The organism is Leclercia adecarboxylata, from assembly GCF_035787115.1.
GTDB classification, from domain to species: domain Bacteria; phylum Pseudomonadota; class Gammaproteobacteria; order Enterobacterales; family Enterobacteriaceae; genus Enterobacter; species Enterobacter adecarboxylatus_E.
This window is the reverse complement of record NZ_JALKTL010000003.1, coordinates 576,716-634,386: the sequence shown is the minus strand read 5'-3', so window position 1 is coordinate 634,386 and position 57,671 is coordinate 576,716. Positions and strand designations below refer to the sequence as shown.

Sequence of the window (57,671 nt, the reverse complement as noted above, 5' to 3'; positions counted from 1 at the left end):
CTGCAATCGGCTGTTCGAAATCAAGGAAATTCAGACTCATAGTATTCCTGTATTAGTCAAACTCCAGTTCCACCTGCTCCGAACCAATGAGGCCACGGAGATCGTTAAGTAAACGATCGCTCGGAGAGACACGCCACGATGCACCAAAGCGCAACCGTGCACGCGCATCCGCCCTCTGATAGTAGAGATGTACTGGAATGGTCCCCGAGCGGTGGGGTTCCAGAGACTGACGGAGTCGGTTTAAAAGCTGGTCATCAATTTGCCTGTCCGTCAGCGAGATAGCAAGCCCGCGAGCATATTTTTCCCGGGCTTCGTCAATGTCCATCACTTCGCGGGCGGTCATTTTAAGCCCCCCGCTGAAGTCATCAAAGCTGACCTGTCCGCTGACGATAAGTATGCGGTCTTTTTCCAGCAACTGCTGATATTTATCCAGAGCGTCAGTGAATAACATCACCTCCAGCCGCCCGGAACGGTCATCCAGCGTACAGATGCCAATACGATTGCCGCGCTTGGTGACCATAACCCTCGCAGCAATGACGAGCCCCGCAGCCGTGGTCATCTTACCACGTTCTGTCGGATGCATGTCTTTCAGCCGGTAGCCTCCGACATAGCGCTCAATTTCTTTAATATACTGATTGATCGGATGGCCGGTGAGATAAAGGCCTAAAGTTTCGCGCTCGCCATCCAGCACGGTCTGTTCGGGCCAGGGCTGACAGCTGGCATAGGATTGTTCGATCTGCTCCGGCTCTTCTGCCAGCACGCCGAACATATCCGCCTGACCAATGGCTTCGGCTTTTGAATGCTGATCGGCAGCCTTCAGGGCGTCGGCAAGCGAGTTCATCAGCGCCGCGCGATGCGGCCCGAGACGGTCAAACGCCCCGGACATAATCAGTTTTTCCAGCACCCGGCGGTTGAGCTTTTTGATATCCGTGCGCGCGCACAGGTCAAACAGCTCGCGGAAATAACCGCCCTGGTTACGGGCTTCAATGATGGCTTCAATCGGGCCTTCACCGACGCCTTTAATCGCGCCGATACCATACACGATCTCCCCGTCGTCATTGACGTGGAAATGGTACTGACCGGAGTTGATGTCCGGCGGCAGGATTTTTAGCCCCATACGCCAGCACTCATCCACCAGGCCGACCACCTTCTCGGTGTTATCCATATCGGCGGTCATTACCGCTGCCATAAACTCTGCCGGGTAATGCGCCTTGAGCCACAGCGTCTGATAGGAGACCAGCGCGTAAGCAGCTGAGTGCGATTTGTTAAATCCATATCCGGCGAATTTCTCTACCAGATCAAAGATTTTCATCGCCAGTTCGCCATCAACGCCGTTTTTCTTCGCCCCTTCTTCGAAGGTGCCGCGCTGCTTGGCCATCTCTTCCGGTTTTTTCTTGCCCATCGCACGACGCAGCATATCCGCGCCGCCAAGGGTATAGCCAGAAAGCACCTGAGCAATCTGCATGACCTGTTCCTGATACAGGATGATGCCGTAGGTGGGCTCCAGTACCGGTTTCAGGCTTTCATGCTGCCACTGCACGTCCGGATAGGAGAGCTCCTCGCGGCCATGCTTACGGTCGATAAAGTTATCTACCATTCCCGACTGCAGCGGCCCCGGGCGGAACAATGCCACCAGTGCGATCATATCTTCGAAGCAGTCGGGTTGCAGACGCTTGATCAGGTCTTTCATGCCGCGGGATTCAAGCTGGAAGACCGCCGTGGTCTCCGAACGCTGCAGCATGTCGAAGCTTTTCTTATCATCCAGCGGGATCGCGGCGATATCAATCGGCGCCAGGCCCTGTTTGGCCCGGCGCGGGTTGATCATCTTCAGCGCCCAGTCGATGATGGTGAGCGTACGTAAGCCGAGGAAGTCAAACTTCACCAGGCCCGCATATTCAACGTCGTTCTTGTCGAACTGGGTGACCGGGTGCAGACCCGATTCATCGCAGTAGAGCGGCGCAAAATCGGTAATTTTGGTTGGTGCTATGACCACCCCACCAGCGTGTTTACCGGCGTTTCGGGTGACGCCTTCCAGCTTACGCGCCATGTCGATCAGCGCTTTGACCTCTTCATCCGCCTCGTAGATTTCCGGCAACTGCGGCTCCGCTTCGAACGCCTTCGCCAGGGTCATACCCGGGTCAGGCGGTACCAGCTTGGAGATGCGGTCGACAAAGCCGTACGGATGCCCCAGCACGCGGCCCACGTCGCGGATAACCGCTTTTGCCGCCATGGTACCGAAGGTAATGATCTGGGATACCGCGTCGCGGCCATACATGTCCGCCACGTGCTCAATAACCTGGTCGCGTTTCTCCATACAGAAGTCAACGTCGAAGTCGGGCATTGAGACACGTTCCGGGTTCAGGAAGCGTTCGAAGAGCAGGTCAAATTCCAGCGGATCGAGATCGGTAATTTTCAGCGCATAGGCCACCAGCGAGCCGGCACCCGAACCACGGCCCGGGCCTACCGGCACGCCGTTATCCTTTGACCACTGGATAAACTCCATAACGATCAGGAAGTAGCCGGGGAACCCCATCTGGTTGATAACCTGGAGCTCAACGTCCAGACGCTCGTCATACTCCGGGCGCTTCTCGGCGCGAAAGGCCGGGTCCGGGAAGAGGAATTCAAGGCGCTCTTCCAGTCCCTCTTTCGATTTCATGACCAGGAAATCTTCGGTGGTCATGTCGCCGGTCGGGAACTGCGGCAGGAAGTATTCGCCCAGACGGACGGTGACGTTACAGCGTTTCGCGATCTCCACGCTGTTCTCCAGCGCTTCCGGAATATCGGAAAACAGCTCGCACATCTCCTCTTCACTGCGCATATATTGCTGCGGCGAATAGTTGCGCGGGCGTTTCGGATCGTCGAGGGTAAACCCATCGTGGATGGCGACGCGAATTTCATGGGCGTCAAAATCGTCAGCGTTGATGAAGCGCACATCATTAGAGGCTACGACCGGCAACCCGTGCTCTTCCGCAAGGGCCACCGCAGCGTGCAGATAATTTTCTTCATCAGGGCGACCGGTACGAATCAGCTCCAGATAGAAGCGATCCGGGAAGTACTCTTTATAAAAATCGACGCACTGTTCCACCAGCGCGGTGTTGCCGCGCAGCAGAGACCGGCCGATATCGCCCATCCGTCCACCGGAGATGAGCAGCAACCCTTCATTCAGCTCCGCCAGCCACTGGCGATCGATCCAGGGGCCCTGCGCGCCATAGCCGCGCTGATAGGCTCGGGAGATCAACAGCGTCAGGTTCTGATAGCCGGTGTTGTTCAGCGCCAGGACCGTGATTTGCGTCATCTCATCGGCGAGAAGCTCACTCTGAACGTGAAAGTCGGCACCAATGACCGGCTTCATCCCGGCACCATGCGCCGTTCCGTAGAACTTCACCAGACCGCACAGGTTAGTGAAGTCGGTGATCGCCAGTGCAGGCATGCCAAGCGCGGCCGCCTTTTTCACCAGCGGCCCGGTCTTCGCCAGCCCATCAATCATGGAATAGTCGCTGTGCACCCGCAGGTGTACGAAACGTGGTTCAGCCATCTTCAGATTCCGCGTTACTTATTGGCGTCTTGATTCAGGACATCAGTCCCAGTGCGCGTTTTACCGGTCCAAAACTGCGGCGATGGTGCTCAGTTGCGCCGTGTTCTGCCAGTCTTTCCAGATGGAAAGCGGTAGGATACCCCTTATGCTGGGCAAAACCATACTGGGGAAAAGAGAGATCCAGCGCGGCCATTTCGGCATCGCGCGTGACTTTAGCAATGATCGAGGCGGCGCTGATTTCTGCGACCCGGCTGTCGCCCTTTACTACCGCCAGCGACGGCATGGGCAGCGCCGGACAACGATTACCGTCGATCAGGACATATTCCGGCACCATGCTAAGGCCGGCTACGGCACGCTGCATCGCCAGCATCGTGGCATGCAGAATGTTCAGTTCGTCGATCTCATGCGGTTCCGCCCGCCCCAGACTCCAGGACAGCGCTTTCTCTTTAATTTCATCGTATAACGCCAGGCGGCGCTTTTCGGATAATTTCTTCGAGTCATTCAGACCGATAATCGGACGAGCCGGATCGAGGATCACTGCGGCAGTCACTACTGCGCCCACCAGCGGCCCACGGCCCACTTCATCCACACCCGCTACCAGATGGGTGTGAGGGTAAACAAATTCCATCATTTCGCTAACTCCAGCACCGCGTCAGCCGCCTGCTCGTCGGCATTACAGCGGATCTGCTGATGCAGCTCCCGGAATGTATCATGCATTTCGTGGCTGGTTTTGCCATTCGCCAGTAGCGGCAGCAGCGCAGCGGCTAATGCCTGCGGCTCACACTCGTCCTGCAGCAACTCTTTTACCAGCTCACGCCGGGCAAGCAGGTTCGGCAGAGAGACGTAATCCGTTTTCACCAGCCGTTTTGCCAGCCAGAAGGTAAATGGCTTCATACGATAGCCCACCACCATCGGGCATTTCGCCAGCATACACTCCAGCGCAGCGGTGCCTGACGCCAGCAACGCAGCATCGCTGGCCACCATCGCTTCGCGGCCTTTGCCATCTAACAGATGAACATGCAGGTCGGGAGCCACCTCCGCCTTAATACGCTCGAACTGCTCGCGGCGTTTGGCATTTACCAGCGGCACAACCACTTCCAGGTCAGGATAAGTCTGGCGCAGGATCTGCGCAGTTTTCAGAAAATCAGCGCTGAGCATTTCGACTTCAGCACCACGGCTCCCCGGTAACAGGGCCAGGCAGTGGGCGTCATGTGGTATGCCGAGCTGGTCACGTGCCGCATTTTTATCGGGATCCAGCGGCATGGCGTCGGCCATAGTGTGGCCGATAAAGCGGCACGGGACGTTGAATTTATCGTAAAACGCTTTTTCGAAAGGCAGGAAGGCCAGCACCAGATGGGTCGATCTGCCTATTTTGAAAACGCGTTTCTGTCGCCACGCCCAGACGGACGGACTGACATAATGGATGGTTTTGATACCCTGCTTTTTCAGATTACCTTCAAGGGTAATATTGAAGTCAGGCGCATCGATACCCACGAACACATCGGGCTGAAGCTCGGTAAAACGACGCGTCAGATCGGCGCGGATATGGAGCAACCGCCGCAGACGTCCCAGCACCTCGACGATGCCCATTACCGCCAGCTCTTCCATTTCATACCAGGCTTCACAACCTTCAGCCTGCATCAATGGACCGGCCACGCCGACAAAGCGCGCGTTGGGAACGCGCGCTTTGAGCGCTCGAATCAGACCCGCACCAAGAATATCGCCGGAGGTTTCTCCGGCGATGAGGGCGATCGTAAGCGGGCGATTATCGACCATTAACGAATCATACCGCGGGTTGAGCGTGCGAAGAACTCCACAAACGCGTTCACCTCAGGATGCTGTTTCGCCAGTTCGGCAATTTCCGGCTTAGCCTCTTCCAGCGTTTTACCGTTACGGTACAACTGCTTGTAGGCGTTGCGGATAGCCATAATTGCTTCACGGCTGAAACCACGACGCTTAAGGCCTTCGATATTGACGCCAAACGGCGTCGCATGGTTACCCTGCGCAATCACATACGGCGGGACGTCCTGCGCCACGCCGGAGCAGCCGCCAACCATCACGTGCGCACCAATGATGCAGAACTGATGGACGGCGGTCATGCCGCCAATGATTGCAAAATCATCAACTGATACGTGCCCCGCCAGCGTTGCGTTGTTGGCGAGAATACAGCGGTTACCGACAGTACAGTCATGCGCGATATGCGCGTTGACCATAAACAGGTTATCGCTACCCACCTTCGTCAATTCACCACCCTGTACTGTGCCACGATGAATGGTGACGCTTTCGCGAATGCGGTTACGATCGCCAATTTCCACACGGGTTGGTTCGCCAGCATATTTTAGATCCTGGTTAACTTCACCGATGGAGGCGAACTGATAGATCACGTTATCGCGGCCAATGGTCGTATGACCATTCACAACGACGTGAGATTTCAGTACGGTACCCTCACCAATTTCGACATGGGGTCCAACAATACAGAATGGACCAATGTGGACGTTTGCACCGATAACGGCACCCTCTTCCACAATGGCGGTTGGATGAATAAAGGCGGTTTTATCAATCACGTATCAGGCCTCCCGGCTACGCGCGCACATCATGGTAGCTTCGCAAACAACTTTGCCGTCAACCAGAGCTACGCCTTTGAAGCGAGTCAGGCCACGACGCGTTTTTTCAAAAGTCACTTCCATGATCATCTGATCACCAGGTACAACCGGGCGCTTAAAGCGCGCTTCGTCGATACCTGCGAAGTAATACAGCTCACCCGGCTCCAGTTTACCAACGCTTTTAAACGCCAGAATACCGGTCGCCTGAGCCATCGCTTCCAGGATCAATACGCCCGGGAAGATAGGCTTCCCAGGGAAGTGCCCCTGGAAGAATGGCTCGTTTACAGAAACATTTTTCACTGCGCGCAGAAAACGACCTTCTTCAAAATCCAGCACACGGTCTACCAGCAAAAACGGGTAGCGGTGCGGCAGAAGTTCTAAAATCTCTTCAATATGCAGAGTATGAGTGTCAGTAGTCAAAATACTCTTCCTGTCAAAATATCTGAATGGCAATAATAACACGGCCTGCCGGTTTATAAGAAAGCCGACAGGCCGGGAAGTGTGCGTTAAACGGGTGAACGCTTAGTCTTGTTGATCGATTTTGCGCTCAATGGCCTTGAGGCGCTTGCTCATATCATCAATATTCATCACCAGTGCAGCAGTTTTACGCCACACTTTATTAGGCTGCAACGGGATGCCTGAGGAGTAGACACCCGGTTCGGTGATAGGACGCATAACCATGCCCATACCGGTGACCGTGACCTTATCGCATATTTCCATATGCCCGTTAATTACGCTGGCACCGCCAATCATACAGTAACGGCCGATCTTCAGGCTGCCCGCCATAATAACGCCACCGGCAACCGCAGTATTGTCGCCAATCACAACGTTATGTGCAATCTGGCACTGGTTATCGATGATAACACCATTACCGATAATCGTGTCATCAAGCGCACCACGGTCAATAGTCGTGCATGCACCGATTTCGACCCGATCGCCGATGATCACCCGGCCAAGCTGCGGGATCTTAACCCAGTTACCACGATCGTTAGCATAACCGAAACCATCCGAACCAATAACGGTGCTGGACTGGATCAGGCAATTTTCGCCAATTTCGATCTCATGATATACGGAGACATTGGCCCACAGGCGAGAGCCTGCACCAATTTTTGTTTTTTTACCGACGAAGCAACCGGCACCAATGACCACGTTATCGCCCAGCACGACGTCTGATTCGATAACCGCATTTGCGCCGATTGATACGTTGTTACCCAGCCTCGCCGTCGGGTCAATCACCGCACTGGGTGCGATGTTTTGCGCCGGCTGTGGCGTGGTATCGAGAATTTGTGCCATACGGGCATACGTCAGGTAGGGGTTCTTCACTACCAGCGCAGCACCTGCGGCAAACGGCAAATCGTCCTGCGTCATGACGACAGCAGACGCCTGGCAAAGCGCCAGATGTTCACGGTACTTAGGACTTACCATGAAGGTGATATTGCCTGCTTTAGCAGATTGCATGGACGCAACAGCGGTGATGACGATATCGCCATCACCGTGTAATTCTGCATCCAACTGCTGAGCTAAATCAGCGAGTCGAATTGAAGGCATTACTTATTTAACCTGTTTCAGGACATCAGCGGTGATGTCTTTAACATCGCTGCTGTTGAATGCAACGGCGTTAGCATCAACAACCAGATCGATGCTCTGATCGGCAGCAACGGCTTTCACAGCGGACTGGATACGGGTAACCAGCTTGCCGCGTTCTTCGTTAGAACGACGCTGACGATCCTGCTCAAAAGCCTGCGCTTTCTGAGAGAAAGTCTGACGCTGAGCCATTACGTCTTTTTCCAGCTTGCTGCGGTCGCTCGCTTTCATGGTAGAACCATCGCGCTGCAGACGCTGCATTTTGGATTGCAGATCGTTTTCCATACCCTGCAGTTCGCTTGCACGGCTTTTGAACTCGCCTTCCAGCTTGGCAGAAACACCGGTTTTCTGCGCAACCTGCTGGAACAAGTTACCCATATTGACGATTGCAATTTTGTCCGCTGCCTGAGCAGAAGTTGCCATCGCTAAACCGAGACCTGCAGCTAATAACCACTTTTTCACAATTAACTCCTTACCATCCCATTGGCACCCGAAGGTACCGTTCTTTGCGTGGCAAGGCGATCCTGCGATCGCCAGTTGTCAGCGCTACACTGCCAACGCATTCCTTTGCGACGGGCAATTACCAGGTTTTACCAATGTTAAACTGGAACTGCTCCGCTTTGTCTCCTTCGTATTTCTTAAACGGCTGGGCGTAGGAGAAGACCAACGGCCCCAGCGGTGACATCCATTGTAGTGCGAGACCGGCAGACATACGAATGTTGCCTGGATCGCTGTAGTCCGGAATACCCGCGGCTCGCGTTTCAGCCGTATTCTGCCAGTTAGTATCCCATACGGTACCCGCGTCCAGGAAGAACGAGGTACGTACGGAATTGGCATACTTATCGCTGATAAACGGCGTCGGGGTAATAAACTCCAGGCTGGCGACAGCCATGGCGTTACCACCGACTGCGTCATCAGAGCTACAGACGTTTTTGTTGCCTGCACCGTCAGTGGCTGGTTTATCGCAGTTATCTTCGTCGTTGCCGCCGTAGTAGGCCGCTTTCGGACCAATGTTGTTGGACTGGAAGCCACGCACGGTGCTTGAACCGCCCGCATAGAAGTTCTCATAGAACGGCAGTTCTTTGCCACCTAAACCATCGCCATAGCCCCAACGTGTACGACCCAGAACCACCCATTTGTGATCTTCGTCGATCGGGAAGTAGGACGCGGTATCAAGCGTAACCTTGTAGAACTCGTTGTCCGAGCCCGGAATGGTCACTTTACCATTCAGGTTGACGCGTGAACCTTCGGTCGGGAAGAAACCACGGTCGAGGCGGTTGTACGTCCAGCCATAGTTAAAGGTGAAGTCATCGGCGGCAAAGCCGTTGTCATCACCGGAGGTGCTCGCCGACTGCCCGATAGAGTCCAGATAACGCCACATCGCCACCTGAGGCTGCATGTTGGACAGGTCGTTATGCACGTAACCTAAGCCCGCACGCAGGGTGTTGTATTCATTGATCGGGAAGCCGAGCGTGCCGTCTAAACCGTAACTTTTGTTGGTATAGGACGACAGGTCTGCATCATCCGCTTTAAAGTCGTTATAGAAGATACGACCGCCCAGACTCACACCATCCACGGTAAAGTAAGGGTTAGTCACGGAGAGCTCAGAATAAGTCTGGTAGTCGTTCTTGGTACCGTTGATACCTACGGAGTAGCCCGTACCTAACCAGTTATCCTGCTGTACGCCCACCTGGAAGCTGACGCCACTCTCGGTGCCGTAACCGACACCAAAGTTAAAGCTACCGGTATTACGCTCTTTAACCTTGTAAACAACGTCAACCTGATCCGGTTTACCCGGAACACGCTGGGTGTCGGTATCAACTGTTTCGAAGTAACCCAGACGGTTCAGACGCTCTTTACCCTGATCAACCAGGTCGCTGCCCAGCCACGCGCCTTCCATCTGGCGCATCTCGCGACGCAGGACGGAGTCTTTAGAGGTGTCGTTACCCTCAAAGCGGATCTTACGCACGTAGAAACGGTTACCCGCATCGACGTTGACGTGAAGCTTAACGGTTTTATCCGTATCGTTGATTTCAGGCTGGGTCTGGACGCGTGGGTAAGCATAACCATAACGGCCGAGCAGCTTTTTAATGCCGTCTTCCATTTTGGTCACTTTCGAGCCGCTATACAGTTCACCCGGCTGCAGTTTGGTCAGGCTTTCGATCTCAGCAGAGTGACCCGCCAGGTTGCCACTCACTTCAACGCCAGAAAGCTTATACTGATCGCCTTCGGTAATGTTAACCGTGATGTAGATACCTTTCTTGTCCGGCGTAAGACTAACCTGCGTCGAGTCGATGTTGAAACGGGCGTAACCACGATCCAGATAGTAGCTACGCAGGGTTTCAAGGTCGCCTGCCAGTTTTTGCTTCTGGTATTTACGGTCACCTACCACGTTCCACCACGGCACTTCGTCTCGCAGCTGGAACGTGGAGATCAGTTCATCGGTGCTGAATGCATGGTTTCCGACGATGTTGATCTGCTGAATCTTCGCGGATACACCTTCCTGGAAGACCAGTTTCAGATCGACACGGTTACGCGGCAGCGGCGTCACGACCGCTTTTACGCTCGCGCTGTATTTACCGACGCTGTAGTAGAAATCTTCCAGCCCTTTCTCGATATCAGACAGGGTGGTGCGATCCAGGGATTCGCCGACACGGACGCCAGAGGCCTCAAGGTTCTGCTTGAGCATATCGTCTTTCACCGACTTGTTGCCGGAGAAAGTGATGCTGGCAATGGTCGGACGCTCCTTCACCTGAACCAGCAGCGTATCACCATCGCGCAGAACGCGAACGTCCTCGAAGTTGCCGGTGGCAAACAGGGCGCGGATGGTATTACTAATGTCTTCATCATTAACCGTGTCGCCTGGGCGCACTGGCATACTGAGGAGGGCCGCACCAACGGCGACTCGCTGAAGGCCTTCGAAATGAATATCTCTCACTACGAACCCGTCAGCACCGTATACGGTCGCGCTGCTAAACAGCAGCGACGCTATGAGCAACTTTTTCATCGCCATCGTTATTATGCGTTCTTCCTAACACTCTCTTACAACCGAGAGAAATCATTGAAAAGTGCAAGCCCCATTAACAGCACCAGTAAAATCGAACCAATGCGATAACTAAAGTCTTGAACTCGCTCGGATACCGGCCCGCCTTTTAGCTTCTCTATCGCTAAAAACAGCAGATGGCCCCCGTCTAAAACGGGAAGTGGGAACAGGTTGATTATCCCGAGATTCACGCTAATGAGCGCAAGAAACATCAGATAGTAAATCACCCCGAACTCTGCTGACATCCCAGCCCCCTGAGCGATCGAGATCGGCCCACTGAGGTTGTTCAGTTTTACGTCACCGGTAATCAATTTTCCCAGCATCTGCACAGTCAGCTTCATCAGTTGCCATGTTTTATCCGTGGCTTCAAGGATGGCGCTGAACGGCCCATACTGGCGTATTGTCTTGTACTCATCAGGTAGCGGGATCACTTTTGGCACCACGCCTGCGAACCCTTCAGCCTTACCGCTACCCGGTTTAGTATCCGGAATCAACGTTAAGGAGAGCGGGCTCCCCTGCCTTTCTATCTCCAGCGCCAGTGGCGTACCTGGATTATCACGCACCAGAGTAACAAAGGTCATCCATTGCGTTAAAGGCTGACCATCGACTTTAACGATCCTGTCGCCCGCTTGCAAACCCGCTTTACGTGCTGCTGAATCAACCTGGACTTCAGCCAGTACCGGTTCAATCTGTGCGCTTCGTGGCCGGATGCCTAATGCCGCGACAGGATCTTCTTTGTCCGGCTCAAACGACCAGTGGCGTAAATCCAGCGTTTTGTCCTGACGCTGCGCCGAACCGAAAGGTGACACGCTGACGGTGGTTTTCTCATCGCCAATTTTGGCAACCAGTTGCAACCGAACGGCATCCCAATCAGGGGTTTCGATACCATCAATTGCTTTAAGTTCCATGCCCGGATTAATTTGCGCGCTTGCCGCAATGGAGTTGGGTGTAATTTCACCAACAACCGGACGAACACCAGGGACACCGATGATAAACACCAGCCAGTAAGCAAAGATGGCGAAGATGAAGTTTGCAACCGGACCGGCAGCAATGATAGCGGCGCGCTGACCAACTGTTTTGTTGTTGAACGCGTAGTGGCGCATTTCAGGTGCCACCGACTCTACGCGTTCATCCAGCATTTTGACATAGCCGCCTAAGGGGATAAGGGCAATAACAAATTCTGTGCCGTGGCGATCGGTACGACGCCAGAGCGCTTTACCAAAGCCAATGGAAAAACGCTCTACCCGTACGCCACAGCGCCGAGCAACCCAGAAATGGCCAAATTCATGCACCGTGATAAGCACACCCAGTGCAACAATGAACGCCGCCAGATTCCAGAGAATGCTAAGCATAAAACCTTCCGTTAAATCGTCCCAAACACCAGCAAAAACAGGCAGGCAAACACGGGAACTGCCGCCGTCAGGCTGTCTATACGATCCAGAATACCGCCGTGCCCTGGAATAAGATTGCCACTGTCTTTGATCCCTGCTTCACGCTTAAACATACTCTCGGTCAAATCACCCAGCACGGAAGCCAGCGCTGCGACGATTGAACAGACCAATAATGTTGCCGGTGCGACCTCCAGGTTGGCCAGGACGCCATAACCCCAGGAGATAATCGCTGCCGTAAACAGACCGCCGATAAACCCCTGCCAGGTTTTGCCCGGGGAGACCTTCGGAGCCAGTTTATGTTTGCCAAACAGTTTACCAAACATATAGGCGCCAGAGTCAGCCCCCCAGACGAGAATCATGACATAAAGCAGCCATAACGCGCCGCTGTAAGGGTTGTCGTCGTAGTGCCAGGTGCGAAGGGCAAGCATTCCCCAGAAGAAAGGAACGATGGTAAACAACCCAAAGCAGAGGCGCAGCGCTTTCGAGTTACGCCACAGCGAGGCAGAACCCGGATAGAAGAGCACCAGCAGCAGCGCTGCCAGCCACCATCCCAGCGAAAGCCAGAGCGACCCTGCAATGATCGGCTGATGAATATTGTGATGGTACTCTGGCAGCATGAAGAGCATTAATGCCAGCATCAGGCCGCAAAGCACCGCCAGCCATACCCGCTGGGAACGCGAAGTAAAGCCGCTAAGCTGTCCCCATTCCCACGCCGCCAGCATGCAAACAACCAGTGTGACAATAGCAAATCCCACCGGAGGCAGTAAAAACAGCGCCGCGATGACAACAGGTATCAAAACAAACGCAGAAATCAGGCGATACTTCAGCAAAAGCTACCCCCATCAGGCGTTGTCGCCACCAGGCTCGGTACCACCGAAACGACGCTCTCGATTGGCAAAGGCATGCAGCGCACCTTCAAAGTCTTGTTCATCAAAATCGGGCCAAAGAACATCTGTAAAGTAAAGTTCGGCATAGGCAATTTGCCACAGCAAAAAGTTACTGATGCGATGTTCTCCCCCTGTCCTAATTACTAAATCCACGGGTGTAAGTTCACTCATGCAGATTTGCTTGCTCAGCGCCTCTTCATCAATCTGGTCCGGCTTTAAGAGCCCTTCCTGAACCTGTTCAGCCAAATGCCGCACACCCTGGACAATATCCCAACGTCCGCCATAATTCGCCGCGATATTGAGCGTTAAGCCGGTATTTTTCCCGGTCAGCGCTTCCGCTTTACGAATGCGTTCCTGGAGACGTGGGTTAAAACGACTGGTATCACCGATAATTCGCAGGCGAACGTTGTGGCGGTGCAGGCTTTTTACTTCGCTGTCGAGCGCCCACACGAACAATTCCATCAACGCGCTAACTTCCTGCGCAGGTCGATTCCAGTTTTCACTGCTGAAAGCATAGAGCGTTAACGCGTCAATGCCGTTATTGGCGGCAAAAGAAACCGCGCGGCGCACAGATTTCGCCCCAGCTTTATGCCCAAAGGCTCGGATCTTCCCTTGTCTTTTCGCCCAGCGGCCATTGCCATCCATGATGATTGCTACATGACGACAGCCATGAGCCGGCAAGTTCTCGCTTATTGGTTGGTTCGCAGACAACATAACGCGTTTTTGGTCCCTGAAAGGATTTAACGGTACTCAGGAATACTGAAGCCTTTACGTAAAAAAGCCGTGTCATACCACGGCTTACCTGACCACATAACATCAACTACCCGCAATCAGGTGGCGCAGACTATATCACTGAAGCCCAACGCTAACAAATAGCAAGACCACCCGCGGCTGGTTTATCACCAGCTTGCGAGGTGCGTCACCGCTTTTTGCGCCGTGAGCCTGGCTTCTGCATCGACGGTCAGAACGTCATCCACACTTTGCGGTTCGCGTAAATCCATCGCCTCAAGAACGGACAGGTTCAGCACAGCGATATCCGTAAAGCGGATCCGCTTTTCGAGGAAGGCGGCGACAGCGATTTCGTTCGCCGCATTGAGTGCGGTCGTCGCCGCTTGCCCCTGCTCGAATGCCTCCATCGCCAGCTTCAGGCACGGATAGCGCTGATAATCAGGCGCGCTGAACGTCAGCGCACTCAGCTTGCAAAAATCGAGCGGCTTGACCCCTGATTGCACACGGTTTGGCCAGGCCATTGTGTGGGCGATAGGCGTACGCATATCGGGTTCACCTAACTGCGCCATTACGCTGCCATCCAGATAACGCACCATGGAGTGGATCACCGACTGCGGGTGAATCAATACTTCCATTTGTGCTGCCGAGGCGTTAAATAACCAGCGGGCTTCAATATATTCCAGACCTTTGTTCATCATGGTGGCCGAATCAACGGAGATTTTACGCCCCATCGACCAGTTCGGATGACGGCATGCCTGATCGGGTGTCATTGAGACCAGTTCAGACAGCGGCGTGTCACGGAACGGGCCACCAGACCCGGTAAGCAGGATAGAAGATACGCCATTCTGCTCGAGATCAGCGTACCCCAGGTTTTGCTGAAACGGTTGCGGTAAACTCTGAAAAATCGCGTTATGTTCGCTATCTACCGGCAAAAGGCGTGCGCCATTGCGCTTCACAGCATCCATAAACAGACGGCCACAGGTCACAAGCGACTCTTTGTTTGCCAGCAAAACGGATTTTCCGGCATCAATCGCGGCAAGCGTAGGCAGCAGTCCCGCCGCACCCACGATAGCGGCCATGACCTGGTCGACATCATCCAGCGCCGCCATTTCGCAAGCAGCCTTTGGCCCACTCAGCACTTCGGTACGGCTCCCCTTCTCCGCCAGCAACGCCTTAACCTGCCGGGCGCTCGCTTCATCATCCATTACCGCGTAGCGCGGGGTGAACTCCAGACACTGTTCCACCATACGATGAACATTTTTGCCTGCGACAAGGGCGGCCACCGCGTAGTGGTCTGGATTATGGCGAACAACATCGAGAGTGCTGCAACCAATAGAGCCGGTCGAGCCAAGGAGAGTTAATTGCTTCATGAGATGCCCGGAAAAGTGAACCAGAAAAGCAAAACGCCGCCAGCAAAGCCCATAGGCCTTCTGTACGGCGTTTTATCAGATTACGACAGAAATCAGAACTGCATCAGTTCTGCTTCTTTTTCTGCCAGCGCCGCGTCAATTTTCTTGATCGCGGCATCGGTCAGTTTCTGAACGTCGTCCTGAGAACGGCGATCGTCGTCTTCGCTGATCTCTTTCTCTTTCAGCAGCGCCTTCACTTTATCGTTCGCGTCACGGCGGACGTTACGAACAGAAACACGGCCCTGCTCGGCTTCGCCACGAACCACTTTGATCAGGTCTTTACGACGCTCTTCGGTCAGCGGTGGCAGCGGAACGCGAATATCGGTCCCTGCTGAGCTTGGGTTCAGACCCAGATCGGACGCCATGATCGCTTTCTCAACGGCCGGGCCCATCGAGCGGTCAAAGACGTTGATTTTCAGCGTACGGGTGTCTTCAACCGTCACGTTAGCCAGCTGACGCAGTGGAGTCGGCGTGCCGTAGTATTCCACCACGATGCCATCCAGCAGGCTTGGGGAAGCACGGCCTGTACGAATTTTGCTGATTTGATTTTTGAACGCTTCGACGCATTTATCCATGCGTACTTCAGCATCTTTTCTGATGTCGTTAATCACGTTACGAATCCTTGAAAACTTGTCTCAGGCAGACTATCCGCCAGCACCACCGTTAAAAGATGTGCTAAGTATAGTCCCGTTTAATTCATGACAACGCCCGGGGCGTGTCCAGGTAAGAAACCCATAGAAAGTAGAGCGGAATCTTACCTGTATTTATCGTCGACGGAAATTATTCCGTGATCAAAGTGCCTTCTTTTTCGCCCATTACAACGCGACGCAGTGCGCCAGGCTTATTCATATTAAAGACACGAATCGGCAGTTTGTGGTCACGAGCCAGCGTGAAGGCGGCAAGATCCATAACTTTCAGCTCTTTATCCAGTACTTCGCTATAGGTCAGCTGATCGTACATGGTTGCAGCAGGATCTTTTGCCGGATCGGCAGTAAACACGCCGTCCACTTTGGTGGCTTTCAGCACCACATCGGCTTCGATTTCGATACCGCGCAGGCAGGCTGCGGAATCGGTAGTAAAGAACGGGTTGCCCGTACCGGCGGAGAGGATCACCACGCGGTTATTGCGCAGCAGGCTAATCGCTTCTGCCCAGCTGTAGTTATCACATACGCCATTCAGCGGAATAGCGGACATCAGGCGCGCATTCACATAGGCACGGTGCAGGGCATCACGCATTGCCAGGCCATTCATGACCGTTGCCAGCATACCCATGTGATCGCCCACAACGCGATTCATACCGGCTTTTGCCAGACCTGCGCCACGGAAAAGGTTACCACCGCCAATGACTACGCCAACCTGGATGCCCAGTTCAACCAGTTCTTTGATCTCCTGCGCCATGCGGTCAAGAATGCTTGCGTCGATACCGAAGCCTTCCGACCCCTGCAGCGCTTCGCCACTCAGCTTAAGCAGAATGCGTTTGTAAACGGGTTTTGCATTGGTAGCCATATTTCTTTCCTGGGACTGTCAACGATTAAGATGGGGTTAATTCCGGCGACATGATATATCGCATCTCAACACAGACACTATAGGCATCTGGCTGAATTACACAGACGTACACAAAAAGAAGCCGCCCTCAGGCGGCTTCTTTTCGCTGATTAAGACTGCTTGGACATTGCAGCAACTTCTGCTGCGAAGTCAGTCTCAACTTTCTCGATGCCTTCGCCCACTTCGAAGCGGATGAAGCCAGTTACGTCAGCGTTGTGCTCTTTCAGCAGCTGCGCAACAGATTTGCTTGGATCCATAACGAATGGCTGGCCAGTCAGAGAAACTTCGCCGGTGAATTTCTTCATGCGGCCTTCAACCATTTTCTCTGCGATTTCTTTTGGCTTGCCGGACTGCATGGCGATGTCCAGCTGAACCTGGTACTCTTTTTCTACCACTTCAGCAGAGACGTCTTCTGGCTTAACGAATTCTGGCTTGCTTGCAGCAACGTGCATTGCCAGCTGTTTAACCAGCTCTTCGTCAGCGCCTTTAGCCGCAACCAGAACACCGATACGTGCACCGTGCTGGTAGCTGTTCAGTACGTCGCCTTCGAGGATAGCAACACGGCGGATGTTGATGTTCTCACCGATTTTCGCTACCAGCGCAACGCGCTCTTCTTCGAACTGTGCTTTCAGAACTTCAACGTCAGTCACTTTACCCGCTACAGCTGCGTCCAGTACTTTGTCAGCAAATGCCTGGAAACCAGCATCTTTAGCAACGAAGTCAGTCTGGCAGTTAACTTCCAGAATCACGCCGAAGTTGCCTTCGATTTTGGTTTTGATCACGCCATCAGCAGCAACGTTGCCTGCTTTTTTAGCTGCTTTGATCGCACCGGATTTACGCATGTTTTCGATAGCCAGCTCGATGTCGCCATTTGCTTCAACCAGCGCTTTCTTACACTCCATCATGCCTGCGCTAGTACGTTCACGCAGCTCTTTTACCAGGGATGCGGTAATTTCAGCCATTCTAAAATCCTCGGGAGATGTGAACTGCCCGGCCTGCGGCCAAACAGTATAAATTGAAAAAAGGGGCCGGTAATGGGCCCCTATTCATACACGGTACTAATAAGGGGTAGAACCTTATTATTCAGCTTCTACGAAGCTTTCTTCCGCCTGAGAAGCCAGATCCTGGGAACGGCCTTCACGAACGGTAGTAGCTACAGCGCTCAGGTACAGGCTAACAGCACGGATTGCATCGTCGTTACCCGGGATAACGAAGTCAACACCGTCCGGATCGGAGTTGGTATCAACGATTGCGAATACTGGGATACCCAGGTTGTTAGCTTCTTTGATTGCGATGTGCTCGTGGTCAGCATCGATTACGAACAGTGCGTCCGGCAGGCCGCCCATGTCTTTGATACCGCCCAGGCTGTTTTCCAGCTTGTCCAGCTCACGAGTGCGCATCAGCGCTTCTTTTTTGGTCAGCTTTTCGAAAGTACCGTCCTGAGACTGGGTTTCCAGATCTTTCAGGCGCTTGATGGACTGACGAACGGTTTTCCAGTTAGTCAGCATACCGCCCAGCCAGCGATGGTTCACGAAGAACTGGTCGCAGCTGTTAGCAGCTTCTTTCACAGCTTCGCTTGCAGCGCGCTTAGTACCAACGAACAGAATCTTACCTTTACGGGAAGAGATCTTGTTCAGCTCAGCCAGGGCTTCGTTGAACATTGGTACAGTTTTCTCAAGGTTGATGATGTGAACTTTGTTACGTGCGCCGAAGATGAAAGGCTTCATTTTCGGGTTCCAGTAACGGGTCTGGTGACCGAAGTGAACACCAGCCTTGAGCATGTCGCGCATGGAAACAGTTGCCATGTTTTAAAACCTCTATTTAAAAGTTGGGGTTATGCCTCCACGTATCCCATATTACCGACCCCAAAGGGCACCCCGGAATATGTGCCGATACGTGTGTGTTGTTACACAAAGTGAGATTTGTCGCTCCCGTCCATCCTGTGTATCTGAAATGGATCGGAAGTCCGGCGCGCTTTATACCACAAAACGCTACCTGAAACCAACAATTGTTGGCGGTGTGTGCGGTAAAGGAATCTCAATTTGGCAGCATGTGCGCCAGACTGATACCATTGACAACACTTAGACTAGTATTGTCGAAAAAAACGACACTGATGGACAGATTACATGGCTATCTCTATTAAGACACCTGAAGAAATTGAAAAGATGCGCGTCGCCGGTCGTCTGGCCGCAGAAGTGCTGGAAATGATCGAACCCTTCGTTAAGCCGGGCGTCAGCACCGGTGAACTGGACCGTATCTGCAACGACTATATCGTCAACGAGCAGCACGCGGTCTCCGCCTGCCTCGGCTATCACGGCTTCCCGAAATCCGTCTGTATTTCTATTAATGAAGTGGTCTGCCACGGCATTCCGGATGACGAAAAACTGCTGAAAGATGGCGACATCGTCAACATCGACGTCACTGTCATTAAAGATGAATACCACGGCGACACCTCTAAGATGTTTATCGTCGGCAAACCCACCATTCTGGGTGAACGCCTGTGTAAAGTGACCCAGGAGAGTCTCTACCTGGCACTGAAGATGGTAAAACCCGGCATTCGCCTGCGTACCCTCGGTGCGGCGATTCAGAAATTTGTTGAAGCACAGGGTTTCTCTGTGGTGCGTGAATACTGCGGTCACGGTATTGGTCGCGTTTTCCACGAAGAACCGCAGGTTCTGCACTATGATGCCGATGACGGCGGCGTGGTGCTGCAGGCGGGCATGACCTTCACCATCGAGCCGATGGTCAACTCTGGCGATTACCGCATCCGTACCATGAAAGATGGCTGGACGGTGAAAACCAAAGACCGGAGCTTGTCTGCCCAGTACGAGCATACTATTGTGGTGACAGACAACGGCTGCGAAATTCTGACGTTACGCAAGGATGACACCATCCCGGCGATACTTTCGCAAGACGCATGATAAGAAGCCGGCAAATGCCGGCTTTTTTAATGGCTATCGTTTTTTCTTATGGGTGGCGCGCAATGAGTAACCTTTTACCCGAACAGTATGCCAATACGGCACTCCCCACCCTTCCTGGTCAGCCGGATAACCCAGGCGTCTGGCCAACGGCCGAGCTGACGTGCGCGGGTATCAAAGCGCATATTGACACTTTCCAGCGCTGGCTGGGGAACGCCTTTGACAGCGGGATCTCCGCCGAAGCGCTGATTGAGGCGCGTACAGAATTCATCGATCAGCTCCTGCAGCGTTTATGGATTGATTACGGCTTTGGTCAGTTGGGCGATGTCGCGCTGGTGGCCGTCGGCGGCTATGGTCGTGGCGAGCTGCATCCGCTTTCGGATATCGACCTGCTGATTCTGAGCCGCAGAAAGCTGCCTGATGAACAGGCGCAAAAAGTGGGCGAACTGCTGACCCTGCTGTGGGACGTCAAGCTGGAGGTCGGCCACAGCGTGCGCACGCTGGAAGAGTGCCTGTTAGAGGGGTTATCCGATCTCACGGTCGCCACCAACCTGATTGAATCGCGGCTGCTGATTGGCGATGTAGCGCTGTTTCTTGAGCTGCAAAAGCATATTTTCAGCGAGGGATTCTGGCCATCGGAGAAATTCTTCGCCGCCAAAGTCGATGAACAGCAGGTGCGTCATCAGCGCTACCACGGTACCAGTTACAACCTGGAACCCGATATCAAAAGCAGCCCCGGCGGCCTGCGCGATATCCATACCCTGCAGTGGGTGGCCCGCCGCCATTTTGGCGCCACCTCGCTCGATGAGATGGTTGGCTTTGGATTTCTCACCGAAGCGGAACGTACCGAGCTGAACGAGTGTTTACATCTGCTGTGGCGTATTCGTTTTGCGCTGCACCTGGAAGTCACCCGCTACGACAACCGTCTGCTGTTCGATCGTCAGCTGAGCGTTGCCCAGCGCCTGCACTACAGCGGCGAAGGCAACGAGCCGGTTGAGCAGATGATGAAAGATTTCTTCCGCGTCACCCGCCGCGTAGGTGAACTCAACCAGATGCTATTGCAGCTGTTTGATGAGGCAATCCTCGCCCTGACTGCCGATGAGAAACCGCGTCCGATCGATGATGAATTCCAGCTGCGCGGCCCGCTGATCGACCTGCGCGACGAGACGCTGTTTATCCGTAAGCCGGAAGCGATCCTGCGGATGTTCTATACCATGGTACGTAACAGCAACATTACCGGGATCTACTCTACGACACTGCGCCATCTGCGCCATGCCCGTCGTCATCTCAAGCAGCCGCTGTGTTACATCCCGGAGGCGCGCTCGCTGTTTCTGAGTATGTTACGTCATCCGGGCGCGGTAAGCCGTGGGCTGCTGCCGATGCATCGTCACAGCGTGCTCTGGGCCTATATGCCGCAGTGGTCGCATATTGTCGGCCAGATGCAGTTTGATCTGTTTCATGCCTACACCGTCGATGAACACACCATCCGCGTAATGCTGAAACTGGAGAGCTTCGCCAGAGAGGAGGTGCGAAGCCGTCACCCGCTCTGCGTTGAACTCTGGCCGCGCCTTACCAACCCGGAGCTGATCCTGATTGCCGCACTGTTTCACGATATTGCCAAAGGGCGCGGCGGCGACCACTCGATACTGGGCGCGGAAGACGTGCTGAAGTTCGCCGAGCTTCACGGACTTAATTCGCGGGAAACCCAGCTGGTCGCCTGGCTGGTTCGTCACCATCTGCTGATGTCTGTGACCGCCCAGCGCCGCGATATTCAGGATCCCGAGGTGATCAAACAGTTTGCCGAAGAGGTGCAGACGGAAAATCGCCTGCGTTTTCTGGTCTGCCTGACGGTCGCTGACATCTGCGCCACTAACGAAACGCTGTGGAACAGCTGGAAGCAAAGCCTGCTGCGCGAACTCTATTTCGCTACCGAAAAACAGCTGCGTCGCGGGATGCAGAATACGCCGGATATGCGCGAACGCGTGCGCCATCACCAGATGCAGGCGCTGGCGCTGTTGCGGATGGAAAATATCAGCGAAGCGTCGCTGCATCTGATTTGGGCCCGCTGTCGCGCCAACTATTTTGTGCGCCACAGTCCAAACCAGCTGGCCTGGCATGCGCGCCATCTGCTAAAGCACGATCTGACGAAGCCGTTGATCCTGCTAAGCCCGCAGGCGACCCGTGGCGGAACGGAGATCTTTATCTGGAGCCCCGACCGCCCCTACCTGTTCGCGGCGGTTTGTGCGGAACTCGACAGACGTAATCTCAGCGTTCACGACGCGCAGATTTTCACCACCCGCGACGGCATGGCGATGGATACCTTTATTGTTCTGGAGCCGGACGGCAGTCCGCTGTCGGCAGACCGTCATGAACCCATTCGCTACGGTCTGGAGCAGGCGATTACCCAGCGCAGCTGGCAGCCGCCACAGCCGCGTCGGCAACCAGCAAAACTGCGCGCCTTTACCGTCGATACCGAGGTCAATTTCCTGCCCACCCATACCGACCGTAAGTCGTTCCTGGAGCTGATCGCGCTTGACCAGCCGGGGCTGCTCGCCCGGGTCGGGCAGGTTTTTGCCGATCTGGGAATTTCGCTGCATGGCGCCAGAATTACAACCATTGGCGAGCGAGTAGAAGATTTATTTATAATCGCCACCGCCGACCGTCGTGGGCTTAATAATGCCCTGCAACAGGAAGTGCAACAACGGTTGACAGCAGCCCTCAATCCAAACGATAAAGGGTGATGTTTTTTTTACCTGGAAAGAGTTGAACTATGCAGCAGTTACAGAACGTTATTGAGTCCGCTTTTGAGCGTCGCGCCGAAATCACTCCGGCAAATGTGGATACCGTGACCCGTGAGGCGGTAAATCAGGTTATCTCTCTGCTTGATTCCGGCGCGCTGCGTGTAGCCGAAAAGATCGACGGTCAGTGGGTCACTCACCAGTGGCTGAAGAAAGCGGTACTGCTCTCTTTCCGTATTAACGATAACCAGGTTATCGACGGTGCGGAAAGCCGCTACTTCGATAAAGTACCGATGAAATTCGCGGATTACGACGAAGCGCGTTTCCAGAAAGAAGGTTTCCGCGTGGTGCCACCGGCAGCCGTTCGTCAGGGTGCATTTATTGCCCGTAATACTGTGCTGATGCCCTCTTACGTCAACATTGGTGCTTATGTTGACGAAGGCACTATGGTGGATACCTGGGCGACCGTTGGCTCCTGTGCGCAGATCGGTAAAAACGTTCACCTCTCTGGCGGCGTGGGTATCGGTGGCGTTCTTGAGCCACTGCAGGCGAACCCAACTATCATCGAAGACAACTGCTTCATCGGCGCACGCTCCGAAGTGGTTGAAGGCGTGATTGTAGAAGAAGGTTCCGTGATCTCCATGGGCGTGTACATCGGCCAGAGCACCCGTATTTACGATCGTGAAACCGGTGAAGTACATTACGGTCGCGTTCCGGCGGGCTCCGTGGTGGTATCCGGTAACCTGCCTTCTAAAGATGGCAAATACAGCCTGTACTGTGCGGTTATCGTTAAAAAAGTCGATGCGAAAACCCGCGGCAAAGTTGGTATCAACGAACTGCTGCGAACCATCGATTAATCGGGTATAACAAAAAGCGGGGGCAACCCCGCTTTTTTTGTATCTGAGGGTGGCGAAAATAGATTTTTTCGTGAATTATTCATGGGTTATGTTGAGATCAAGGGTACCGCTATGTACGATAATCTGAAAAGTCTGGGCATTACTAATCCTGATGAAATTGACCGTTACAGCCTCCGTCAGGAAGCCAATAACGATATCCTGAAAATCTATTTCCACAAGGATAAAGGCGAGTTCTTCGCCAAGAGCGTAAAGTTTAAGTATCCGCGCCAGCGTAAAACTGTCGTAGCCGACGGCATCGGCCAGGGGTACAAAGAGGTACAGGAGATCAGCCCAAATCTGCGTTATGTGATTGATGAGCTGGATCAGATTTGTCAGCGCGATCGTACTGAAGTGGATCTGAAGCGTAAGATCCTTGATGACCTGCGCCATCTGGAAAGCGTGGTTGCCCACAAGATCACGGAAATCGAAGCGGATCTTGAGAAGCTGACCCGTAATAAATAAGCCGCTGTGTGCCGGGTGGTGGCTTCGCCTTACCCGGCCTACCAAACCGTAAGCCCGGTAAGCGCAGCGCCACCGGGCAAAAATTACCGCTGCTCGTCTAACTGCAGCGCCACATACAGTAATAGTCGGTCGTCAAAATTCCCCAGATCCAGTCCCGTTAACTCCGAAATACGGTTCAGGCGGTACTCCAGCGTATTACGGTGGATGAAGAGCGCTTTCGACGTGGCCAGCGGCTGAACATTATGGCGGAACCAGGCCTGCAACGTACGCCGCAGCAGGCCGTTGTTGTCCATCGCCTTCAGACGCACCAGCGGACGCGCCAGCTCGTTGGCCTGCCAGCCGCCACGCAGGCTGTCCAGCAGCACCGGCAGCATCAAGTCCTGGTAAAAATAGCTGCGATTTTCCGGCATACGCTGTTTACCCACCATCATGGTCGTACGGGCCGTACGCCAGGAGCGGGCAATGCTGCCCGGGCCGGTAAAGTAGTTACCTAATGCCACCCGAAAACGCAGTTGCCCGTTCTCTTTCATCCGCGCAATCAGCTGTTCCACGCGCCGACGATGATCTTCCGCATCCCAGCGACCAAACTGATTTAACGCCGGTTTCAGCACTACCATCTCGGTTAACGAGACGATCGCCACCAGGTTGTTGCGCTCCGGCGTCGCCAGCGCATTTTGCAGCTGCTGCAGCTCCACCATGGCGCTGTCGACCCCCAGCTGGCCGCTGTCGACCTCGATCACCGCCACGACACGGGGCTGGTTGAGATCAATGCCCAGACGTTGCGCCCACTCCGTGAGCGCCGGGGTATGCTCTTCCGCCTGGATCAGGTTCATGACCAGCTCTTCACGCAGACGACTATCCTGCGCCAGCAGATGCATCAGGCGGGATTGCTCCAGCATCATCTCCGCTGTCATACAGACCAGCTCACCGTATTTGCGCAATGACTCCGGCTCGCCGGTCAGACCGATAACGCCGACAATTTCGCCCTCCAGACGCAGCGGCAGGTTGATCCCCTGACGAACGCCGTGAAGATGCCGCGCCACCGCGTCATCAATATCTACCACGCGCCCCTGAGAGAGCACCAGCAGCGCACCTTCGTGCAATTCCCCAATACGTTCGCGATCGCCACTGCCAATGATCCGTCCGCGAGCGTCCATCACGTTGATATTGGTGTCGATGATGCGCATTGTTCGCGCCACGATATCCTGCGCCATTTTGGTATCAAGATGCCAGCCAGCCATGTCGCCCTCCTCTGAGCAGAGCTCAAGCATAAGGAAGAATAATTCGTGCTGCATTGTGCGAATGCACAAACTCAGGGGGAGAAGTATGGACTTGTGGAAGGGTTCACAGAAAGGAAGGAAAAAGCCCCTGTTTCCAGGCAGAAACAGGGGCTGAACGGGTTACTGCATCAGCAGATAAAGGGAGGTGTCGCCACGCTGGATGTTCAGCGCCAGTACCGACGGTTTGCTGTCGAGAATTTTGCGCAGTTCAGCGATGTTCTTAACCGGCTGCTGGTTAGCACCGATAATTACATCCCCTTTCTTCAGGCCGATACGGGCAGCCGGGCTGTTGGCTTTGACGTTATCTACCGACACGCCTTTATCCTGCCCTTTGTTACTCATATCCGCACCTTCGATGCCGCTGAAGATCGTACCAGCGTCAACCTGATTCTGGCTGCTCTGCTGCAGTTCCAGATTTACGGTCACCGGTTTACCTTCACGCAGCAGGCCCAGCGTCACTTTACTGCCAACCGGCATAGAGCCTACTTGTGCACGCAGTGCCGCGAAGCTGCTCACCGGTTTGCCGTTCAGGGTAGTGATCACGTCACCGGCCTTGATCCCCGCCTTCGCCGCTGAGGAGTTTGGCATCACCTGGCTGACAAAGGCGCCGCGCTGGGCGTCAACCTTCATGGCTTTTGCCAGCTCGGAGTTGAGCTCGGTGCCCAGGATCCCCAGCTCACCACGTTTAACCTGGCCAAACTCAACCATCTGTGACGTCAGATTTTTCACCATGTTGCTTGGGATGGCAAAGCCGATGCCGATATTGCCGCCGTCTGGCGCAAGGATCGCAGTGTTAATCCCGATCAGCTCACCGTTCAGGTTGACCAGTGCGCCACCAGAGTTACCGCGGTTAATCGCTGCATCTGTCTGAATAAAGTTTTCGTAATTTTCCGCGTTCAGACCGCTACGGCCGAGGGCTGAAACAATACCGGAAGTGACCGTTTCACCCAGACCGAACGGGTTACCGATAGCCACGGTGTAATCCCCTACGCGCAGCGCGTCAGAGTCAGCCAGCTTAATCGCGGTCAGGTTTTTTGGATCCTGAATCTGAATCAGGGCGATATCAGAGCGTGGATCTTTCCCGACCATTTTGGCGTCGAGCTTACGCCCGTCGCTCAGCTGAACCTTAATGCTGCTGGCATTATCTACCACGTGATTGTTAGTCACGACGTAGCCTTTGGCCGCATCAATAATAACGCCTGAACCCAGCGCCATAAACTTCTGCTGCTGGCCGCCGCCGTTGCCGACGCTATCGCCCTGACAGAATGGCGAGCTCTGGAACGGTGAACCCTCCTGGCAGAACGGCGAGTTATCGCCGAAGAACTGCTGGAAATTACGCGGCATGCGTGGGGTGTTAACGGTCGTGCTGCCCTCGACATTGATACTGACCACCGATGGCATCACTTTTTCCAGCATCGGCGCCAGGCTTGGCATCTGCTGTGCAGTGGCTGCCGACGATACGGTCTCCGCTGCGCTGGCAGACAGAGGAGACAGCGCTAATCCTAAACTCAGAGCCAGTGCACTCATTGCTAAAGTGGTTTTTTTCATGTTTCTTAATCTCGATTTACAGGTCACGCACAATTGCTGTGTATATCAGATTCGTTTTGCCGCGCTTAGTTCCGGTATTAAGTTTCTGGAAAAAGTAAAAATTTATTGTCCATCTTTACAAAACTCACGCTTATTCCACCGCCATCAGCTTGCGGTATTCATCCCATGCATACAAGTCCGTCATTCCGCTAATATAGTCCTGGATCAGGCGGCAGCGATAATAAAACTCCAGTACCGGCCAGTCCGCATGCTGCCTTTCTAATTTACTGATTGATTCCACATATGCCAGCCGATGGCGCGTCGAAAGTTTATGAAATAGTCGGGATTCAATCGGAAAACGGCGTACCCGCTCCTTTTCTACCAGCTCGCTAAACTCGTCTACGGATAATTGCAGCAATGGACGATAGATCTCCAGCAGGCCGGTTATCACGCGATAGCCTTGTAATTCCAGCTGCTCGACCTCGGGATGGCTGAACACATGTCGCATCGCAACATTCTTATATAGCTCAAGCAGTTGACTGAAGTCACTGTCATCCTCCAGCAGCGCATGGTTAAATTCGCCGCGGTAAATTTCCTCAATATTGTCTATAAAACGCTCAGCCGCATAGGGCACCAGTTTATTAAGGGTATTGACGCGTAAATACATAAAGAACTGATCTTCAGTGCTGCGGCTGAGGGAGTTGGAGCGCGATTTCTCCCAGGCGTTTTCAACAACCTGCGAAAACAACGAACCTTTTTCATGGTTACCCCAGGCATCATAAAGATGCTGATAAAGCCCCTCAACGCTGAATATTTTTTTTTCAACCGCGTCTTCCAGGTCGGCGACGCAATAGGAGATATCGTCTGCCGCTTCCATAATCCAGGTTAATGGAAAACGACCATACTGCGGAAGGGAGAGTTCCTGACGGAGTCGCTCTATATAGGTCTCTTCAGAGAAATAATACCCCGGCTTTTTCATTAAATAATTGTGCGTTGCGGGAGGATCGCCCTGCCACCAGGCTGGACGAGTATATTTCAGAATACAGCCGACCTGCGCCCAGGTAAGGTTCATGCGCATCAGGGAGTGCACAAGCCGGATGCCCTGGGCGTTGCCCTCAAAATGACACAGATCCTGGCGCACCTTACGCCGTAGCGCGTTCAGCACTTCTTCGCCTTCACGCAGCCGCAGATCCTGCACCAGGCAACGATCGTCGCTCAGCGGCTGGCTTGCCGCATCAGAGGGAAACAGGCGCTGGCGGAACCAGTCATTGATCGCCGCTTCACCAAAATGACCAAAGGGAGGATTACCAATATCGTGCATCAGGCACGCCATCTCAACGATGCTTTCGAACGGCCCCGTCAGCTCATCCAGCCCGTAGGTTGCCAGCAGCCGCTGCTCTTTAAGCCGGCTTAAGATCTCTTTCGCGATATAGCGGCCAACCTGCTGAACCTCCAGCGAGTGGGTGAGCCGGGTGCGCACGGCCGCGTTGCGTTCGAGTGGGAAGACCTGCGTTTTTTGCTGCAACCGACGGATCGCCGGTGAGTTAATGATGCGTCCGCGGTCGCTTTCGAAGATCCGCAGGATCTCATGTTCGCTCTTGTTCCCCTGTGGGGAGCGGTAGCGACGATGCCAGTTAATTTTGGTGCGAAAATCGATTGGTGCCATGTGCTCCCCCGCGTGAGAATGCGTTTCCCCTGAAGCGCATGATAGACTATGCATCTTAACAAGGCACATCGCGAGTAAATCTATGAAAATCGGTATTATTGGAGCAATGGAAGAAGAAGTTACGCTGCTGCGTGACAAAATTGAGAACCGTCAGAGCCTCTCTCTGGGCGGGTGCGAGATCTACACCGGCACGCTGAACGGTACTGAAATTGCTCTGCTGAAATCGGGTATCGGTAAGGTCTCCGCCGCGCTGGGTGCCACCCTGCTGCTCGAGCGCTGCAAGCCAGATGTGATCATCAACACTGGCTCTGCGGGCGGCCTCGCGCCAACCCTGAAAGTGGGTGACATTGTGGTCTCTGACGAAGCGCGCTACCACGACGCCGATGTGACCGCCTTTGGTTACGAGTACGGCCAGCTTCCGGGCTGCCCGGCAGGCTTTAAGGCCGATGAAAAACTGGTTGCCGCCGCACAAAGCTGCATCGAAGAACTGAACCTCAACGCCGTGCGCGGCCTGATTGTCAGTGGCGATGCCTTTATCAACGGCTCCGTGAGCCTGGCGAAAATCCGTCACAACTTCCCGCAGGCGATTGCTGTGGAGATGGAAGCGACCGCCATCGCCCACGTTTGCCATAACTTCAGCGTGCCGTTCGTGGTGGTTCGCGCCATCTCCGACGTGGCCGATCAGCAATCTCACCTGAGTTTCGACGAGTTCCTCGTGGTTGCCGCCAAACAGTCCAGCCTCATGGTTGAGACGCTGGTACAGAAACTGGCGCGTGGCTAAGCCGCTCGTCAGAGCGCTTCTTGCGCTGTTTCTGCTGACACCGGCGTGGCTTCTGGCTGCGCCGCGTGTTATCACCCTTTCCCCGGCAAATACCGAACTGGCGTTTGCGGCCGGAATTACCCCCGTCGGGGTCAGCAGTTATTCCGACTATCCCCCCGCAGCAGCTAAAATTGAACAGGTCGCCACCTGGCAAGGCATGAACGTTGAACGCATCGTTGCGCTTAAGCCCGATCTGGTGCTGGCCTGGCGCGGCGGGAATGCAGAACGTCAGGTAAACCAGCTCTCTTCGCTCGGGATAAAAGTGCAGTGGATCGATGCCACCAGTATTGAGCAGATTGCTAAGGCCCTTCGCGATCTGGCCCCCTGGAGCCCGACGCCGGAACAGGCGCAACAGGCCTCGCAGCAGATGCTGGCCGATCTGGCAGCCCTGAAGGCTACCTACGGCGCGATGCCGAAAAAGCGGGTATTTATCCAGTTTGGTCAACAACCCCTGTTTACGACCAGCAAGAGCTCCCTGCAGCATCAGGTGGTAGAGCTTTGTGGCGGTGAGAATATCTTCGCTGGCAGTCGGGTGCCCTGGCCCCAGGTGAGCCGCGAGCAGGTGCTGGCGCGTCAGCCGCAGGCGATAGTAGTGGCGGGTTCCGCAGGAGATATCCCGAAGACAGAGCAGTACTGGCAAAGTCAGTTAAAAATACCGGTAATTGCCCTTAAGAGTGACTGGTTTGAGCGCGCGAGCCCGCGTATTATCCTCGCCGCAAAACAACTCTGCTCTGCGCTGTCACAGAGCCATTAATTTTCTCGAGGATGACGATGCTCGTTTACTGGCTGGATATTCTTGGCACAGCCGTTTTTGCGATTTCCGGCGTTCTGCTGGCCGGTAAATTACGTATGGATCCATTTGGCGTCCTGGTGTTAGGCGTGGTCACCGCCGTTGGCGGCGGCACCATCCGCGATATGGCGCTCGATCATGGTCCGGTGTTCTGGGTCAAAGATCCCACCGACCTGGTGGTGGCGATGGTCACCTGTCTGTTAACCATTATCCTCGTTCGCCAGCCGCGCCGCCTGCCGAAATGGCTGCTGCCGGTGCTGGATGCCGTCGGCCTCGCGGTGTTTGTCGGCATTGGGGTCAACAAGGCGTTTATGGCTGGAACCGGCCCGATGGTGGCGATCTGTATGGGGGTAGTCACCGGCGTGGGCGGCGGAATTATCCGCGATATTCTGGCGCGTGAAGTGCCAATGATCCTGCGAACGGAAATCTACGCCACAGCCTGTATTCTGGGTGGGATCGTCCATGCCACGGCCTGGTACACTTTTCATGTTCCGCTGGAGCAGGCGGCAATGCTCGGGATGGTGGTGACGCTGGGGATCAGGCTGGCGGCAATCCGCTGGCACCTGAAACTGCCGACCTTCGCACTGGATGATAACGGGCGTTCATAAAACAAAAACGGTAACCTGAAGGTTACCGTTTTTCGTTTGTTTATCGCCGCACAATTTTAGATGCTGAACGAAGAACCACACCCACAGGTGCTTGTCGCGTTCGGGTTGGTTACCACAAAGCGCGAACCTTCCAGACCTTCGGTGTAGTCAACGGAGCCACCGACCAGGTACTGCAGGCTCATCGGGTCAACGACCAGCGCGACGCCCTGCTTCTCGATGGTCATGTCGCCATCATTAACCTGATCGTCAAAGGTGAATCCATACTGGAAGCCGCTGCAGCCGCCGCCGGTAATGTATACACGTAATTTCAGCTCCGGATTGTCTTCATCGGAAATCAGGTCTTTTACTTTTTTGGCTGCTGCTTCGGTAAACTGCAACGGCAGCGCTACGTCATCACTCATCTTATGCTCCCATGAATACTTCTGGTGGGTAAAAAACACCCAATTCTTGTTGTCATTATCTAATACCCTGGTAATTCATTCAAGTATTCTGCTTCGCCAGGGTACGGGCAAGAATGGTGGAGTATAGCGGTTTCCCGCCAAGGAACTGGGCCAATAGTGTGGCCCCAAGGCAGGTAATGATCATTGGCAAAATGAGCTGGTAATTGTCGGTCATCTCCAGCACCAGCACAATGCCGGTCAGCGGCGCGCGCACTGAGGCCGCCAGCAGCGCCCCCATTCCCGCGATGGCAAAAGTGCCTGCGTCAAGCTGATACGCCGGGAAACCAGCCGCCGCCGCCATACCAAATGCCGATCCCAGCAGCGTGCCCAACGCCAGCATCGGAGCGAAAATTCCGCCCGGCGCGCCGGAAGAGAAACAGAGTAGCGTCGTGGCCGTGCGCACGATAAAGAACAGCAGCAGCAGGCCCACGCTGTAGTTCCCGGCGGCGGCAATGGGGATTAGTGCAAACCCGCCGCCTGAGATTTCTGGCATGATCATCCCCAGCACACCGCACATCCCGCCAATCAGGCCGCCCACCAGCACCCATTTCGTAATGTTTCCGCCGTGAATACGCTGGAACAGATCCTGAGTACGCAGCACCAGCGCGTTAAACAGCGGGCCGACGATGCCAAAAATCATGCCGAGGATCAGATACAGCCAGAGGGTATTGACCGGCGCACTGGACAGCTTGCCGACCTCAATCACGGCTCCCTCCCCATTGCACAGGCGATAGACAATGCTCGACATGATCACGCCGGTAAAGACGGCTTTGATGGAGATAAGGTTGTAGCGAAACTGCGGACGCATCTCTTCGATGATAAACAGGATACCGGCCAGCGGCGCGTTAAACGCAGCAGACAGACCCGCCGCCGCCCCCGTCGCCAGCAGCGTATGACGCGCTTCGCCGCTGCGCAGCCGGAAGAGATCGACGACCATACGGCCGATATTGCCGCCGAGCTGCACCGTCGGCCCTTCACGGCCCAGCACCATCCCCGCCCCCAGCGTGCCCATACCGCCGATAAATTTCACCGGCAAGACGCGCCACCAGCGTACCGGTCGCAGCTCTTCCAGCGCCCCTTCGATTTCCGGAATGCCCGACCCACCCGCTTCCGGGGCATATTTTCGCACCAGGAAGTACCCCACCATCGCCAGCAGGGCAGAGAAAATAAAGGCCATCGGCCAGATCACATAGGGCTGATCGGCCCAGCCCGCCAGAGTACCGATGCGCCAGTACATCACCGCATTGACGGCTCGCTCAAAGGCCACGCCAACCAGCCCGGCCAGCGTACCGACCAGGGCTGCCAGCAGCAGGATCGCCAGCGGCGTTTTATCCCGGTTGAGGAGGTGACGGATTTTGACCCGACGCCGCATCCGCGCGTATTGCTGCATTTCAAAAGAGGGAGTATCAGTTTTCATCGCATGATCATTTATAGGTATGACAAATAGCAGGCCGCCATTTTAAAGGGCCGGGCCGCCAGCGTCGCGCCATTTTAATTAATGAATGTAACCTTTAAGGCGCGCAAACGTGCATAAGCAAGGGCGAATCACTTAGAATAGTACGCTTAATTCTTATTCCAGAATCAGGAACCACGCCATGAGTAAGTCTGAAACCTTGTACAGCGCTGCCCGCGAGCTTATCCCTGGCGGTGTTAACTCCCCGGTCCGTGCCTTTACCGGCGTGGGCGGTACACCGCTGTTTATCGAACGTGCCGATGGCGCCCGTCTGTATGATGTGGATGGCAAAGCCTATATCGACTATGTCGGCTCATGGGGCCCGATGGTATTAGGGCATAACCACCCGGCTATTCGCAACGCGGTGATCGAGGCGGCGGAGCGCGGTTTAAGTTTCGGTGCCCCTACCGAGATGGAAGTCAAAATGGCGGAGCTGGTCACCGAACTGGTTCCGACTATGGATATGGTGCGCATGGTGAACTCCGGTACCGAAGCGACCATGAGCGCCATCCGTCTGGCGCGTGGCTTTACCGGCCGCGACAAAATCATCAAGTTCGAAGGCTGCTACCACGGTCATGCAGACTGCCTGCTGGTGAAAGCCGGTTCCGGCGCGCTGACCCTCGGCCAGCCGAACTCCCCGGGCGTTCCGGCGGACTTCGCGAAGCACACCCTGACCTGCACCTATAACGATCTCGATTCAGTGCGTGCCGCATTTGAACAGTACCCGCAGGAGATCGCCTGCATTATCGTCGAGCCGGTGGCAGGCAATATGAACTGCATTCCACCGCAGCCGGATTTCCTGCCGGGCCTGCGTGCGCTGTGCGACGAGTTCGGCGCGCTGCTGATTATCGACGAAGTGATGACCGGTTTTCGTGTGGCGCTGGCGGGCGCCCAGGCCTATTACGACGTGGTGCCGGATCTGACCTGTCTGGGCAAAATCATCGGCGGCGGTATGCCGGTGGGCGCCTTTGGCGGTCGCAAAGAGGTGATGGACGCGCTGGCGCCAACCGGTCCGGTTTACCAGGCAGGCACCCTCTCCGGTAACCCGATTGCGATGGCGGCCGGTTTTGCCTGCCTGACCGAAGTTGCCCAGCCGGGGATCCACGCCACCCTGACCGACCGCACTACCCAGCTGGCAAACGGCCTGCTGGAAGCAGCGGAAGATGCGGGCATCCCACTGGTGGTGAACCACGTTGGCGGTATGTTCGGCATCTTTTTCACCAGCGCCAAAACCGTGACCTGCTATCAGGACGTGGTGCAGTGTGACGTTGAGCGCTTCAGGCGTTTCTTCCACCTGATGCTGGAAGAAGGCGTTTACCTGGCGCCGTCGGCGTTTGAAGCGGGCTTTATGTCAGTTGCGCACAGCGAAGAAGATATCAACAACACCATCGACGCGGCGCGTCGGGTGTTTGCGAAGCTCTGATGATGTTGTTTGTCGGGTGGCGGCCTGATGCCCTCACCCCAACCCTCTCCCACAGGGAGAGGGAGCACACATAAAAAACGGCAACCCATGGTTGCCGTTTTGCATTGACCTCGTAGGCCGGGTAAGGCGAAGCCGCCACCCGGCTTTTTTACCGGCTCTGCTTACGCAGAAGATAGATAAAGTACGGCGCGCCGATAAAGGTGGATAACAGCCCCGCCGGGATCTGATACGGGAACAGCACCATCCGGCCACACCAGTCAGCGAACACCAGCAGTATTCCCCCGATTAACGCCGACATCACAACGTGCGGCATCGTCCGCCGGAAGCCCATCATCCGCGTGATATGCGGCGCCATCAGCCCGATAAAACTCAGCGGACCGATGGTCAGGGTCGCGGTCGCCGTCAGCGCCGCCGCCAGCAGCAGCAGGCCGATTCGCGAGCTGTTCAGCGCCATGCCCACTGAACGGGCCGTATCGCCACCCAGCGGCAGCACCGTCAGCCAACGGCGACACAGCGGGACCAACGCCAGCAGGACGATCATCGCCATCCCGGTGCTCATCACCTGCTCGGTCGTCGCGTTATAGGTTGAACCGGAGATCCAGGTCAGGATCTGCGCCATGCGCGGATCGCCGCTGGCCTGGAGCATCATCAGCAGCATAGTGAAGGCGGTACTCAGCGCCATCCCCGCCAGCAGCATCCGGTGCGGCGAGAACCCACCGCGCCCGGCGGAGACCAGGATGATCAGCAGCGTTGCCGCGGCGCCAAGGCTACCCGCCGGCATCAGCCAGCCAAAGGCATTACCCGGCACAAAAAAGAGCATCAGCACCACGCCAAATGCCGCACCGGAGCTTATCCCCAGCACTTCCGGGCTCGCCATCGGGTTGCCGGTGAGCCGCTGAATAATGCAGCCCGCCACCGCCAGCATTACCCCGGCCATCAGGGCGGCAAAAATACGCGGCGCGCGCCACGGGAGCAGTTCATCGAGCATCGCCCCGTTCGCCCAGTGCCAGCCCGCTGCATCACGGCCAAACGCCATCGCCGCCATCACGGCCAGCAGCAGCACCGCCCCGCCCGCCAGGGCAAACCACACCACGTGGTGGCGCTCAGCCTGCACTTTGTCGCCCGCATTCATCGCCGGGGCGCTCATGCTTCGCAGACGCGGCAGCAGCCACAGCAGCAGCGGCGCGCCAATCAGCGCGGTTACGGAACCGGTGGAGACTTCCATCCACACCCGGGTCAGCCAGAGGATCACCTGGTCGGAAAGCCAGAGGATCAGTGCCCCAATCAGCGGGGCCAGCATCAGCCGGGAAAGCAAGCGTCGTGCCCCGAGCATTTTCGCCAGCAGCGGCGCGAAGAGGCCGATAAAGCCGATGATGCCCACGGCGTTCACCAGCAGGGCGCTTATCACAATCGCCAGCGTCAGCGCCGCCAGCCGCGCCAGCGACAGCGCCAGCCCGAGGTTGCGCGCCACGCCATCATCCAGCCCCATAAGAGTAAGCGGGCGCAGCAGCAGCAGGGTCAGCACCACGCCGCCCAGCAGCTGCGGCCACAGGCGCTGGACGATGCTCCAGTCGGTTTGCGTCAGCGGCCCGGTACTCCACAGGAACATGCTCTGCAACTGGTCGTGGTGGAAAATCGCCAGCAGCTGATTAACCGCCCCGCAGTACAGGCTCACTACCAGACCGGCGAGGATCAGCGTCACCGGCGAGAGGCGTTTACCCCAGGCCACGCCAAACACAATCGCCCCCACTACGCAGGCACCCACCAGCGCGGCAAACTGCGGTGCCAGCGCCCCCGGCAGCGCCCACAAAGTGACGATGGTCATCCCCAGCTGGGCGCCGGTTGCCACGCCAAGAGTGGTCGGCTCCGCCAACGGGTTACGCAGCACCTGCTGGAACAGCACGCCCACCAGCCCAAGCCCTGCCCCCACCAGCAGTGAGATTGCCAGTCGTGGCAGCAGGCTGTAGTGGAACAGCATCTGTTGAATATTGTCGATATCCGGGGCGACCAGCGCCGCTCCCCACTGGCCGCGCGGCAGCGCCAGGTTCAGGTTCCACCAGGTTAAGCCCAGCGCGACAACCAGCAAGAGCGCCATAAACAGCGCCGGGAAAAGGGCAATCCGTGACCTCATGCCTGGCCTCCCAGTGCGTTATCGAGCACCCGGGCAAAATGCATGGCCGACAGCGTCGCGCCGTAGAACCACACCGCCGGCACGCGCTTAACGCGCTGCTGGCGGACAAAGGGCATCGCCTGCCACAGCGGCGTCGCCATTAAGGTCTGCATTTCGCGCTCGTTACCGTGATCGAAGCACAGCACATCCACATCCTTAAACGCCGCCAGACGATCGATGCCGACGGCAGTGCTGCCCCAGAAGGTCATCTCCCCTTCCCAGGCGTTTTTAATGCCATAGCGATCCAGCACTTCCTGGAACAGGCAGTTATTGCCAAACACCAGCATATGGCGGGCGTCGAGCAGTGTAACCATCAGCAGCGGACGATCGCCGCGACCGGCAAAGCGCGGTTTGTAACTGTCAATCACGCTGTCGAAATGATCGAGATGCTCGCGGGCTGCCTTTTCCAGATTCAGGAGCTGCGCCATCTCGGTTAAGGATTTACGGGCATTGGCCAGCGGCTTTTTACCGTCGCTGAAGGCGAAACCGCGCCCTGGCGCAATCCGCGCCAGCTTCTCTTCCGACGGGCCATAGCCTGCCGACCAGACCAGGTATGAAGGTTTCATCTGGGTGAGCAGTTCGAGGTTAGGCTCGGTACGCAGGCCGATGTCGATAACCGACTCCGGCAGCCGCGGCTCGTTCACCCACAGGGTGTAGTTGGGAATATCGGCCACGCCGTAAGGGGTCACGCCGAGCGCCAGTAGCAGTTCAACGGGGAGCCACTCCAGAGCCACAATGCGCTCGGAATCAACAGCAGCGGCGTGGGCCGGGCCCATTTTCCACAGTAGCGGCGACAGGGCCATGGCCGTCAGCAGCCGACGGCGGCTAATCATTAAATCAGGCATCAATAGACAAAGCTCACCGGTGCCGCTCCGGCAGGATGCGGCAGAATACCCATTGGAATTCCGTAAATGTTTTCCAGCGTCTCGCTGCGCATCAGCTCGTCCGGCGTGCCTTGCGCGATCATCTCGCCGCCCCGCAGCGCCACCAGATAGTCGCAGTAACGCGCCGCCATGTTGATGTCGTGCAGCACCGCAATCACGGTCAGGCCACGCTGCTGGCTTAAACGATGCACCAGCGCCAGTACGTCCACCTGATGAGCGATATCAAGAGCGGATGTCGGCTCATCCAGCAGTAAACAACGGCTGTCCTGCGCAACCAGCATGGCAATCCACGCCCGCTGGCGCTCGCCGCCGGAGAGGCTATCCACCAGACGGTGAGCCAGCGGCTTTAAGCCCACCAGCGTAATCGCCTCTTCCACTTTCTCGCGGTCGGCCACGCCAAAACGGCCCAGCGCGCCATGCCACGGATAACGCCCGATCGCCACCAGCTCGCGGACGGTCATCCCTTCCGCCTGCGGCAGCTGCTGGGGCAGATAGGCGACTTTGCGGGCAAAGGCTTTGCTGTTCCAGCTCTCCAGCGGCTGTCCGTCCAGCAGAATATCGCCCTCTGAAGGCGGCTGATGACGGCCCAGCATCTTCAGTAAGGTGGATTTTCCGGAGCCGTTATGGCCGATAAGGCCGGTCACCTGGCCTGCGGGAAAGGTCAGCGAAAGCGGATGCAGCAGCGTGCGTCCGGGAACGCGAAAGGAGACGCTATCAAGCGCGAAAGTGGTATCAGAGTGCGGGTTGTTTTCCTGCATGTCAGCCAACTTAAGTAAAGAAAAGGGCACGAAAAACGTGCCCAAGTTTAGAGATTAGAAGCGGAAGGTCGCCGTCGCGACAACCTGACGTTCAGCACCCCAGTAGCAAGCATATTCGCTATAGCAACTGGAGACATATTCACGATCAAAGATGTTATTAACGTTGACGCCTACTGAAGAACCAGGCAGTCCGAAGCGTGCCAGATCGTATTTCACGGTTGCATCCACCAGCGCATAGCCTGCCACGTTAAATGACTGGTAAGCTTTTGAAGATGTGGATGAATAGTAGGAGACCGTATTACCGATGTAACGGGTACCCGCACCGACAGTCAGGCCGCTCAATGCTGTTTCGTGGAAGGTGTAATCTGCCCACAACGAAGCCATGTTACGTGGCACCTCTGCCGGACGTCGTCCTTCATACCAGGTATCGTGCGTGTACTCTGCATCAGTGTAGCTATAGGAGGCAGTCAGGTCGATATTGGCACTTACTGCCGCTTTGGCTTCCAGTTCAAAACCACGTGAGCGAATTTCACCGCCCTGCACACTAAAGCCGCTGGTCGGATTTGCCGGATCGGCAGTCAGGTTATTGTTCTTGGTCAGCTGATACACAGCAGCCGTTACAACAACAGGCAGATCTTTCGGTACGTATTTCACGCCCGCTTCATATTGCTTACCGCGCGCCGGATCAAATGGTTTACCGCCCTGCGTTCCACCGGAAATAGGCTCGAAGGATTCGCTGTAGCTGAAGTACGGCGTGATACCGTTGTCGAACAGGTAGTTGATCCCACCACGCCAGGTGAATGCCTGGTCGTTGATTTCAGCCGTAGTGTTAGTGGAACGTGTCAGCGTTGAAGTTTTGGCGAAATCATAGCGTCCGCCAAGTGTCAGAACCCATTTATCCCATTCAGCCTGATCTTGTGCGTAAAGGCCCGTTTGTTCCTGACGATTAAGCACGGCATACGGGAAGTTCACATTGATATTCGCATCATTGTGCTGCGGATTGGTCATGCTGATTGGGTCAGCGGTGCCATAGTCAGCATCAATATCGTTGCGCATGCGCAGGTAATCGACACCCGTTAACAGGGTATGGTCGACTGCACCTGTCGCAAATTTGGACTGCAACTGCGTATCAACGGTGAACGAGTTAAGATTTTCATCAGAGCGCACATAAGCGCGGCTGATTTGCGCAGGGGCGATATAGCCGTTGCCATAAACAGAACGGTAAAGAGTGTTAACTTTGGTATAGCGTAGGTTTTGACGCACGGTAAAGGTATCGTCAAATTGATGCGAGAAGCTGTAACCCACCATTTTCTGGCGACGGGAAATTTTGTTGTCTTCATCCCCTTCATTGAAATCGGTCGGCAGCTTGTGTGCGTTTCCATTGGCATCATAGTAAGGCACTACGGTACCTTCCCGTGGCAGCCAGCCGTAGTAGCCCGCATCCGGGTCGCTCTGGAAGTTACTCAGGAAAGTGAAATCGGTTTTATCGTCAGGACGCCAGCTGAATGAAGGCGCAACTGCATAGCGCGTCGACTTGACCATTTCCTGCTGCGCATTTTCACTACGACCCAGGCCAGTCAGGCGGTATGACCAAATGCCGTTGTCATCAATCGCATCACTGAAGTCAAACCCAGTTTGCCACAGGTTATCGGTGCCCATCTTAAACTGAATTTCTTTCAGCGGTTCGGTGGTTGGGCGCTTGCTGACCATACTGACCACACCACCGGGATGGCTTTTGCCATACAGGACGGAAGTTGGACCACGCAGCAATTCAACACGTTCAAGGAAATACGGATCCATGGACGCTTCAGAATAGTTATCACCCTGCAGCTTCATTCCATCCAGGTACTGGTTAGTATTCACGGTACTGGAGGTAGTGAAGCCACGGATGGAAACCACGTCGTATGTCGTCGACGCGCCGCGCGTGGCAAAGACACTTGGCGTATAGGCCAGAGCTTGCTTAACCGTACCCGGCTGTTTCATGTCCATTTCTTCACGCGTGACCACGGAAATAGACTGCGGAGTTTTCTCAATCGGAGTATCAGTTTTAGTGGCTGTTGCAGTGTGTTTAGCCGCAATGGTCGCCGCTGGACCCCATGCGCTCTCCTGTGGAGCAGGCGCTGCGGTGACGGTGATAGTTTCTTCTTTTTTAGGGGTCTCGGCAGCGTGAGCGTAAGCAGACATGCCGCTAACCGCTGTGGCTACAACAACTGCGATTTTACGCAGCGAAGATTGCATTGGCTGAGCAGTTTTTGAAAGCGCCATTGGTATCTCTCTGATGAAAGAGTGAATGATAACGTAAACGAGAATTATTATTATGACCGCAGCATATTATGCGAAACATTCACGGCATAGCAAGCGATATGCGGCCCTACAGGGAATGAGGGTATAAGAATTAAACAATGCGATATGAAGGGTTAATAAACGGGATTGATACTGTAGAAGAGGTGTTGAATTGAGGTGAAAATTCCCTCTCCCGCAGGAGAGGGAATGGGGATTAGTTACCGCCGAACATATCCTTGATCCAACCGGCGACGCCGTCGCTGTCCTTCTTCTCATTCTGCTGCTGCGGCTGCTGCTGTTGAGGCTGCTGCTGTTGCGGCTGAGGAGAAGACTGCTCAAACGGGTTGCCCGTTGGCTGCGGCGCTGGCACCTGGCACAGGGAGTCCGGGTTCGAGGTCCAGACCGGTACGCTACGCATCCCGCCGCCACAGACGAAGTTGCCCGACTCATCCACGCCCATATCCACGATATCTTCCGGTGGCGTCAGGGTTAATGGAACCGGCGACTGGTTAGCCAGATAGCGCTGATAAATCGACATCGCCCCGCTGGCGCCATACAGCTTCGTCGGCTGGTTGTTGTCGCGTCCTACCCAGGTGATCACCACTTCACGCCCGTCGATGCCCGCAAACCAGGTATCGACATTGTTGTTGGTGGTCCCGGTTTTACCCGCCAGATGCAGGCCCGGATACTTGGCCCCCAGCTGACGCCCGGTACCGCGCTGCACAACCTGCTGCATGGTCCACAGGGTCATATAGGCGGCCTGCGCCGGTACAGCACGCTCCGCCTGCGGGAAGCTCTGGTACAGCGGGGTGCCGTCTTCGGCAATCACTGAACGCAGCGCAGAAAGTGGAGCACGGTTTCCGCCGCTGGCAATGGTCTGGAAGGCCTGCGCCACTTCGATTGGCGTCAGGTTCAGGGCCCCCAGCAGCATAGCCGGAACCGGATGCAGCTGATCTTTCGGTACGCCCAGCTTCAGCCAGGTATCCGTTACCGCAGGCAGGCCCAGCGCCATCCCGAGGTTAACCGTCGGCACGTTCATGGAACGCGTCAGGGCATCCACCAGCATCACCTGTCCACTGTACTGCTTATCGTCGTTCTGCGGCGACCACACCTGACCGTTCGGCTGGCGCAGGGCAATCGGGGCATCGGCGATCCAGGTGTTCAGACGATACTGGTTCGGCTGGCTCAGGGCGGTGAGATAGGTCGCCGGTTTTGCCAGAGAACCGATCGAGCGGCGCGCCTGCATGGCGCGGTTATAGCCCGCAAACTGCGGCTCTGCGCCACCGACCATCGCCCGCACCTCACCGGTGGTGCGATCGACTACCACCATCGCGGTCTCAAGATCGCTCAGCTTACGCTGTTTTTTCAGCGCCGGAATGCCTTCCACCGCCGCCTTCTCAGCGGCATCCTGCGCCACGGAGTCAAAGGTAGTGAAGATCTTCACGCCGGAGAGATCTTTAACTTTATCGCCCAGTTTAGCCTGCAGCTCCTGACGCACCATCTGCATAAACGCAGGCTGCGGGGAGATGACGCCGCCGCGCGGCTGCACGCCTAACGGACGCGCGCTGAGCATATCGTACAGCTCCTGGTCGATCACCTGCTGCTGTTGCAGCAGACGCAGCACCAGATTACGCCGCTCCAGCGCCAGTTTCGGGTTACGCCACGGGTTGTAGATGGATGCGCCCTTAACCATGCCCACCAGCAGCGCCTGCTGGTCGAGGCTCAGCTCTTCCACCGGGCGGCCAAAGTAGTAGAGGCTCGCCAGCGGGAAGCCGCGGATCTCGTTGTCGCCGCTCTGACCGAGGTAGACCTCGTTCATGTACAGCTCAAGAATGCGATCTTTGCTGTAGCGGGCATCCATCAGCACGGCCATATAGGCTTCGTTGGCCTTACGCCAGTAGGAGCGTTCGCTGGAGAGGAACAGGTTCTTCACCAGCTGCTGGGTCAGGGTACTTGCCCCCTGCACCGTCCGTCCGGCGGTAAGGTTCGCCAGCACCGCACGGCCAATAGAGTACAGACTTACGCCATCGTGCTCATAGAAGTGACGGTCTTCGGTCGCCAGCAGCGTATCCACCAGCAGATCCGGGAAGCCGTTACGCGCGACAAACAGGCGCTGCTCGCCGTTTGGCGAGGAGAGCATGGTGATCAGCCGCGGATCGAGACGGAAGAAACCGAACTGGCGGTTGTTATCCATGTTCTCGATGGTGTCGATATGATCGCCATCGAAGGTCAGACGCGCGCGCACCTGCCCCTCTTTGCTGTCCGGGAAGTCAAACGGACGGCGGATCATCTCAATGCTTTTCGCCTGCACCGTAAACTCGCCGGGACGGGTCATCTTCGTCACCTGACGGTACTGGGTCGCCTCCAGCAGCTTGACCATCTCGTTCTTGCTGATGGTCATTTCCGGCTCAAGGTTAACCATCCGGCCATAGACCGCCGCAGGCAGCTGCCAGACTTTTCCGTCGATACGGCTGCGGATCTTTTGATCCAGATAGACGCCGTAGATCGCCAGCAGAACGACAAAAACAACAAACAGCTTCAGCAGCAGCCAGAACCAGCCGCGCTTGCCACGAGGTTTGCGTCCTTTACCTTTGCCTTTTCCTTTACGTGGCGCGGGTGCGTCATCGTCGTACTCATTGTCAACATCATCGTCATACTCCTCATCCCTGAGGCGTCGACGACCTGCCTTTTCTTTTGCCGGACGTGCAGGTCTTCCTTTACGTCCAATTGGCTCGCGGTCATTCCCCGCCATGCTTTCTCTCCGCAACTATCAGGCGCAAAGGCCCGATTCTCTGGTCTTCCCCCTGATGGAGGAAGAAGAAATCTCTCAAAATGTCCCCCTCTCCCTGTGGGAGAGGGCTGGGGTGAGGGCTTCAGCGCGCATCCGCCCCCTACGAATACTTCTTCGTGCGACGGGTAGGCGCGGTGTTGGCCGGATCGTCCGGCCAGACATGTTTGGGATAACGCCCTTTCATCTCTTTTTGCACCTCGCGATAGCTTCCGGCCCAGAAGGCGCCAAGATCGCGGGTGATTTGCAGCGGACGCTGCGCCGGTGACAGCAGTTCCAGCACCAGCGGCACCCGCCCCTGCGCAATGGCGGGCGTTGTCGCCTCGCCAAACATCTCCTGCATCCGTACCGCCAGCGCCGGAGGATTATCTTCATGATAACGAATGGCTATCCGGCTCCCGGTGGGCACAGTGTAATGCCCCGGAAGCTCGGTATCCAGACGTTGGCGCAACGACCAGTCGGTTAAGTTCTGTAACGCCGCCTTAACATCCAGCGCTTTTAGCGCGCGCAGGGAGTGTACGCCAGTCATTTGCGGCAGTAACCAGGTTTCCAGATTTGCCAGCAGCGAGGCCTCATCCACCGCAGGCCACGCGTACTCCGGCAGCCACTGTGCGGCACAGTGAAGGCGGAGCCGGTACTGCTCCGCCTCCGGGGTCCAGTTCAGCACGCTGAGGCCTTTATCCCGGATGCCGTTGAGCATCGCCTGGTGCAGCTCCTCTTCCGAAGGCTTCGCCAGCGGCTTAACGTTCACCGTCAGGCGACCAATCTGCATGCGCCGCAGCGCCTTCAGGGTGCCCTGCGCCTCATCCCACTCCACGGTGTCTGACTGCGCCGCAAGCTCTGGACAAGCGCCGATCAGGACATCGATATCCACCGCCAGGCCCAACAAAATGCGGGCGTCCGGAGACTGGCTGCCCTGCAACAGCAGCGGGGCGATAAGCCACTCGTGACGGGTCATAGCGTCGTCGCTCTGCAGCATCGCCCCCATGCCGTTTGCCAGCTGATAGCGGCCATCGAGTCCGCGGCGGCGGGCGATCCGGTCGGGAAACGCCTTCGCCAGCAGCGCGGGCACCCGATCGCTGTCCGGCTCTCCACCGCGGCTGTTGAGTCGCAAACTCAGCTGCCGGGCGCGCTGCTGCCACTCCGGCTGATGGCGGAAGAAGGCCTGGGCCAGATCCGTGCTGGCACCACGCGGCGGCTGTTCAAGAATAGCGGCCAGTCTGGACGCCGTCGCAATATCATCGTTACCCGCTGCGCTGGCCAGCATCGCCGCCAGCCGCGGATCGTTGCCGAGCTTCGCCATCTTCTGCCCAAAGGCGGTTAGCTGCTCCCCGGCCAGCGCCCCGAGCTGGGTTAATAAACGCCGGGCCGCGGCAAGATTAGCCGCAGGCGGCAGATCCAGCCATTTTAACTGCGCAGGTTCCCGGCAACCCCATTGCAGAAGTTCCATCAGCAGGCCGCTGAGATCGCTTTGCATAATTTCTGGCGTTCCCTGCGCCGCGGCACGCTCCGCCTGCTCAAAAGGCACGAGATGCAGGCAGATACCCGGCGCCAGTCGCCCGGCACGCCCGGCGCGCTGGGTCATAGAGGCCTGGCTGACGCGCTGGGTCAACAGGCGGGTCAGGCCGGTGCGCGGATCAAAATTCGCCACCCGCTCCTGGGCGGAGTCTACCACCAGCCGGATGCCTTCGATGGTCAGGCTGGTTTCGGCGATATTGGTCGCCAGCACCACTTTGCGCTGCCCTGCCGGCGCGGGCAGGATCGCTTTACGCTGCTCGGCCAGCGACAGCGCGCCATACAGCGGACAGAGCACCACGTCGTCCGTCACGCGTCGGGCGAGCTGCTCCTGCACGCGCTGGATCTCCACAACGCCGGGCAAAAACAGCAGCAGCGAGCCGGGCTCCTGGCGCAGCAGCTCCGCGGTAGCGACCGCTACCGCCTCATCGAAGCGCAGCTGGGCGGGGAGCGACTGGTAGCGGCGCTCAACCGGAAACGTGCGCCCCTCAGAGACGATGGTGGGCGCGTCCGGCAGCAGGCGCTGAAGGCGCTCGTTATCCAGCGTTGCGGACATGATCAGCAGTTTGAGATCGTCCCGCAGCCCCTGCTGGACATCCAGCAGCAGCGCCAGAGCCAGATCCGCCTGCAGGCTGCGCTCGTGGAACTCATCGAGGATCACCAGCCCCACGCCGTTCAGTTCAGGATCCTGCTGTAACATCCGGGTGAGGATCCCTTCAGTGACCACCTCCAGCCGGGTATGCGACCCCACGCAGGTTTCGGCGCGCATCCGATAGCCCACCGTCTCACCCGGCTTTTCGCCCAGCAGCTCCGCCAGGCGCTGGGCCACGTTGCGGGCCGCGAGCCTGCGCGGTTCAAGCAGGATGATTTTGCCGCCGATCGCCCCCTGGGCCAGAATCTGCAGCGGCAGCCACGTCGATTTCCCCGCGCCGGTTGGCGCGTTCAGCAGAACCTGGGGGGCGTGTTGTAACGCGAGGAGTAAGTCGGGAAGGACAGCAGCGACCGGCAACAAGGACACGAATGGCTCCAGAGGGTTAACTTTAAACGGCGTACATTGTAGCATCGCCACAATTCATTACCGAGTGCCCCGTATGTCCGAGTCGAAAAGGTTGTTCTTTGCCATTGAAATACCTGCCCCGCGCCAGCGGCAGATTGTCCGCTGGCGCGCCGACCACTTTGCGCCGGAAGCGGGCCGCCCGGTGGCGGGTGCCAACCTGCACCTGACGCTGGCGTTTTTAGGGGATGTCAGCCCCGAGAAACAGCAGGCGCTGGCGGCGATGGCCGGGCGCATCCGCCAGCCGGGATTTACCCTGACGCTGGACGATGCCGGACAGTGGCTGCGCTCCCGCGTGGTCTGGCTGGGTACCCGCCAGCCGCCCCGTGGGTTATTGCAGTTAGCCAACATGCTGCGGGCCCAGGCGGCGCGCAGCGGCTGCTATCAGAGCCCGCAGCCGTTTCACCCGCATATTACGTTACTGCGCGATGCCAGCCACGCCGTCGCCATTCCGCCACCGGGTTTTCAGTGGTCTTTTCCGGTGACGGAATTTGTCCTCTACGAGAGCCGTTTTGCCGGCGGTCGCACGCGCTATACGCCGCTCCAGCGCTGGCCGCTTACCGAATAACAAGGAATTCGCATGCAGTTTACCCCTCCCCTACAACCCGCCACGCTGGTACAACGCTATAAACGTTTTCTTGCCGACGTCATCACGCCAGAAGGTGAAACCCTGACGCTGCACTGCCCCAATACCGGCGCGATGACCGGCTGCGCCACGCCGGGCGATACGGTTTGGTACTCCACCTCCAGTAATATCAAACGCAAATATCCGTACACCTGGGAAATAACCGAGACCGCCTTCGGTGAATATATTTGCGTCAATACGCTGCGGGCAAACCAGCTGGTGAAAGAGGCGATTAGTCTGGATTCCATTGCGGAACTGCGCGGCTATAACCGCTTAAAAAGCGAAGTGAAATATGGCACAGAAAGCAGCAGAATCGACTTTATGTTGCAGGCAGACGATCGCCCCGAGTGCTATATTGAAGTGAAATCAGTGACGTTAGCTGAAAAGGATAACGGTTATTTTCCGGATGCGGTGACGCTGCGCGGGCAGAAGCACCTCCGGGAGCTCATGAGTGTAGCGGCGGCGGGCAAGCGCGCCGTGCTGTTATTTGCGGTATTGCACAGCGCAATAGGACGATTTTCACCCGCCCGCCATATTGACCCTAAGTACGCGCAACTGTTGAATGAGGCACAAAAGCAGGGGGTAGAGGTTTTGGTGTATAAAGCGGAACTTTCTGCCGATAATATGACTCTGAGATCCGCTCTCCCCGTCACGTTATAAAAGGGGCTGGGCGTTGGCTAATAAGTATTCTGGTCGTGTGCGCAAATACGCTTTTCCTCACAGGCTTGTCAAGTGTTACGTTTAGATAATTGCCATCCGGAAAAGCATCTGCTATTTATAGCGGCCTGATTTTTCCCCCAACACGGGGATCGATAGTGCGTGTTAAGGAGAAGCAACATGCAAGAAGGGCAAAACCGTAAAACATCGTCCCTGAGTATTCTCGCCATCGCTGGGGTGGAGCCGTATCAAGAGAAGCCGGGCGAAGAGTATATGAATGAAGCCCAGCTATCACACTTCAAGCGAATCCTTGAAGCATGGCGTAATCAACTCAGGGATGAAGTCGATCGCACCGTTACTCATATGCAGGACGAAGCGGCTAACTTCCCGGATCCGGTAGACCGTGCCGCCCAGGAAGAAGAGTTCAGCCTCGAACTGCGTAACCGTGACCGCGAACGCAAACTGATTAAAAAGATCGAGAAGACGCTGAAAAAAGTCGAAGACGAAGATTTCGGCTTCTGCGAGTCCTGCGGTGTCGAAATCGGCATTCGTCGTCTGGAAGCCCGTCCGACAGCCGACCTGTGCATCGACTGCAAAACGCTGGCAGAAATCCGCGAAAAACAGATGGCCGGTTAATTCCAGTCCTGTCATAACGCTACCACAGGCGGGAGTTCTCTCCCGCCTGATTACTTTCTGCGCTGTGTAATTATGCCTGTTGATTATATTGGGCGCTTCGCGCCATCCCCCTCTGGCGAACTGCATTTCGGCTCGCTCATTGCCGCGCTTGGCAGCTATCTGCAGGCCCGTGCCCGACAGGGTATCTGGCGTGTTCGTATCGAAGATATCGATCCCCCGCGTGAAGTTCCCGGTGCAGCAGATACTATTCTGCGTCAGCTGGAACATTACGGCCTGCACTGGGACGGCGAAGTGCTTTGGCAATCCCGGCGGCACGAGGCCTATCGCGAACGCCTGGCCTGGCTGCACGCCCAGGGTCTCTCGTATTACTGCACCTGCACCCGCGCCCGCATTCAGAGCGTCGGCGGCGTTTATGACGGCCACTGCCGTGCGCTGCATCACGGTCCGGAAAATGCGGCAGTGAGAGTGGTGCAACAGCATCCCGTCACCCACTTTACCGATCGCTTACAGGGTGAACTCCACGCCGATGCGCGCCTGGCAGGCGAAGATTTTATTATTCATCGACGCGACGGGCTGTTTGCCTATAACCTGGCGGTGGTGGTGGATGACCACTTCCAGGGGATAACTGAAATTGTCCGCGGAGCTGACCTGATCGAGCCCACCGTGCGGCAGATTTCGCTCTATCAGCTGTTTGGCTGGCCGGTGCCAGCGTATGTTCACCTGCCGCTGGTGGTGAATGAAAAAGGGATGAAACTCTCGAAACAGAATCATGCCCCCGCATTACCGACCGGCGATCCTCGCCCTGCTCTTATCAATGCTTTACAATTTCTAAACCAGGATGTAACAAATGAGTGGCAGGATCTGCGCACCGAAGAATTGCTGGAAAAAGCGGTGGCCCACTGGTCGCTAAACCGCGTGCCGAAAATCCAGCATTCTCAAATGCGTCTCGCTGAGCTATGATTAGCCGCTATTTTTTGTCCTGAATTCTGAAACACACACTACCGAGGTGTACTATTTTTACCCGAGTCGCTAATTTTTGCCGTAAGGTGCTGAGCCGCGATGAGAGCATGGCGGATGACGTCATTGTTCAAAATACGATGTCGGTCATACCGCGCGAACAGCATGCTATTTCTCGCAAAGATATCAGTGAAAACGCCCTTAAGGTGCTTTATCGCCTGAATAAAGCCGGCTATGAGGCGTATCTCGTTGGTGGCGGGGTGCGTGACTTACTGCTCGGCAAAAAGCCAAAAGATTTTGACGTGACCACCAGCGCCACGCCTGAGCAGGTGCGTAAATTATTCCGTAACTGCCGTCTGGTCGGTCGTCGCTTCCGTCTTGCCCACGTGATGTTCGGGCCAGAAATCATCGAAGTGGCGACGTTCCGTGGTCACCATGAAGGCACCCCGACAGACCGCACCACTTCTCAGCGCGGTCAGAACGGCATGCTGCTGCGTGACAACATCTTTGGTTCTATCGAAGAAGATGCCCAGCGTCGCGATTTCACCATCAACAGCCTCTATTACAGCGTGGCTGACTTTACCGTACGCGATTTCGTGGGTGGCGTGCCGGATCTGAAAGCCGGTCTGATTCGCCTGATCGGCAATCCGGAAACTCGCTACCGTGAAGATCCGGTGCGGATGCTGCGTGCCGTGCGTTTCGCTGCCAAGCTGAATATGCGTATCAGCCCGGAGACCGCCGAGCCGATCCCGCGCCTGGCAACGCTTATCAACGATGTGCCTCCGGCGCGTCTGTTTGAAGAGGCGCTGAAGCTGCTGCAGGCGGGCCACGGCTTTGCCACCTATCAGCTGCTGCGCGAATATAGCCTGTTCCAGCCCCTGTTCCCGACCATCACGCGCAACTTTACCGAAAAGGGTGACAGCGCGATGGAACGCATCATCGACCAGGTGCTGAAGAATACCGATAACCGCATTCAGAACGATATGCGGGTGAATCCGGCGTTCCTGTTTGCCGCGATGTTCTGGTATCCGCTGCTGGAAACGGCACAGAAGATTGCCCAGGAAAGCGGTCTGGCCTATTACGATGCCTTCGCGCTGGCGGCCAACGACGTGCTGGATGAAGCCTGCCGCTCGCTGGCGATCCCGAAACGCATTACCACCCTGGTGCGTGATATCTGGCAGCTTCAGCTGCGGATGTCCCGTCGTCAGGGTAAACGCGCCTGGAAGTTAATGGAGCATCCAAAGTTCCGTGCGGCATACGATCTGATGGCCCTGCGTGCCGAGGCAGAGAACAACCGCGAGCTGCAGGCGCTGGTGCAGTGGTGGGGTGAATTCCAGGTCTCGGCGCCACCGGCGCAGAAAGACATGCTGACCGTTCTGGACGAAGAGCCGGCGCCGCGTCGTCGTCATCGTCGTCCGCGCAAGCGTGCGCCACGCCGTGAAGGTGCAGCATGACGCTGGCGTACATCGCCATTGGCAGCAATCTGGCCTCTCCGCTGGAGCAGGTTAATGCTGCCGTACAGGCGCTGGGCGACATTCCGCAGACCCGCGTCGTCGCCCTCTCCTCGTTTTACCGCACGCCTCCGCTGGGCCCACAGGATCAGCCCGACTACCTTAACGCCGCTATCGCACTGGAAACCACCCTTTGCGCCGAGGCGCTGCTGGACAATACCCAGCGCATCGAGCTTCAGCAGGGACGCGTGCGCAAGGCCGAGCGCTGGGGGCCGCGCACGCTCGACCTCGACATTATGCTGTTTGGCGATGCGGTGATTAACAGCGAGCGCCTGACGGTGCCGCATTACGATATGAAACGGCGCGGCTTTATGCTCTGGCCGCTGTTTGAAATCGCCCCCGATCTCATCTTCCCCGACGGTGAAAGCCTCAGCGCCCTGCTGGCGCAGCTGAACGCCGAAAAACCGGCCCGCTGGTAACAGCAAATTTCTGCTGATTAACCGCGAAATATTTATGGTTAATCGGTTGCCTAAAATCATTGTTCCCTCGAATGTTACTGTTAGAATGCGCAAAGATTTGCTTTGGGCTATCAGGAAACAGTATGAAACCAACCACCATCGCCACCCTGCAGAAATGCAAACAGGACAAACAGCGCTTCGCCACCATTACGGCCTATGACTACAGCTTCGCCAGACTCTTTGCCGAAGAGGGAATTAACGTCATGCTGGTCGGCGACTCGTTAGGGATGACGGTCCAGGGACACGACTCTACCCTCCCCGTGACGGTAGAAGATATTGCCTATCACACCCGGGCGGTGCGGCGCGGCGCACCGGCCTGCCTGCTGCTGGCGGATCTGCCGTTCATGGCTTACGCCACGCCGGAACAGGCATTTGAAAATGCCGCCACGGTGATGCGTGCCGGAGCCAATATGGTGAAAGTGGAAGGCGGTGCCTGGCTTGCCCCGACGGTGAAAATGCTCACCGAGCGCGCGGTGCCGGTCTGCGGCCATCTGGGGTTAACCCCGCAGTCGGTCAATATCTTTGGCGGCTACAAGGTGCAGGGGCGCGGTGACGCCGCCCAGGCGCTGTTTGATGATGCGCTCGCCATCGAGGCCGCGGGGGCGCAGCTGCTGGTACTCGAATGCGTGCCGGTGGCGCTGGCAAAGCGCATTACCGACGCGCTCGCTATTCCGGTGATCGGCATTGGTGCCGGTAACGTCACCGACGGGCAAATTCTGGTGATGCATGATGCGTTTGGCATTACCGGCGGGCACATCCCGAAATTTGCGAAGAATTTCCTTATCGGCGCAGGCGACATGCGCAGCGCAGTCAGGCAGTATATTGCCGACGTTGAATCGGGTGTTTACCCGGGTGAAGAACACAGTTTCCAGTAAGGAGTCTCGTTGTGCTAATCATTGAAACCCTGCCGCTGCTGCGCCAGCATATTCGCCGTTTGCGCCAGGAAGGTAAACGTATCGCGCTGGTGCCCACCATGGGCAACCTGCATGACGGCCACATGAAGCTGGTGGACGAAGCCAGAGCCCGCGCCGATGTGGTGGTGGTGAGTATCTTTGTGAATCCGATGCAGTTTGATCGTGCCGACGATCTGGCCCGCTACCCGCGTACGCTGCAGGAAGATTGTGAGAAGCTGAAAAAGCATCAGGTGGATTTTGTCTTCGCGCCCGCCCCGGCCGATGTCTATCCGCAGGGCACTGAAGAGGCCACCTTTGTGGACGTGCCTGGCATCTCCACCATGCTGGAAGGCGCCAGCCGTCCGGGACACTTCCGCGGTGTCTCTACCATTGTCAGCAAGCTGTTCAACCTGGTGCAACCGGATATTGCCTGCTTCGGCGAGAAAGATTTCCAGCAGCTGGCCCTGATCCGCAAAATGGTGGCGGATATGGGTTATGACATCGAGATTGTTGGCGTGCCGATTGTGCGGGCCAAAGATGGCCTGGCGCTAAGTTCACGCAACGGCTACCTCACCGCCGACCAGCGCAAAATCGCGCCGGGTCTCTATAAAGTGATGAGCACCATGGCGACCCAGCTGAAAAGCAAAGATCTGAGCAGCGAAGAGATTGTCGCCATTGCGGAACAGGCGCTGAACGACAGCGGGCTGCGCGCCGATGACGTGCAGATCCGTGATGCCGACACACTGCTGGCGCTCTCCCATGACAGCAAGCGGGCGGTGATCCTGGTGGCCGCATGGCTGGGTCAGGCGCGCCTGATCGATAATACCGTGGTTGAACTGGCTCAGTAACAACCGGGTACATAACACGCTAATGGATTAGCTTCCCTCGCCCACGTCTTCGCAAGTGGGTTACGCAAGAAGAGTAAAGGTAACGTCATGATTCGCAAAATGCTGCAAGGTAAGCTCCACCGTGTGAAGGTCACTCAGGCCGATCTGCACTACGAAGGGTCCTGCGCGATCGACCAGGATTTTCTCGACGCAGCGGGTATTCTTGAAAACGAAGCCATTGATATCTGGAATGTGAGCAACGGCAATCGTTTCTCAACTTACGCTATCGCGGCAGAGCGCGGTTCTAAAATCATCTCCGTTAACGGTGCGGCTGCGCACTGTGCAAACGTCGGTGATATCGTCATCATCGCCAGCTTTGTCATGATGTCCGATGATGAAGCGCGCCGCTGGCAGCCGAAGGTCGCCTATTTTGAAGGCGACAACGACATGAAGCGTATCGCAAAAGCGATTCCGGTTCAGGTTGCCTGATCCTATCCCTGCGGCTGATTGCTAATCAGCCGCGACAGGGTCTCTAAAGAATCCGTTCTGAGAACGTACAAGCGCTTCAGTAAGAACGGATTATCTCCCGGTTTCACCTTGCCTTTTACCGTCGTCACAGCCAGATGGAAACCGGCGTCATTCGCCGCTTTCACCGCAGTATCGTTATAGCCCCCAAAGGGATATGAGAGATACAACACGTGCGGGTTAAACTGCGCCAGCGCGCGGCGAGAGTGTTTAAAATCCATCACCACGTTGTGATAGCTGCGGCCGAGCAGGATCGGATGGCGCTTCGCATCCACCCGGTGCAGGAAGTGGGTGTGCGACTGCACGTCAAACACATCCTGGATCTCACGCAGTTCGGAAATGCTCATAAACTGCAGCGTCTTCGGATCCCATTTCAGTGGATGAGCTTTGATCCGCGAGGAGATAATAAACGCCGTGGCGTGAAAGCCGTACTGTCTGAGGATCGGCCAGGCGTAGCGACTTACCGACTTGAGGCCGTCGTCAAAGGTGATCACCACCGCCCGGGCGGGCAGGTTCATTTTATTACGCACATAGCCTTCTAGCTGGTACATCGTCAGCGTGGTGTAACCCTGGTCCCGTAGCCAGGCCATCTGGTTGTTGAAAGCGCGCACGCTGGTGGTGGTCGAGGTATGGCGAAAACGGGTGTTCTCTTCGTCGCGCAGGATGTGGTGGTAGGTCAATACCGGCAGCCCGCTATCCTCCTGCGCATCCAGGCTACTGACCCAGGCCAGTCGGTTGGCAATGCGGATCTGATACCACGTCTGATTCAGACGATCCTTCAGCTTGCTCAGGATCGGATAACGCAGATTGTCAGCCAGGGTACCAAAGGGTGCGCTGCCAGCGTTGGGCGCGTTGTAGACCGGGGTGTCCTTCCAGGTAATCAAATTCTGGTTACTGAGCGGCTTGTTAAGATCGCCGAGACTGTCCTCCACGCGCTGTTTACCCTGCACCTCGCCCAGATGCCCTTTATCGATAAAACCAGTGCCAAAGCCAAAGCGGAACTCATAGTACTCCGCCGGGGTGGGAGAAACGGCGATGATTTGCCCGGCGCGCACATTGCCGACGGTGACGACGCGGTTACCCACCTGCGCCCAGATGGCGGCATCTTCGGTGGTTTGCATATAGCGGGGCGGGAGCCCTGGCTGGCTTAACAGACTGGCGGATACGCCGCCGGAGACCAGCAGCAGAAGCAGAAGAAAAATACGCGAAAACATAGGGAGCTATTCAGTACGAAAATCGGACGCTATTGTAGCAAAAGCGCCGGTAATACCAATGTTTAATATTTCTCCTGCCCATGGAGCAGGACAAAGGGTGGATTCTTCTGCTGCTGATGCCACAGGCTGCTGACGTCCGGGGCGCCGCGGGCCACGATGGTGTTGCGAAAGCCGATGCTGTCGGTCATTTCGCGCAAAGGATACATCATCTCCAGCAGCGGATAGTCAATTCCGGTGATTACCTCGCAATTGGCGTGCTTATGGCTGAGCAACGCCGCGGCGCGATAGGGCGCGGCGCCCGAAATATCGGTCAGAAAGATAACCCCGTCGCCGCTGTCGACCTGATGCTGGGCGTCACACAGCATACGGCTTAACATATTGCAGCTCAGGCCGCGCCAGAAATTGACCACCTGGCACTGCACCAGCGGCCCAAACCGGACGGCGAGCTTATCCGCCATCTGCTGCGCATGTTCATCATGGCACGTGATTACCCAACCCAGCATCGTCACCTCTCATCAGAAAGGGGTAGTGTAGCGGGAGAGAGGATGTTCAGGGGTGACTGTGGTCAATAAAGCGGCCCGGCAACGCTGCGCCGCCGGGCCTGGAGATTAGCTACGCAGTCCGCGTCCGCGCTGGATCAGATTCCAGCATAGAAGATAGAAGGCGACGATAAAGATCACCAGCACGCCGACGGTAGTCGCCAGCGGCACGTCGGAGATACCGAGGAAACCAAAGCGGAAGCCGCTGATCATATAGACGATAGGGTTCAGGTGTGACAGCCCCTGCCAGAACGGCGGCAGCAGCGTCAGGGAGTAGAACACCCCGCCGAGGTAGGTCAGCGGCGTCAGAACGAAAGTCGGGATCAGGCTGATATCGTCAAAGGTTTTGGCGAACACGGCGTTCAGCAGGCCGGCCAGCGAGAACAGCACCGCCGTCAGCAGCAGCGTCAGGCCCACAAACAGCCAGGAGTGCACCTGGAACGGCACAAAGAACAGCGAAATAGCCGTCACCAGGATGCCGACGCACAGGCCACGCGCCACCCCGCCCCCGACGTACCCGGCAATGATAACGTGGGTAGGCACCGGCGCCACCAGCAGCTCTTCAATGTTGCGCTGGAACTTGGCGCTGAAGAATGACGAGGCCACGTTGGCATAGGCGTTGGTGATCACCGCCATCATGATCAGGCCCGGCACGATAAACTGCATATAGGTGAAGCCGTGCATTTCACCAATGCGCGAGCCAATCAGGTTGCCGAAAATAATAAAGTAGAGGGTCATGGTGATCACCGGCGGAACCAGCGTCTGGATCCAGATGCGCATAAAGCGGTTGATCTCTTTGGCCCAGATACTTTTCAGCGCCACCCAGTAAAGCTGCATCATGCGCGATCTCCTTGTTTCTCATGGACCAGCGAGACGAACAGCTCTTCCAGTCGGTTTGCTTTGTTACGCATACTTAATACCTGAATCCCCTGCTGGCTAAGCTGGCTGAAGACGCTGTTGATCCCCTGCTCACGCAGCACTTCCACCTCCAGCGTTGAGGTATCCACCAGGCGATACTGATAACCTTCCAGCTTTGGTAGCGCGCTTTTCGCCGCCAGATCCAGAATGAAGGTCTCTGATTTAAGCTTGGAGAGCAGATTTTTCATTGAGGTGTTTTCCACCAGCTCGCCGTGCTGAATGATGCCGATATTACGGCACAGCATCTCAGCCTCTTCCAGATAGTGGGTGGTGAGGATAATGGTGGTGCCTTTGTCGTTTAAATCCTTTAAAAAGCCCCACATCGAGCGGCGCAGTTCGATATCTACCCCGGCAGTCGGTTCGTCCAGAATCAGCAGTTTGGGTTCATGCATTAACGCCCGGGCAATCATCAGACGACGCTTCATGCCGCCGGATAACATTCGCGCACGTTCGTTGCGCTTCTCCCACAGATCGAGCTGTTTCAGATATTTTTCGCTGCGCTCAACCGCGTCTTTACGCTCCACGCCGTAGTAACCCGCCTGGTTCACCACAATCTGCTGAACGGTCTCAAACGGATTGAAGTTGAACTCCTGCGGCACCAGCCCCAGCTGGCGTTTGGCATTCACGACATCTTTTTCGAGATCGTAGCCAAACACGCTCACCCGGCCGGAGGTTTTATTCACCAGCGAGCTGATAATGCCGATAGTGGTGGATTTACCCGCCCCGTTAGGCCCCAGAAGCGCATAAAAATCACCGGCTTCTACTTTAAGATCTATCCCGCGCAGCGCCTGAACGCCGCCCGGATAGGTTTTTTTAAGTTGCTCAAGCTCAAGTGCAATCGCCATGAAATAAACTTACCTATAGTTCTGACACACGTTGTGTGGTTTCATTAAAAGTCGGGTTACCCTATAGTAGCGCAACGCAATCACTCGGTTACAGGCCGTTAACCTCCATGAATGACATAGATACACTCATCAGCAATAACGCACTATGGTCAAAGATGCTGCTGGAAGAAGATTCCGGATTTTTTGAGAAACTGTCTCAGTCGCAGAAACCGCGCTTTCTGTGGATTGGATGTTCCGACAGCCGCGTCCCGGCTGAACGTCTGACCGGCCTCGAACCGGGTGAACTCTTTGTTCACCGCAACGTTGCAAACCTGGTGATCCACACCGACCTGAACTGTCTGTCCGTAGTGCAGTATGCCGTTGACGTCCTGGAAGTGGAACACATCATTATTTGCGGTCACTACGGCTGCGGCGGCGTGCAGGCGGCGGTTGAAAATCCGGAGCTGGGGCTTATCAACAACTGGCTCCTGCACATTCGTGATATCTGGTTCAAACATAGCTCACTGCTGGGCCAAATGCCGCAGGAGCGTCGTATGGACACCCTGTGTGAGCTGAACGTAATGGAGCAGGTCTACAACCTAGGCCACTCCACCATTATGCAGTCGGCGTGGAAACGCGGGCAGAAGGTGACGATCCACGGCTGGGCATACGGCATTCACGATGGCCTGTTGCGCGACCTGGAAGTGACCGCCACTAACCGGGAAACCCTGGAGCAGCGTTACCGTCAGGGCCTCTCTAACCTCACGCAGAAGCACGTTAACCACAAATAAGCCTGCAAAAAAGCCGGGTGGCGGCTTCGCCTTACCCGGCATGGTTTTCTCTCTCCTCGCGGGAGAGAGGCGGAGTGAGGACATCAGCCCGCACCCAACTGATTTTACTCGTCCAGCAGCACCACTTTGCCGACATACGGCAGATGACGATAGCGCTGGGCATAGTCAATGCCGTAGCCCACCACGAATTCATCCGGGATCGAGAAACCAACAAACTCCACGGGAACGTCCACTTCGCGGCGGGTCGGTTTATCCAGCAGGGTACAAATCGCCAGCGATTTCGGACCGCGCAGGCTGAGAATTTCGCGCACTTTCGACAGCGTATTACCTGAATCGATAATGTCTTCCACGATCAGGACATCTTTACCGCGAATGTCTTCATCCAGGTCTTTGAGAATTTTCACATCACGGGTGGTCGACATACCGCTGCCATAGCTGGAGGCAGTCATAAAATCGACTTCATGGGACACCTGCACTTCGCGGCAAAGGTCCGCCATAAACATGAAGGAACCGCGTAACAGACCCACCAGCACCATTTCGCTGCCGCTGTCTTTGTAGTGTTCGGTGATCTGACGACCGAGTTCGGCGATACGCGCTTTGATCTCCGCTTCGGGGATCATCACTTCAACAGTATGTTTCATTTTACTAACCGTATGATTTTATAACAAATTTCTCAATGCCGATGGATTCACGTCCGGCATCGCTTCATAAGCCCTGAAGTATACCAGCAAATGGATCCTCCTGGCGCAGGAGTTCACAAAAGCCAATTTTGTGATTCCGATCACACTTGTTAAAGCCTATAATTAATTGCTACTAAATAATTAACAAACTTATAGAGTGTCTTTTATGGCGGAAACAAAAATCCAACATTCACGTTTACTCGTGAGGCTAACAGCGCTGTTCGCTGCATTCTGCGGACTGTATCTGTTAATCGGCGGGGTCTGGCTGGTAGCCATTGGCGGCTCCTGGTACTACCCGGTTGCAGGTATTGTCATGCTGGGCGTGACCCTGCTGTTATGGCGCAGTAAGCAGTCAGCCCTGTGGCTCTATGCTGCACTCCTGCTGGCGACAATGATCTGGGGCGTATGGGAGGTCGG

Annotated in this window: 52 protein-coding genes (2 of these 52 running past the window's edge); 19 read left to right on the top strand and 33 right to left on the bottom strand. The window is 56.0% G+C overall.

Annotated features, from left to right (window positions below):
* The 17 genes from accA to rpsB form a co-directional block, all read right to left on the bottom strand.
* Window positions 1-40, bottom strand: the beginning of a protein-coding gene (gene accA / locus MXM41_RS13765; RefSeq protein ID WP_325932540.1) for an acetyl-CoA carboxylase carboxyl transferase subunit alpha. 920 nt of this gene lie to the left of the window's left edge; 40 of the gene's 960 nt are visible here — the first part of the coding sequence; the start codon lies at window positions 38-40; the stop codon falls past the left edge of the window.
* A 12-nt stretch (window positions 41-52) separates the two neighbouring features.
* Window positions 53-3,535, bottom strand: coding sequence for a DNA polymerase III subunit alpha (dnaE, locus tag MXM41_RS13760; protein ID WP_325932539.1), 3,483 nt, complete (start codon window positions 3,533-3,535; stop codon window positions 53-55).
* A 34-nt stretch (window positions 3,536-3,569) separates the two neighbouring features.
* Complete coding sequence (gene rnhB / locus MXM41_RS13755; protein WP_325932538.1) at window positions 3,570-4,166, bottom strand: ribonuclease HII; 597 nt, start codon at window positions 4,164-4,166, stop codon at window positions 3,570-3,572.
* On the bottom strand, window positions 4,163-5,311 hold the full coding sequence (lpxB, locus tag MXM41_RS13750; RefSeq protein WP_325932537.1) for a lipid-A-disaccharide synthase: 1,149 nt from the start codon (window positions 5,309-5,311) through the stop codon (window positions 4,163-4,165). The genes rnhB and lpxB overlap by 4 nt, the downstream gene beginning before the upstream one ends.
* Entirely contained in the window at window positions 5,311-6,099 is a 789-nt protein-coding gene (gene lpxA / locus MXM41_RS13745; protein ID WP_325932536.1) for an acyl-ACP--UDP-N-acetylglucosamine O-acyltransferase, read from the bottom strand. The genes lpxB and lpxA overlap by 1 nt, the downstream gene beginning before the upstream one ends.
* Window positions 6,100-6,102: 3 nt before the next feature.
* Window positions 6,103-6,558: a 3-hydroxyacyl-ACP dehydratase FabZ gene (gene fabZ, locus MXM41_RS13740; RefSeq protein WP_007373234.1), complete on the bottom strand. Its 456-nt coding sequence runs from the start codon at window positions 6,556-6,558 to the stop codon at window positions 6,103-6,105.
* Between the two features lie 102 nt (window positions 6,559-6,660).
* Window positions 6,661-7,686 (bottom strand): UDP-3-O-(3-hydroxymyristoyl)glucosamine N-acyltransferase, encoded by a 1,026-nt coding sequence (gene lpxD / locus MXM41_RS13735; protein ID WP_325932535.1) that lies wholly within the window; start codon window positions 7,684-7,686, stop codon window positions 6,661-6,663.
* Between the two features lie 3 nt (window positions 7,687-7,689).
* Complete coding sequence (gene skp, locus MXM41_RS13730; RefSeq protein WP_039030303.1) at window positions 7,690-8,184, bottom strand: molecular chaperone Skp; 495 nt, start codon at window positions 8,182-8,184, stop codon at window positions 7,690-7,692.
* Between the two features lie 118 nt (window positions 8,185-8,302).
* Window positions 8,303-10,735, bottom strand: a complete 2,433-nt coding sequence (gene bamA / locus MXM41_RS13725; RefSeq protein ID WP_325932534.1) for an outer membrane protein assembly factor BamA — start codon at window positions 10,733-10,735, stop codon at window positions 8,303-8,305.
* A 29-nt stretch (window positions 10,736-10,764) separates the two neighbouring features.
* A complete protein-coding gene (rseP, locus tag MXM41_RS13720; protein ID WP_325932533.1) occupies window positions 10,765-12,117 on the bottom strand; it encodes a sigma E protease regulator RseP in 1,353 nt (450 codons plus the stop codon).
* 11 nt (window positions 12,118-12,128) lie between these two features.
* Entirely contained in the window at window positions 12,129-12,986 is an 858-nt protein-coding gene (gene cdsA / locus MXM41_RS13715) for a phosphatidate cytidylyltransferase (protein ID WP_325932531.1), read from the bottom strand.
* A gap of 12 nt (window positions 12,987-12,998) precedes the next feature.
* Entirely contained in the window at window positions 12,999-13,757 is a 759-nt protein-coding gene (gene ispU, locus MXM41_RS13710; RefSeq protein ID WP_325932530.1) for a (2E,6E)-farnesyl-diphosphate-specific ditrans,polycis-undecaprenyl-diphosphate synthase, read from the bottom strand.
* A gap of 185 nt (window positions 13,758-13,942) precedes the next feature.
* Entirely contained in the window at window positions 13,943-15,142 is a 1,200-nt protein-coding gene (gene ispC, locus MXM41_RS13705) for a 1-deoxy-D-xylulose-5-phosphate reductoisomerase (protein WP_325932528.1), read from the bottom strand.
* Between the two features lie 92 nt (window positions 15,143-15,234).
* Window positions 15,235-15,792 carry a ribosome recycling factor gene (frr, locus tag MXM41_RS13700; RefSeq protein WP_103178334.1) on the bottom strand — a complete coding sequence of 186 codons (558 nt, stop codon included), beginning with the start codon at window positions 15,790-15,792 and terminating at the stop codon, window positions 15,235-15,237.
* A 169-nt stretch (window positions 15,793-15,961) separates the two neighbouring features.
* Complete coding sequence (gene pyrH / locus MXM41_RS13695) at window positions 15,962-16,687, bottom strand: UMP kinase (protein ID WP_032616613.1); 726 nt, start codon at window positions 16,685-16,687, stop codon at window positions 15,962-15,964.
* A gap of 149 nt (window positions 16,688-16,836) precedes the next feature.
* Entirely contained in the window at window positions 16,837-17,688 is an 852-nt protein-coding gene (gene tsf / locus MXM41_RS13690; RefSeq protein WP_325932527.1) for a translation elongation factor Ts, read from the bottom strand.
* Window positions 17,689-17,805: 117 nt separating this feature from the next.
* Window positions 17,806-18,531, bottom strand: coding sequence for a 30S ribosomal protein S2 (rpsB, locus tag MXM41_RS13685; RefSeq protein ID WP_103178332.1), 726 nt, complete (start codon window positions 18,529-18,531; stop codon window positions 17,806-17,808).
* Between the two features lie 321 nt (window positions 18,532-18,852).
* Here rpsB and map point away from each other — a divergent pair, with 321 nt between their 5' ends.
* From map to MXM41_RS13665, 4 genes are all read left to right on the top strand, one after another.
* Entirely contained in the window at window positions 18,853-19,647 is a 795-nt protein-coding gene (gene map, locus MXM41_RS13680; RefSeq protein ID WP_138370465.1) for a type I methionyl aminopeptidase, read from the top strand.
* Between the two features lie 62 nt (window positions 19,648-19,709).
* Window positions 19,710-22,385 (top strand): bifunctional uridylyltransferase/uridylyl-removing protein GlnD, encoded by a 2,676-nt coding sequence (gene glnD / locus MXM41_RS13675; protein ID WP_325932525.1) that lies wholly within the window; start codon window positions 19,710-19,712, stop codon window positions 22,383-22,385.
* A 29-nt stretch (window positions 22,386-22,414) separates the two neighbouring features.
* Window positions 22,415-23,239 (top strand): 2,3,4,5-tetrahydropyridine-2,6-dicarboxylate N-succinyltransferase, encoded by an 825-nt coding sequence (gene dapD / locus MXM41_RS13670; protein WP_008501915.1) that lies wholly within the window; start codon window positions 22,415-22,417, stop codon window positions 23,237-23,239.
* Between the two features lie 111 nt (window positions 23,240-23,350).
* On the top strand, window positions 23,351-23,740 hold the full coding sequence (locus MXM41_RS13665) for a DUF3461 family protein (RefSeq protein ID WP_032616607.1): 390 nt from the start codon (window positions 23,351-23,353) through the stop codon (window positions 23,738-23,740).
* 83 nt (window positions 23,741-23,823) lie between these two features.
* On the opposite strand, the gene cdaR is transcribed toward MXM41_RS13665, so the two are convergent.
* The 3 genes from cdaR to dgt form a co-directional block, all read right to left on the bottom strand.
* Window positions 23,824-24,981, bottom strand: coding sequence for a DNA-binding transcriptional regulator CdaR (gene cdaR / locus MXM41_RS13660; protein WP_039030313.1), 1,158 nt, complete (start codon window positions 24,979-24,981; stop codon window positions 23,824-23,826).
* Window positions 24,982-25,140: 159 nt separating this feature from the next.
* Window positions 25,141-26,568 (bottom strand): serine endoprotease DegP, encoded by a 1,428-nt coding sequence (degP, locus tag MXM41_RS13655; protein ID WP_325932521.1) that lies wholly within the window; start codon window positions 26,566-26,568, stop codon window positions 25,141-25,143.
* 130 nt (window positions 26,569-26,698) lie between these two features.
* Complete coding sequence (dgt, locus tag MXM41_RS13650; protein ID WP_325932520.1) at window positions 26,699-28,213, bottom strand: dGTPase; 1,515 nt, start codon at window positions 28,211-28,213, stop codon at window positions 26,699-26,701.
* An 82-nt stretch (window positions 28,214-28,295) separates the two neighbouring features.
* On the opposite strand from dgt, the gene mtnN reads away from it, so the two are divergent.
* The 3 genes from mtnN to MXM41_RS13635 are packed head-to-tail and all read left to right on the top strand — an operon-like array spanning window position 28,296 to window position 30,431.
* Entirely contained in the window at window positions 28,296-28,994 is a 699-nt protein-coding gene (mtnN, locus tag MXM41_RS13645) for a 5'-methylthioadenosine/S-adenosylhomocysteine nucleosidase (RefSeq protein WP_325932519.1), read from the top strand.
* Entirely contained in the window at window positions 28,987-29,787 is an 801-nt protein-coding gene (gene btuF / locus MXM41_RS13640) for a vitamin B12 ABC transporter substrate-binding protein BtuF (protein WP_325932518.1), read from the top strand. The genes mtnN and btuF overlap by 8 nt, the downstream gene beginning before the upstream one ends.
* A gap of 17 nt (window positions 29,788-29,804) precedes the next feature.
* A complete protein-coding gene (locus MXM41_RS13635; RefSeq protein WP_325932517.1) occupies window positions 29,805-30,431 on the top strand; it encodes a TRIC cation channel family protein in 627 nt (208 codons plus the stop codon).
* 56 nt (window positions 30,432-30,487) lie between these two features.
* On the opposite strand, the gene erpA is transcribed toward MXM41_RS13635, so the two are convergent.
* Complete coding sequence (gene erpA, locus MXM41_RS13630) at window positions 30,488-30,832, bottom strand: iron-sulfur cluster insertion protein ErpA (RefSeq protein ID WP_039030319.1); 345 nt, start codon at window positions 30,830-30,832, stop codon at window positions 30,488-30,490.
* A gap of 79 nt (window positions 30,833-30,911) precedes the next feature.
* A complete protein-coding gene (gene clcA, locus MXM41_RS13625) occupies window positions 30,912-32,288 on the bottom strand; it encodes a H(+)/Cl(-) exchange transporter ClcA (protein WP_325932516.1) in 1,377 nt (458 codons plus the stop codon).
* Window positions 32,289-32,466: 178 nt separating this feature from the next.
* Between clcA and hemL the strand changes: the two genes are divergently transcribed.
* Window positions 32,467-33,747 (top strand): glutamate-1-semialdehyde 2,1-aminomutase, encoded by a 1,281-nt coding sequence (hemL, locus tag MXM41_RS13620; protein WP_325932515.1) that lies wholly within the window; start codon window positions 32,467-32,469, stop codon window positions 33,745-33,747.
* A 148-nt stretch (window positions 33,748-33,895) separates the two neighbouring features.
* Here the strand turns inward: hemL and fhuB are convergent, their stop codons facing one another.
* The 6 genes from fhuB to hrpB form a co-directional block, all read right to left on the bottom strand.
* Window positions 33,896-35,878 (bottom strand): Fe(3+)-hydroxamate ABC transporter permease FhuB, encoded by a 1,983-nt coding sequence (gene fhuB / locus MXM41_RS13615; RefSeq protein WP_325932514.1) that lies wholly within the window; start codon window positions 35,876-35,878, stop codon window positions 33,896-33,898.
* On the bottom strand, window positions 35,875-36,762 hold the full coding sequence (fhuD, locus tag MXM41_RS13610; protein WP_418936785.1) for a Fe(3+)-hydroxamate ABC transporter substrate-binding protein FhuD: 888 nt from the start codon (window positions 36,760-36,762) through the stop codon (window positions 35,875-35,877). The genes fhuB and fhuD overlap by 4 nt, the downstream gene beginning before the upstream one ends.
* Window positions 36,762-37,559 carry a Fe3+-hydroxamate ABC transporter ATP-binding protein FhuC gene (fhuC, locus tag MXM41_RS13605; protein WP_325932510.1) on the bottom strand — a complete coding sequence of 266 codons (798 nt, stop codon included), beginning with the start codon at window positions 37,557-37,559 and terminating at the stop codon, window positions 36,762-36,764. The genes fhuD and fhuC overlap by 1 nt, the downstream gene beginning before the upstream one ends.
* Before the next feature lie 54 nt (window positions 37,560-37,613).
* A complete protein-coding gene (gene fhuA, locus MXM41_RS13600) occupies window positions 37,614-39,824 on the bottom strand; it encodes a ferrichrome porin FhuA (RefSeq protein WP_325932509.1) in 2,211 nt (736 codons plus the stop codon).
* Window positions 39,825-40,056: 232 nt separating this feature from the next.
* Window positions 40,057-42,594: a bifunctional glycosyl transferase/transpeptidase gene (gene mrcB, locus MXM41_RS13595; RefSeq protein ID WP_325932508.1), complete on the bottom strand. Its 2,538-nt coding sequence runs from the start codon at window positions 42,592-42,594 to the stop codon at window positions 40,057-40,059.
* 139 nt (window positions 42,595-42,733) lie between these two features.
* Window positions 42,734-45,163 (bottom strand): ATP-dependent helicase HrpB, encoded by a 2,430-nt coding sequence (gene hrpB / locus MXM41_RS13590; protein ID WP_325932506.1) that lies wholly within the window; start codon window positions 45,161-45,163, stop codon window positions 42,734-42,736.
* A gap of 73 nt (window positions 45,164-45,236) precedes the next feature.
* Between hrpB and thpR the strand changes: the two genes are divergently transcribed.
* The 9 genes from thpR (at window position 45,237) to panD (ending at window position 52,252) form a co-directional block, all read left to right on the top strand.
* Window positions 45,237-45,767 (top strand): RNA 2',3'-cyclic phosphodiesterase, encoded by a 531-nt coding sequence (gene thpR, locus MXM41_RS13585; RefSeq protein ID WP_325932505.1) that lies wholly within the window; start codon window positions 45,237-45,239, stop codon window positions 45,765-45,767.
* Window positions 45,768-45,779: 12 nt separating this feature from the next.
* On the top strand, window positions 45,780-46,484 hold the full coding sequence (sfsA, locus tag MXM41_RS13580; protein ID WP_325932504.1) for a DNA/RNA nuclease SfsA: 705 nt from the start codon (window positions 45,780-45,782) through the stop codon (window positions 46,482-46,484).
* Between the two features lie 177 nt (window positions 46,485-46,661).
* Entirely contained in the window at window positions 46,662-47,117 is a 456-nt protein-coding gene (gene dksA / locus MXM41_RS13575) for an RNA polymerase-binding protein DksA (protein WP_012016093.1), read from the top strand.
* 69 nt (window positions 47,118-47,186) lie between these two features.
* Complete coding sequence (gluQRS, locus tag MXM41_RS13570) at window positions 47,187-48,077, top strand: tRNA glutamyl-Q(34) synthetase GluQRS (protein WP_418936788.1); 891 nt, start codon at window positions 47,187-47,189, stop codon at window positions 48,075-48,077.
* A gap of 53 nt (window positions 48,078-48,130) precedes the next feature.
* Entirely contained in the window at window positions 48,131-49,528 is a 1,398-nt protein-coding gene (gene pcnB, locus MXM41_RS13565; protein ID WP_325932577.1) for a polynucleotide adenylyltransferase PcnB, read from the top strand.
* Window positions 49,525-50,004, top strand: a complete 480-nt coding sequence (gene folK / locus MXM41_RS13560) for a 2-amino-4-hydroxy-6-hydroxymethyldihydropteridine diphosphokinase (protein WP_325932502.1) — start codon at window positions 49,525-49,527, stop codon at window positions 50,002-50,004. Before pcnB ends, folK begins: the two co-directional genes overlap by 4 nt.
* A 122-nt stretch (window positions 50,005-50,126) precedes the next feature.
* On the top strand, window positions 50,127-50,918 hold the full coding sequence (gene panB, locus MXM41_RS13555) for a 3-methyl-2-oxobutanoate hydroxymethyltransferase (protein WP_325932500.1): 792 nt from the start codon (window positions 50,127-50,129) through the stop codon (window positions 50,916-50,918).
* A gap of 11 nt (window positions 50,919-50,929) precedes the next feature.
* Window positions 50,930-51,784, top strand: a complete 855-nt coding sequence (gene panC / locus MXM41_RS13550; protein WP_325932499.1) for a pantoate--beta-alanine ligase — start codon at window positions 50,930-50,932, stop codon at window positions 51,782-51,784.
* A gap of 87 nt (window positions 51,785-51,871) precedes the next feature.
* On the top strand, window positions 51,872-52,252 hold the full coding sequence (panD, locus tag MXM41_RS13545; protein WP_325932497.1) for an aspartate 1-decarboxylase: 381 nt from the start codon (window positions 51,872-51,874) through the stop codon (window positions 52,250-52,252).
* Window positions 52,253-52,254: 2 nt separating this feature from the next.
* Here panD and MXM41_RS13540 read toward each other — a convergent pair whose 3' ends face one another.
* The 4 genes from MXM41_RS13540 to MXM41_RS13525 all read right to left on the bottom strand — a co-directional run bounded on the left by MXM41_RS13540 (window position 52,255) and on the right by MXM41_RS13525 (window position 55,804).
* The gene (locus tag MXM41_RS13540) at window positions 52,255-53,502 is read right to left on the bottom strand and encodes a polysaccharide deacetylase family protein (protein ID WP_325932496.1); all 1,248 of its coding nucleotides are present in this window, start codon (window positions 53,500-53,502) and stop codon (window positions 52,255-52,257) included.
* A gap of 62 nt (window positions 53,503-53,564) precedes the next feature.
* The gene (locus MXM41_RS13535) at window positions 53,565-54,005 is read right to left on the bottom strand and encodes a PTS sugar transporter subunit IIA (RefSeq protein ID WP_325932495.1); all 441 of its coding nucleotides are present in this window, start codon (window positions 54,003-54,005) and stop codon (window positions 53,565-53,567) included.
* A 105-nt stretch (window positions 54,006-54,110) separates the two neighbouring features.
* On the bottom strand, window positions 54,111-54,881 hold the full coding sequence (locus MXM41_RS13530) for an ABC transporter permease (RefSeq protein ID WP_250587843.1): 771 nt from the start codon (window positions 54,879-54,881) through the stop codon (window positions 54,111-54,113).
* Complete coding sequence (locus MXM41_RS13525) at window positions 54,878-55,804, bottom strand: ABC transporter ATP-binding protein (RefSeq protein ID WP_325932494.1); 927 nt, start codon at window positions 55,802-55,804, stop codon at window positions 54,878-54,880. Before MXM41_RS13525 ends, MXM41_RS13530 begins: the two co-directional genes overlap by 4 nt.
* 107 nt (window positions 55,805-55,911) lie before the next feature.
* Between MXM41_RS13525 and can the strand changes: the two genes are divergently transcribed.
* Window positions 55,912-56,574 carry a carbonate dehydratase gene (can, locus tag MXM41_RS13520; RefSeq protein WP_325932493.1) on the top strand — a complete coding sequence of 221 codons (663 nt, stop codon included), beginning with the start codon at window positions 55,912-55,914 and terminating at the stop codon, window positions 56,572-56,574.
* 104 nt (window positions 56,575-56,678) lie between these two features.
* On the opposite strand, the gene hpt is transcribed toward can, so the two are convergent.
* Entirely contained in the window at window positions 56,679-57,215 is a 537-nt protein-coding gene (gene hpt / locus MXM41_RS13515) for a hypoxanthine phosphoribosyltransferase (protein ID WP_250587840.1), read from the bottom strand.
* Between the two features lie 205 nt (window positions 57,216-57,420).
* On the opposite strand from hpt, the gene MXM41_RS13510 reads away from it, so the two are divergent.
* Window positions 57,421-57,671, top strand: the beginning of a protein-coding gene (locus MXM41_RS13510) for a glucose/quinate/shikimate family membrane-bound PQQ-dependent dehydrogenase (RefSeq protein WP_325932492.1). Its footprint extends 2,137 nt past the window's final position; the window shows 251 of its 2,388 coding nt (coding positions 1-251); its start codon is at window positions 57,421-57,423; its stop codon lies beyond the right edge, outside the window.

Bases quoted from the DNA above. Each gene is read 5' to 3' on its own strand.
- dnaE (WP_325932539.1), bottom strand. From the start codon at position 3,535: ATGGCTGAACCACGTTTCGTACACCTGCGGGTGCACAGCGACTATTCC.
- rnhB (WP_325932538.1), bottom strand. From the start codon at position 4,166: ATGATGGAATTTGTTTACCCTCACACCCATCTGGTAGCGGGTGTGGAT.
- lpxB (WP_325932537.1), bottom strand. From the start codon at position 5,311: ATGGTCGATAATCGCCCGCTTACGATCGCCCTCATCGCCGGAGAAACC.
- lpxD (WP_325932535.1), bottom strand. From the start codon at position 7,686: ATGCCTTCAATTCGACTCGCTGATTTAGCTCAGCAGTTGGATGCAGAA.
- bamA (WP_325932534.1), bottom strand. From the start codon at position 10,735: ATGGCGATGAAAAAGTTGCTCATAGCGTCGCTGCTGTTTAGCAGCGCG.
- rseP (WP_325932533.1), bottom strand. From the start codon at position 12,117: ATGCTTAGCATTCTCTGGAATCTGGCGGCGTTCATTGTTGCACTGGGT.
- ispU (WP_325932530.1), bottom strand. From the start codon at position 13,757: ATGTTGTCTGCGAACCAACCAATAAGCGAGAACTTGCCGGCTCATGGC.
- ispC (WP_325932528.1), bottom strand. From the start codon at position 15,142: ATGAAGCAATTAACTCTCCTTGGCTCGACCGGCTCTATTGGTTGCAGC.
- pyrH (WP_032616613.1), bottom strand. From the start codon at position 16,687: ATGGCTACCAATGCAAAACCCGTTTACAAACGCATTCTGCTTAAGCTG.
- tsf (WP_325932527.1), bottom strand. From the start codon at position 17,688: ATGGCTGAAATTACCGCATCCCTGGTAAAAGAGCTGCGTGAACGTACT.
- rpsB (WP_103178332.1), bottom strand. From the start codon at position 18,531: ATGGCAACTGTTTCCATGCGCGACATGCTCAAGGCTGGTGTTCACTTC.
- map (WP_138370465.1), top strand. From the start codon at position 18,853: ATGGCTATCTCTATTAAGACACCTGAAGAAATTGAAAAGATGCGCGTC.
- glnD (WP_325932525.1), top strand. From the start codon at position 19,710: ATGAGTAACCTTTTACCCGAACAGTATGCCAATACGGCACTCCCCACC.
- dapD (WP_008501915.1), top strand. From the start codon at position 22,415: ATGCAGCAGTTACAGAACGTTATTGAGTCCGCTTTTGAGCGTCGCGCC.
- MXM41_RS13665 (WP_032616607.1), top strand. From the start codon at position 23,351: ATGTACGATAATCTGAAAAGTCTGGGCATTACTAATCCTGATGAAATT.
- cdaR (WP_039030313.1), bottom strand. From the start codon at position 24,981: ATGGCTGGCTGGCATCTTGATACCAAAATGGCGCAGGATATCGTGGCG.
- degP (WP_325932521.1), bottom strand. From the start codon at position 26,568: ATGAAAAAAACCACTTTAGCAATGAGTGCACTGGCTCTGAGTTTAGGA.
- dgt (WP_325932520.1), bottom strand. From the start codon at position 28,213: ATGGCACCAATCGATTTTCGCACCAAAATTAACTGGCATCGTCGCTAC.
- mtnN (WP_325932519.1), top strand. From the start codon at position 28,296: ATGAAAATCGGTATTATTGGAGCAATGGAAGAAGAAGTTACGCTGCTG.
- MXM41_RS13635 (WP_325932517.1), top strand. From the start codon at position 29,805: ATGCTCGTTTACTGGCTGGATATTCTTGGCACAGCCGTTTTTGCGATT.
- erpA (WP_039030319.1), bottom strand. From the start codon at position 30,832: ATGAGTGATGACGTAGCGCTGCCGTTGCAGTTTACCGAAGCAGCAGCC.
- clcA (WP_325932516.1), bottom strand. From the start codon at position 32,288: ATGAAAACTGATACTCCCTCTTTTGAAATGCAGCAATACGCGCGGATG.
- hemL (WP_325932515.1), top strand. From the start codon at position 32,467: ATGAGTAAGTCTGAAACCTTGTACAGCGCTGCCCGCGAGCTTATCCCT.
- fhuB (WP_325932514.1), bottom strand. From the start codon at position 35,878: ATGAGGTCACGGATTGCCCTTTTCCCGGCGCTGTTTATGGCGCTCTTG.
- fhuD (WP_418936785.1), bottom strand. From the start codon at position 36,762: ATGCCTGATTTAATGATTAGCCGCCGTCGGCTGCTGACGGCCATGGCC.
- fhuC (WP_325932510.1), bottom strand. From the start codon at position 37,559: ATGCAGGAAAACAACCCGCACTCTGATACCACTTTCGCGCTTGATAGC.
- fhuA (WP_325932509.1), bottom strand. From the start codon at position 39,824: ATGGCGCTTTCAAAAACTGCTCAGCCAATGCAATCTTCGCTGCGTAAA.
- mrcB (WP_325932508.1), bottom strand. From the start codon at position 42,594: ATGGCGGGGAATGACCGCGAGCCAATTGGACGTAAAGGAAGACCTGCA.
- thpR (WP_325932505.1), top strand. From the start codon at position 45,237: ATGTCCGAGTCGAAAAGGTTGTTCTTTGCCATTGAAATACCTGCCCCG.
- sfsA (WP_325932504.1), top strand. From the start codon at position 45,780: ATGCAGTTTACCCCTCCCCTACAACCCGCCACGCTGGTACAACGCTAT.
- dksA (WP_012016093.1), top strand. From the start codon at position 46,662: ATGCAAGAAGGGCAAAACCGTAAAACATCGTCCCTGAGTATTCTCGCC.
- folK (WP_325932502.1), top strand. From the start codon at position 49,525: ATGACGCTGGCGTACATCGCCATTGGCAGCAATCTGGCCTCTCCGCTG.
- panB (WP_325932500.1), top strand. From the start codon at position 50,127: ATGAAACCAACCACCATCGCCACCCTGCAGAAATGCAAACAGGACAAA.
- panD (WP_325932497.1), top strand. From the start codon at position 51,872: ATGATTCGCAAAATGCTGCAAGGTAAGCTCCACCGTGTGAAGGTCACT.
- MXM41_RS13540 (WP_325932496.1), bottom strand. From the start codon at position 53,502: ATGTTTTCGCGTATTTTTCTTCTGCTTCTGCTGCTGGTCTCCGGCGGC.
- MXM41_RS13535 (WP_325932495.1), bottom strand. From the start codon at position 54,005: ATGCTGGGTTGGGTAATCACGTGCCATGATGAACATGCGCAGCAGATG.
- MXM41_RS13530 (WP_250587843.1), bottom strand. From the start codon at position 54,881: ATGATGCAGCTTTACTGGGTGGCGCTGAAAAGTATCTGGGCCAAAGAG.
- MXM41_RS13525 (WP_325932494.1), bottom strand. From the start codon at position 55,804: ATGGCGATTGCACTTGAGCTTGAGCAACTTAAAAAAACCTATCCGGGC.
- can (WP_325932493.1), top strand. From the start codon at position 55,912: ATGAATGACATAGATACACTCATCAGCAATAACGCACTATGGTCAAAG.
- hpt (WP_250587840.1), bottom strand. From the start codon at position 57,215: ATGAAACATACTGTTGAAGTGATGATCCCCGAAGCGGAGATCAAAGCG.